The 57,671-nt window shown below is 73.3% G+C and carries 46 protein-coding genes and 1 pseudogene (1 of these 47 only partly in view); 24 read left to right on the forward strand and 23 right to left on the reverse strand.

The genetic code is table 11. From position 1 onward, the window contains the following. Positions 1-147 precede the first annotated feature (147 nt). On the reverse strand, positions 148-468 hold the full coding sequence (locus tag IE313_RS25325; RefSeq protein ID WP_189936059.1) for a DUF3040 domain-containing protein: 321 nt from the start codon (positions 466-468) through the stop codon (positions 148-150). A gap of 354 nt (positions 469-822) precedes the next feature. On the opposite strand from IE313_RS25325, the gene IE313_RS25330 reads away from it, so the two are divergent. Continuing rightward, on the forward strand, positions 823-2,253 hold the full coding sequence (locus IE313_RS25330) for a hypothetical protein (protein WP_189936061.1): 1,431 nt from the start codon (positions 823-825) through the stop codon (positions 2,251-2,253). A 115-nt stretch (positions 2,254-2,368) separates the two neighbouring features. Continuing rightward, on the forward strand, positions 2,369-4,540 hold the full coding sequence (locus tag IE313_RS25335) for a tetratricopeptide repeat protein (RefSeq protein ID WP_189936063.1): 2,172 nt from the start codon (positions 2,369-2,371) through the stop codon (positions 4,538-4,540). On the opposite strand, the gene IE313_RS25340 is transcribed toward IE313_RS25335, so the two are convergent. From IE313_RS25340 to IE313_RS25365, 6 genes are all read right to left on the reverse strand, one after another. Then, positions 4,524-6,224: a hypothetical protein gene (locus IE313_RS25340; RefSeq protein WP_229924937.1), complete on the reverse strand. Its 1,701-nt coding sequence runs from the start codon at positions 6,222-6,224 to the stop codon at positions 4,524-4,526. The genes IE313_RS25335 and IE313_RS25340 overlap by 17 nt on opposite strands. A gap of 157 nt (positions 6,225-6,381) precedes the next feature. Next, positions 6,382-6,537 (reverse strand): hypothetical protein, encoded by a 156-nt coding sequence (locus IE313_RS25345; protein ID WP_189936067.1) that lies wholly within the window; start codon positions 6,535-6,537, stop codon positions 6,382-6,384. Between the two features lie 163 nt (positions 6,538-6,700). Next, a complete protein-coding gene (locus IE313_RS25350) occupies positions 6,701-7,651 on the reverse strand; it encodes a cytochrome c oxidase assembly protein (RefSeq protein ID WP_189936069.1) in 951 nt (316 codons plus the stop codon). A gap of 164 nt (positions 7,652-7,815) precedes the next feature. Further along, positions 7,816-8,841, reverse strand: coding sequence for a 6-phosphofructokinase (locus tag IE313_RS25355; protein ID WP_189936071.1), 1,026 nt, complete (start codon positions 8,839-8,841; stop codon positions 7,816-7,818). A gap of 145 nt (positions 8,842-8,986) precedes the next feature. Continuing rightward, positions 8,987-9,715 (reverse strand): type 1 glutamine amidotransferase, encoded by a 729-nt coding sequence (locus tag IE313_RS25360; RefSeq protein ID WP_189936073.1) that lies wholly within the window; start codon positions 9,713-9,715, stop codon positions 8,987-8,989. 62 nt (positions 9,716-9,777) lie between these two features. Beyond that, positions 9,778-11,016 (reverse strand): MurT ligase domain-containing protein, encoded by a 1,239-nt coding sequence (locus IE313_RS25365; RefSeq protein ID WP_189936075.1) that lies wholly within the window; start codon positions 11,014-11,016, stop codon positions 9,778-9,780. Positions 11,017-11,191: 175 nt separating this feature from the next. Here IE313_RS25365 and def point away from each other — a divergent pair, with 175 nt between their 5' ends. Next, on the forward strand, positions 11,192-11,794 hold the full coding sequence (gene def, locus IE313_RS25370; protein WP_189936077.1) for a peptide deformylase: 603 nt from the start codon (positions 11,192-11,194) through the stop codon (positions 11,792-11,794). 156 nt (positions 11,795-11,950) lie between these two features. On the opposite strand, the gene IE313_RS25375 is transcribed toward def, so the two are convergent. Then, positions 11,951-12,595, reverse strand: coding sequence for a TetR/AcrR family transcriptional regulator (locus IE313_RS25375; RefSeq protein ID WP_189936079.1), 645 nt, complete (start codon positions 12,593-12,595; stop codon positions 11,951-11,953). A gap of 178 nt (positions 12,596-12,773) precedes the next feature. Between IE313_RS25375 and IE313_RS25380 the strand changes: the two genes are divergently transcribed. After that, a complete protein-coding gene (locus IE313_RS25380; protein ID WP_189936081.1) occupies positions 12,774-13,997 on the forward strand; it encodes an acyl-CoA dehydrogenase family protein in 1,224 nt (407 codons plus the stop codon). A 514-nt stretch (positions 13,998-14,511) separates the two neighbouring features. Here the strand turns inward: IE313_RS25380 and IE313_RS25385 are convergent. The 8 genes and pseudogenes from IE313_RS25385 to IE313_RS25420 form a co-directional block, all read right to left on the reverse strand. Continuing rightward, a pseudogene (locus IE313_RS25385) lies at positions 14,512-15,036 on the reverse strand (cupin domain-containing protein); the annotation flags it as partial. 91 nt (positions 15,037-15,127) lie between these two features. Next, complete coding sequence (locus tag IE313_RS25390; protein WP_189936085.1) at positions 15,128-16,441, reverse strand: cytochrome P450; 1,314 nt, start codon at positions 16,439-16,441, stop codon at positions 15,128-15,130. Beyond that, positions 16,438-17,520, reverse strand: a complete 1,083-nt coding sequence (locus IE313_RS25395) for a type III polyketide synthase (protein WP_189936087.1) — start codon at positions 17,518-17,520, stop codon at positions 16,438-16,440. The genes IE313_RS25390 and IE313_RS25395 overlap by 4 nt, the downstream gene beginning before the upstream one ends. Positions 17,521-17,657: 137 nt before the next feature. Beyond that, on the reverse strand, positions 17,658-18,146 hold the full coding sequence (locus tag IE313_RS25400; RefSeq protein WP_189936089.1) for a DUF3574 domain-containing protein: 489 nt from the start codon (positions 18,144-18,146) through the stop codon (positions 17,658-17,660). 346 nt (positions 18,147-18,492) lie between these two features. Further along, complete coding sequence (locus IE313_RS25405; RefSeq protein WP_189936091.1) at positions 18,493-18,729, reverse strand: DUF6213 family protein; 237 nt, start codon at positions 18,727-18,729, stop codon at positions 18,493-18,495. Between the two features lie 137 nt (positions 18,730-18,866). Then, positions 18,867-20,261, reverse strand: a complete 1,395-nt coding sequence (locus IE313_RS25410; protein ID WP_189936093.1) for an NADP-dependent succinic semialdehyde dehydrogenase — start codon at positions 20,259-20,261, stop codon at positions 18,867-18,869. Positions 20,262-20,523: 262 nt separating this feature from the next. Then, complete coding sequence (locus IE313_RS25415; protein WP_189936095.1) at positions 20,524-21,018, reverse strand: NUDIX hydrolase; 495 nt, start codon at positions 21,016-21,018, stop codon at positions 20,524-20,526. Between the two features lie 78 nt (positions 21,019-21,096). Further along, the gene (locus tag IE313_RS25420; protein ID WP_189936097.1) at positions 21,097-22,632 is read right to left on the reverse strand and encodes an ATP-dependent DNA ligase; all 1,536 of its coding nucleotides are present in this window, start codon (positions 22,630-22,632) and stop codon (positions 21,097-21,099) included. 367 nt (positions 22,633-22,999) lie between these two features. On the opposite strand from IE313_RS25420, the gene asnB reads away from it, so the two are divergent. Further along, the gene (gene asnB / locus IE313_RS25425) at positions 23,000-24,841 is read left to right on the forward strand and encodes an asparagine synthase (glutamine-hydrolyzing) (RefSeq protein ID WP_189936099.1); all 1,842 of its coding nucleotides are present in this window, start codon (positions 23,000-23,002) and stop codon (positions 24,839-24,841) included. A gap of 564 nt (positions 24,842-25,405) precedes the next feature. After that, positions 25,406-26,914, forward strand: coding sequence for an MFS transporter (locus IE313_RS25430; RefSeq protein ID WP_189936101.1), 1,509 nt, complete (start codon positions 25,406-25,408; stop codon positions 26,912-26,914). A 147-nt stretch (positions 26,915-27,061) separates the two neighbouring features. Here IE313_RS25430 and IE313_RS25435 read toward each other — a convergent pair whose 3' ends face one another. After that, positions 27,062-28,036, reverse strand: a complete 975-nt coding sequence (locus IE313_RS25435; protein WP_189936103.1) for an acetylxylan esterase — start codon at positions 28,034-28,036, stop codon at positions 27,062-27,064. Between the two features lie 361 nt (positions 28,037-28,397). Here IE313_RS25435 and IE313_RS25440 point away from each other — a divergent pair, with 361 nt between their 5' ends. From IE313_RS25440 to IE313_RS25465, 6 genes are all read left to right on the forward strand, one after another. Continuing rightward, positions 28,398-28,937: a cupin domain-containing protein gene (locus IE313_RS25440; protein WP_373317060.1), complete on the forward strand. Its 540-nt coding sequence runs from the start codon at positions 28,398-28,400 to the stop codon at positions 28,935-28,937. A gap of 344 nt (positions 28,938-29,281) precedes the next feature. Continuing rightward, positions 29,282-29,869, forward strand: coding sequence for an RNA polymerase sigma factor (locus IE313_RS35485; RefSeq protein ID WP_229924938.1), 588 nt, complete (start codon positions 29,282-29,284; stop codon positions 29,867-29,869). Continuing rightward, positions 29,860-30,597 (forward strand): Asp23/Gls24 family envelope stress response protein, encoded by a 738-nt coding sequence (locus tag IE313_RS25450; protein WP_373317061.1) that lies wholly within the window; start codon positions 29,860-29,862, stop codon positions 30,595-30,597. The genes IE313_RS35485 and IE313_RS25450 overlap by 10 nt, the downstream gene beginning before the upstream one ends. Then, on the forward strand, positions 30,594-30,944 hold the full coding sequence (locus IE313_RS25455) for an Asp23/Gls24 family envelope stress response protein (RefSeq protein WP_189936110.1): 351 nt from the start codon (positions 30,594-30,596) through the stop codon (positions 30,942-30,944). Before IE313_RS25450 ends, IE313_RS25455 begins: the two co-directional genes overlap by 4 nt. Positions 30,945-31,517: 573 nt before the next feature. Further along, on the forward strand, positions 31,518-33,950 hold the full coding sequence (locus tag IE313_RS25460; protein ID WP_189936112.1) for a PQQ-dependent sugar dehydrogenase: 2,433 nt from the start codon (positions 31,518-31,520) through the stop codon (positions 33,948-33,950). Between the two features lie 16 nt (positions 33,951-33,966). Continuing rightward, the gene (locus tag IE313_RS25465; RefSeq protein WP_373317062.1) at positions 33,967-35,781 is read left to right on the forward strand and encodes a ThuA domain-containing protein; all 1,815 of its coding nucleotides are present in this window, start codon (positions 33,967-33,969) and stop codon (positions 35,779-35,781) included. A 422-nt stretch (positions 35,782-36,203) separates the two neighbouring features. Here the strand turns inward: IE313_RS25465 and ggt are convergent, their stop codons facing one another. The 3 genes from ggt to IE313_RS25480 form a co-directional block, all read right to left on the reverse strand. Then, positions 36,204-38,183: a gamma-glutamyltransferase gene (gene ggt, locus IE313_RS25470; RefSeq protein ID WP_189936113.1), complete on the reverse strand. Its 1,980-nt coding sequence runs from the start codon at positions 38,181-38,183 to the stop codon at positions 36,204-36,206. A 412-nt stretch (positions 38,184-38,595) separates the two neighbouring features. After that, on the reverse strand, positions 38,596-39,654 hold the full coding sequence (locus tag IE313_RS25475; RefSeq protein WP_229924939.1) for an agmatine deiminase family protein: 1,059 nt from the start codon (positions 39,652-39,654) through the stop codon (positions 38,596-38,598). A 309-nt stretch (positions 39,655-39,963) separates the two neighbouring features. Beyond that, positions 39,964-41,148, reverse strand: a complete 1,185-nt coding sequence (locus IE313_RS25480) for a D-alanyl-D-alanine carboxypeptidase family protein (RefSeq protein WP_189936117.1) — start codon at positions 41,146-41,148, stop codon at positions 39,964-39,966. Positions 41,149-41,443: 295 nt separating this feature from the next. Here IE313_RS25480 and IE313_RS25485 point away from each other — a divergent pair, with 295 nt between their 5' ends. Beyond that, complete coding sequence (locus IE313_RS25485) at positions 41,444-42,280, forward strand: L,D-transpeptidase family protein (RefSeq protein WP_229924940.1); 837 nt, start codon at positions 41,444-41,446, stop codon at positions 42,278-42,280. A 189-nt stretch (positions 42,281-42,469) separates the two neighbouring features. Next, the gene (locus IE313_RS25490; RefSeq protein WP_189936186.1) at positions 42,470-43,504 is read left to right on the forward strand and encodes a PP2C family protein-serine/threonine phosphatase; all 1,035 of its coding nucleotides are present in this window, start codon (positions 42,470-42,472) and stop codon (positions 43,502-43,504) included. On the opposite strand, the gene glxA is transcribed toward IE313_RS25490, so the two are convergent. Beyond that, on the reverse strand, positions 43,497-45,428 hold the full coding sequence (gene glxA, locus IE313_RS25495) for a radical copper oxidase GlxA (protein ID WP_189936120.1): 1,932 nt from the start codon (positions 45,426-45,428) through the stop codon (positions 43,497-43,499). The two genes, IE313_RS25490 and glxA, sit on opposite strands and share 8 nt — an antisense overlap. A gap of 532 nt (positions 45,429-45,960) precedes the next feature. On the opposite strand from glxA, the gene IE313_RS25500 reads away from it, so the two are divergent. Both IE313_RS25500 and IE313_RS25505 read left to right on the forward strand, forming a co-directional pair. Then, positions 45,961-46,500 (forward strand): RNA polymerase sigma factor, encoded by a 540-nt coding sequence (locus IE313_RS25500; RefSeq protein ID WP_189936122.1) that lies wholly within the window; start codon positions 45,961-45,963, stop codon positions 46,498-46,500. Further along, positions 46,484-47,332, forward strand: coding sequence for a DUF4232 domain-containing protein (locus tag IE313_RS25505; protein ID WP_189936123.1), 849 nt, complete (start codon positions 46,484-46,486; stop codon positions 47,330-47,332). Before IE313_RS25500 ends, IE313_RS25505 begins: the two co-directional genes overlap by 17 nt. A 258-nt stretch (positions 47,333-47,590) precedes the next feature. Here IE313_RS25505 and IE313_RS25510 read toward each other — a convergent pair whose 3' ends face one another. Beyond that, positions 47,591-48,214, reverse strand: coding sequence for a TetR/AcrR family transcriptional regulator (locus IE313_RS25510; protein ID WP_189936126.1), 624 nt, complete (start codon positions 48,212-48,214; stop codon positions 47,591-47,593). 392 nt (positions 48,215-48,606) lie between these two features. Here IE313_RS25510 and IE313_RS25515 point away from each other — a divergent pair, with 392 nt between their 5' ends. The 5 genes from IE313_RS25515 to IE313_RS25535 all read left to right on the forward strand — a co-directional run bounded on the left by IE313_RS25515 (position 48,607) and on the right by IE313_RS25535 (position 52,927). Further along, on the forward strand, positions 48,607-49,665 hold the full coding sequence (locus tag IE313_RS25515) for a cytochrome P450 (RefSeq protein ID WP_189936128.1): 1,059 nt from the start codon (positions 48,607-48,609) through the stop codon (positions 49,663-49,665). A gap of 70 nt (positions 49,666-49,735) precedes the next feature. Next, positions 49,736-49,936, forward strand: coding sequence for a ferredoxin (locus IE313_RS25520; RefSeq protein ID WP_189936188.1), 201 nt, complete (start codon positions 49,736-49,738; stop codon positions 49,934-49,936). Position 49,937: 1 nt separating this feature from the next. Beyond that, positions 49,938-51,161, forward strand: a complete 1,224-nt coding sequence (locus IE313_RS25525) for an NAD(P)/FAD-dependent oxidoreductase (RefSeq protein ID WP_229924941.1) — start codon at positions 49,938-49,940, stop codon at positions 51,159-51,161. Between the two features lie 167 nt (positions 51,162-51,328). Beyond that, positions 51,329-52,333, forward strand: coding sequence for an aldo/keto reductase (locus tag IE313_RS25530; RefSeq protein ID WP_189936132.1), 1,005 nt, complete (start codon positions 51,329-51,331; stop codon positions 52,331-52,333). Positions 52,334-52,624: 291 nt separating this feature from the next. Further along, positions 52,625-52,927 (forward strand): alpha-amylase inhibitor, encoded by a 303-nt coding sequence (locus tag IE313_RS25535; RefSeq protein WP_189936134.1) that lies wholly within the window; start codon positions 52,625-52,627, stop codon positions 52,925-52,927. Between the two features lie 299 nt (positions 52,928-53,226). Here the strand turns inward: IE313_RS25535 and ku are convergent, their stop codons facing one another. Continuing rightward, positions 53,227-54,213, reverse strand: coding sequence for a non-homologous end joining protein Ku (gene ku / locus IE313_RS25540; protein WP_308439215.1), 987 nt, complete (start codon positions 54,211-54,213; stop codon positions 53,227-53,229). A 416-nt stretch (positions 54,214-54,629) separates the two neighbouring features. Here ku and IE313_RS25545 point away from each other — a divergent pair, with 416 nt between their 5' ends. The 3 genes from IE313_RS25545 to IE313_RS25555 form a co-directional block, all read left to right on the forward strand. Continuing rightward, positions 54,630-55,091, forward strand: a complete 462-nt coding sequence (locus tag IE313_RS25545) for an ATP-binding protein (protein ID WP_189936138.1) — start codon at positions 54,630-54,632, stop codon at positions 55,089-55,091. A 364-nt stretch (positions 55,092-55,455) separates the two neighbouring features. Continuing rightward, positions 55,456-57,327 (forward strand): MFS transporter, encoded by a 1,872-nt coding sequence (locus IE313_RS25550; RefSeq protein WP_373317063.1) that lies wholly within the window; start codon positions 55,456-55,458, stop codon positions 57,325-57,327. After that, positions 57,327-57,671, forward strand: the 5' portion of a protein-coding gene (locus IE313_RS25555; RefSeq protein ID WP_189936141.1) for a MarR family winged helix-turn-helix transcriptional regulator. It continues 213 nt past the right edge of the window; 345 of the gene's 558 nt are visible here — the first part of the coding sequence; it begins with the start codon at positions 57,327-57,329; its stop codon lies off the right edge, out of view. Before IE313_RS25550 ends, IE313_RS25555 begins: the two co-directional genes overlap by 1 nt.

The raw sequence follows: 57,671 nt of genomic DNA on the forward strand, positions 1-57,671 counted from the left end.
CCGCCCCGGACATCCCCGTGACCCCAGCCGTCGCCGACCACGCCGCACGGCCCGGCCACCCGGGCGGTCCCACCCCCGGGCCCCGCCGGCCGGTGCCGCGGACCCGGTCGAGCGGCTGCTCTGCACCGGGGGCTCGGGCCCGGCTGCTCAAGCCCGGTCCCGGCGCTCCGCCCGGTGGTGCATCGCACGCCGGCCGCCCAGGAGGGCGAACGTCCACGTCGCGGCGAAGGCCCAGATCACTCCGGGGTTGGATGTGCTGATGCCGACCACCAGCAGGATCAGCGAGGCCAGCGCCGCCATGGCCATGAAGAACCCGCGGGCCGCTCCCGACGCCGCCCACGCGCTGTGCACCCGGAAGCTGATGCGCACGGCACGCAACCGTCGGTTCAGACGGTGGTCACGGTCGAGGGCCGCCTCCATCTCGTCAAGGATCCGCTGCTCGCGCTCGGGGAGCCGGCCTGTCGCCATGATCTCTACCTCCCACCGCTCGTCTCGGCTTCGCCACGAGTGCCCCGGCACTCGCGGAACTAACGGCGCACCGGACCGGCGCGCGGGCCCGCCCGCACCCCGGCGTCCCCCGACCGGACACACACCGAGCGGTGCACGCCGAGCGGTGCACGCCGAGCGGTGCACGCCGAGCGGTGCACGCCGAGCGGTGCACGCCGAGCGGTGCACGCCGCGGCCGCCGGCGCACGTGTGAACCGGACCCAAGGGTTCTTCCCGTACCACCCACCCCGGTCTGACATGCTTCCCGGCAGGCCGATACGGTCCGGGTGGTCACGGGGTCCGGTCGAGCAGATCGTTGGGGCGGCACAGGTGCGAATGACGTTTGACTGGCGCCGGCGGCGCCCGGTGGTGTTGCGTTCGAGGCGTGAGCGGATCGTCCGCGGCACCCTGCTCACCGGTGTGGTGGTGCTGGCACTCCTCGCGGTCCTGTCCATGGTCGGCACCAGCGCACCGAAGGACACGGCCGGCCGCACCGCCGCCACCGGCCCGCGGCACCCGCGCCTGCTGGTGCCGGCCGGTTACGACACCAGCAGGGGCTGGGACGTGTCCGGTGTCTCCGACGAGTACGTGGTGGCCGAGAACACCGGGAGCGTCGCCGTGCTGGAGGAGGCCGGCCAGGGCCGCTTCCAGGTGCGCGCGCTCGACGTCACCAGCGGGCGCACGCGCTGGACCGGGGATCCGGTGCGGCCGCTGTCCAGGTCCTGGGCCCGGCCCCGGCTGCTCACCGTCTCAGAGGGCAGCCGGGAGTACTTCGTCACCTGGTCCTACGGCGACATCGGCCAGTCGGTCCTGGGCGGCCCCAGGACCGTCGTCTCCCTCGACATCTACGACGCGGCCTACGGCACCCGGCAGCACGTCTACGTGCCCTGGCCGGAGGCCCCCGACGTGACGGCGGGCGGCCCCGGGATCCTCATCGGGCGCGGCAGCGACCACGCCGCCGTCGTCGACCCCGCCGACGGCAAGGTGTCGACCACCGCCGCGAAGGACCTCAAGTACCCGCGCGGCTGCGGCTCGTGCCACCGCGACACCGACATCCGCGGCCTCACCTCCCACGGGCTGATCGTGCGGGGCGCCAAGGAGTTCTGGGTGCGCGGCGGCTGGTACGGCCGCAGGACCGCTCCCAAGGGCACCGACCCGGCCTCCGGCGTGCCCGCCTCCGTCAGCACCGACCGGGTGCTCGTGAAATGGCGCAGGAAGCCCGGCGGCAAGAAGGCCGGCGACTTCGAGACGTGGGCCGTGCACGATGCCGCCACCGGCAAGGTCCTCGCCTCTGCCGACTGCCACCGCCCGGCCGTCGACCCCGGTAGGTACCCGGAGATGGTGTTCTCCTTCTCGGGCCGTTACGTGGTGGCCGGGGCGCTCGTCTTCGACCTCGCCGACCACAAGGGCTACTGCTTCGACAAGGAGTCGGACGGCACCACGCAGGGCGCCGTACCGGGGGAGCCGAGCCCGGACGTCCAGCCGGACGACCCCGCCGCCGACAAGGCCCCCCGCCCGCTGACCCTGATCGCCGTCACCGACCAGGGCACGGCCTACGGCACCACCGGCATGCACACCGCGGCCGACGCCCGCTCGGGGCTCGGCAAACCGCTGCGGGTCTCCCTGAGCACCGCCGTCCCTGAACTCCTCGTCCCCACCGTGCACCTGCCCGCCGCGGACCTCGGCGGGTACGGCCTGTTCCCCTACACCGACAGCAAGGGCGTCCAGCACCTGATCGGCTATCCGCGCAGGGGAACGGCCGACTGACCGGCCGGACAGGGGAGTTGGCCGGCACGCACCGCGACGCATTCGCTACGGTTGATCACCTGACGCGAGTGAGGGCGCGGACGGCGTCCGAGGGCCTCACAGGGGGAGGTGCGCGATGGTCGATCCGGTATCGATGGCGGCGCTCACGGCCATGGTCGGCGCGGTCGGCTCCGGCATGGCCAACGAAGCGGGCAAGCGCGCCTACGAACTGCTCGGCGGCCTCGCCGCCCGGATCGCGGGCCGCGAGGTACGCGCCCCCTGCGCGCCGGCCGACTGGGACGCACTCGCCCGGCTGCTGCACGAGGGGGCCGAGCGCGACCCGCGCCACGCCCGCAGCCTCGCCGGCATGCAGGCCCTGGTGGGCAGGGCACTGGAAAGGCCCCAGGCCCTCTCCTGCGCACCGCCCTTCCCCTCCGGCGTGCGCTCCTTCACGGACCGCCAGGAGGCCCTGCGGCAACTGAGCCGCGAGGCATTCCGCCCGGCCGACGGACGTCCGCGCAGGGTGCTCGTCCACGGCCCGGAGGGCATCGGCACCAGCGCCCTGGCCGTCCAGTGGTGCCGCGCGCAGAGCGAGCAGTACCCGCACGGGCGCCTCCATGTGGACCTGCGCGGCGACGGTCCCGGTGAGGGGCGCGACGCCGCGACCGCGCTGCGGCTCCTGCTGGGCGGCCTCGGCCTGCCGCCCGAGGACATCCCGCCCGCCCTCGAAGAACGCGCCGGCCTCTTCCGGCGGCTCACCGAGGACCGGCGCCTGTGCCTCGTCCTCGACCACGCCCAGTCCGCCGCCCAGGTCGCACCGCTCCTCAGCGGCGCCGCCGGCGTCTTCACGATCGTCACCGCGCACCGCCTGCTGCCCGGCGTCGACGCCGTGCCCGTCCCGGTCGGACCGCTCACCTCCCGCGACGCGACCCGGTTGCTGACGCAGGTGGCGGGGAAGGAGGCGGTGGCGGCGGCGCGGGCCGTGCTGCCGTCGGTCCTTCGCCGGTGCGCGGGCCGGCCGTACGCCCTCCTCGCCGCGGTGCCGGACCTGGCCGCACCCCCTCCGCCCGGCGAGACGGTCGGCCACCGTGCCCGGCGGGGCGGCGCCGCGCCGGAGGCGGACCCGGTCCACGCCGTCGCCGTACGCGCGTACGAACGGCTCGGCGAGGACGACGCCCGCTGCTACCGGCTGTGGGCCCTGCGGCCCTGGCCCGCACTGACACCGGCCGCCGCAGCGGCCATCGCCGAGGTCCCGGAAACCGCCGCCGCCGACCTGCTCGACCGGCTGGCGGAGCGGCGCCTGCTGGAGCGTGCGGGCTCCGGCTACCGCTACCGGGACGGCATCCGCCGCCACGCCGAGGCGCAGGCGGCCCGCCAGGACGGCCTGGCCGCCTGCGCCCGTACGGTGCACCGCGCGGTGGCGTACTACCTGGATTTCGCCGTGCACGCGGACCTGGCCGCACTGCCCGAGCGCTGGCACCTCGGCCCCCGCTACCGGCAGGCGACCGCCGACCGCTACCCGAGCCGGGGCGCCGCGCTCGCCGCCCTCAAGGCCGAACTCGCCAACCTCGTCCAGGCGGTGCGCGCGGCCGAGGAGTTCCAGGACTGGGCCTCGGTGAGCCAGCTCACCGAGGCCCTGTGGGCGGTGCAGTTGAAGGCGGGCCGGCACGACGAACTGCTGCCGGCACTGCGGATCGCGGCCCGGGCCGCCCACGAGCGCTTCCCCGGCACGCGCATGGCCGGCCGGATGCACACCCAACTGGCCTTCGCCCTCCTGGAGTTGCGGCAGTTCGAGGAGGCGGAGGCGCAGTTGCGCCGCGCCGCGGACGCGGTGCGGGGGGCCGGCCACACCCAGGGGGTGGCCACCGCCGTCGAGTCACTCGGCCTGCTCAGGCTCGCGCAGTGGCGCTGGCAGGACGCGCTGGACTGCTTCACCGAGGCTGCCGCCGTGCTCGACGGCATCGCGCCCGGTGGTGAGGGCTTCGACGACCTGCCCCGGGCGCGCGCCCTGCTGCACCGCCACCGGGGCCGGGCGCTGCGGGGGCTGGACCGGCTGCCGGAGGCCCTGGAGGAGTCGGCCACGGCGCTGGCCCACTTCCGGGCGAGCGGCGAGCGGTACAACGCGGCCCGCACCCTGACGGACCTCGCCGAGACCCGTCTGAGGGCCGCGGACCCGGACGGCGCACTGCCTCTGATCGATGAGGCGCTGGCGGCACTGGAGAGCGAGCAGGCCGACCACCACGTCAGCCACCTGCGGGCCCTGCGCGCCCAGTGCGCCGACGACGGCGGTGTCACCCGAGCGGGGTGACGGCCACCCGGTGCGTGCCGTGCCCGGTGTGCACGGCCATCCCCTCGCCGGACAGCTCCTCCAGGGACCTGCCGTCCGCGAGCCAGGCGTGCAGGGCGGAGGCGTAGACGGCGGGGTCGGCGCCGCGCGGGCCTGCGGTGAGGCGGACCAGCCTGCCCCGGCGGGTGCGCAGCGTGCAACTGTCCGGGGAGGTGACGTATGCGGCGAGGGCGCAGTAGCGGAAGCGTTCCAGGGCCTGGGCCGACCACTCCTCGGGCGGGCCGAGGCGGGGGTCGTCGGCCGCCGCGTACTGGAGGATGACATCGGCCTGGTCGGCCAGGGAGGCGTCCAGGGTGTCCTCGTGCACGGCCGTGTGCGCCCCGCCCTCCCCGGCGGGTTCGTAGGGCCCGGTGGCAAAGCGCGTCACCGCGATGCCGCCGGTGGCCGGCAGTCCGGTGAGGACGCGCAGGGGAGCGGTGCGGACGACGGGCTGGTACGGCGGCAGCGGCAGCGGGTCGAGCAGGGCGGGGGCGCCGGGCTCGGCACGGCCCATGAGGCGGTAGAAGGTGCGGCGCAGCAGCGCCGCCGAGCGGCCGGGCGCGGAGCTGGTGAGCCGTGCGGGGCCGGGCAGCGGACGGTGGTTCGCCAGCAGCGCTTCGAGCTGCGGCCGCAGTGGAGCGTACGGGTCGAGGCGCGGTGCCTGCCGTACGAACGCCGCCACGGGGGAGTCGGCGCCGAGGACCGTGAGCGGGCCCGCGCCGAGCAGGACGGGGGTGCCGAGCGCCGCGGCGTAGTAGCTGACGGATCCGAAGTCGCCGAGCACCGCGTCCGCGGCGATGAGTGCTTGGCGCCAGCCGCTCAGCGGGTCGATCAGGGTGAGGCCGGCCCGCTGGGCGCGGTCGAGCCAGGTGCGGATCTGGCCCGGGCCGTGGCCGTGCCAGATGTTGGGGTGCAGAACGGCGGCGAGGCGGTATTCGTCGGCGGGGAGTTCGGCGGTGAGCCGGGGGAGCAGCAGGGGCAGGATGTCGTCCGGGCCGCCGTCACCGAAGAGGGACTCCGGGTTCCAGGTGGAGTTGAGCAGCAGGAGCCGCTGGCCGCGGGTGACGCCCAGTGCCCTGCGGAAGCGCTCGCGGCGGGGCCTGGCGGCCAGGATGCGGTCGTAGCAAGGGTCTCCGGCGAGTACGGCGGTCGGGGCGGCCTCGGGGCAGGAGGCACGGAGCCTGGCCAGTTGCTCGGGGTGCGAGAGCACCAGCGCGTCCGCGATCGGCCTGCCCTCCGCGAGCACCCACTCGGGCGCCAGCCCGAACACGTCCGGCTGTCCGGGTGTCCGGGCGTCCGGGCGTCCGACTGTCCGGCGGGGCAGCCTCTTGTTGTAGCCAACCCCATGCGACAGTACGAGTAGTTTGCCGGGAATATCATGCAGTGCTCCACCAAAACTGGCGGAGATCGTCAGATCCGCCCCGAGGTGCAGCGCCTGGTCCCAGGGCAGCACCGGCACGCCCACCTCCGCCAGCAGCTCCGCCACCCCGCTCTGGAAGGGCGAGGACCCGGTGCACGTGGCCAGCAACTGCACCCCGAGGTCGTCCCGGAAGAGCGGCAGGACGTCGAGGAGCCTGGTGGCCGAGGTGACGTTGTGCACGACGAGCAGGACCGTGCGGCAGCGGCCGCGGGTGGTCCAGCGCCCGGCGTCCTCACCGACCGGCACCCGTATCCACCTGGACACCGCCTCCGCCACCGCGCCCCCTGGTCACTCGTCCGCCCGTGTCGGTCCGGCAACGATAACCAAGGCTGCGGGTGCCGCTGCGGAGTGCCCCGGACGCGGCAGCAGGAGCGTGCCGGGGGCGCTCAGGTGCGTACGGCGGTCAGGTGCGCGAGGCGGCCATGCCCAGGGTGACCAGGCCGAGGACGACCCAGCCGAACCACAACCAGCCGTTGCTTCCCATGGCCGCCGTGTAGGCGGTCACCACGACCAGGCCGCCGACCGTGACGACCCCCATCGCCTTCGTGGAACCGGGCATCGCGACACCCTCCTCACACCGGACGGGCCGGGCCCCGGCCCGGACCGCGCTCCAACGCGACCTGCGGACCCATCATCCTCCTGGCGCACGGTCCGCCACCAGCAGCCCGTCGGACACCGCACGGGGCGCCCGGCCGCGGCCCGCCCGGGAACCCGGAAGGCCCTCAGTGCCCGCGTGCGTTGAGGGCGGCGAGGTAGGCGTTGTACGCCTCTAGCTCCTTGTCGCCGTCCCGGTCGGCGGCCCGGTCCGTGCGGCGCGCCTGGCGCTGCTCCGAGCGGTACCACTGGAACAGCAGGGCCAGCAGCACCAGCACGGACGGCACCTCGCTGAACGCCCACGCGATACCGCCCGCCGCGGTCTGGTCGGAGAGCGCGTCGATGCCCAGCGAGGCGGACGGATGCCGGTAGACGCCGATCATCGGCGTCGACGCCATCATCAGCGCGATCCCGAAGAAGGCGTGGAAGGGCATCCCCGCGAACAGCTCCAGCATCCGCAGCACGTAGCCGGGCCGGTGCGGCCCGGGGTCGACGCCCATGATCGGCCAGAAGAAGACCAGGCCGACCAGCAGGAAGTGCACCATCATCACGATGTGCCCGCTCGCGGAACCCATCAGGGCGTCGAAGACCGGGGTGAAGTACAGCCCGTACAGACTCGCGATGAACAGCGGGATGGTGAAGGCGGGATGCGTCACGACCCGCATGAACCGGCTGTGCAGCAGCTTCAGCAGCAGCTCGCGGGGGCCGGTGCGGCCCCGGCCGGCGACGGGCAGGGCGCGCAGCATCAGTGTGATGGGCGCGCCGAGCAGCAGCAGGATCGGCGAGAGCATGCTGATGACCATGTGCTGCACCATGTGCACACTGAACATGACCATGCCGTAGTCGTTCAGCCCGGTGCACATCACCAGCAGCACGGTCAGCACGCCGACGGTGAAGGCCGCGGTGCGCCCCACCGGCCAGCGGTCCCCGCGGCGCACCAGCCGCAGCACGCCCCACCCGTACAGGGCGAGTGCCACCAGGCAGGCCACGAGGAAGAACGGGTCAGTGGACCAGGCGAGCCCGCGCCCCAGCGTGAACGGCGGAAGATCCATCGTCATGCCGTGCCCGCTGTGATCCATCGGCCGGCTCCTGTTTCTGGGAGGCACCTCCCGGGGACCATCGGGCACCGGGGAGTTTGTGTGCAGGTGTCCGCACCAGGGTAGAACCGCCCCCGACCGGGCCGGTGACCGGGGTGCGGCGCGCGCGGCCGGGCCCGGGCCGTCCCGCCGAACGGCCTAGCCGCTCACAGCACGCACTCGGCCTCGGCGTAGCGCTGGTCGGGCACGGTCTTCAGGTCCTCCACGGCATCCGCGAGCGGCACCATCCGGATGTCGGTGCCCTGCAGCGCGGTCAGGTGCCCGAACTCACCGCGGTGCACGGCCTCCACCGCGTGCCAGCCGAACCGGGTGGCGAGCACGCGGTCGTAGGCGGTGGGTGTGCCGCCGCGCTGCACATGGCCGAGGATCACCGGCCGCGCCTCCTTGCCGAGCCGCTCCTCCAGCTCCACCGAGAGCTGCCGTGCGATGCCCGCGAAGCGCTCGTGGCCGTACACGTCCCTGCCGCCCTCGTCGAACACCATGGAGCCCGCGCGCGGCTTCGCACCCTCGGCGGCCACCACGATCGCGAACTTCTTGCCCGCTTCGAAGCGGTCCCCAATCCGTACCGTCAACTCGTCGATGTCGAAGGGCCGCTCGGGCACCACGATGGCGTGCGCGCCCGCCGCCATGCCCGAGTGCAGGGCGATCCAGCCGGTGTGGCGGCCCATGACCTCGACGATCAGCACCCGCTGGTGCGACTCCGCGGTGGTCTTCAGCCGGTCGAGGGCCTCCGTCGCGACCCCCACGGCGGTGTCGAAGCCGAAGGTGACGTCGGTGCCCGCGATGTCGTTGTCGATGGTCTTGGGCACGCCGACGATCGGCAGGCCCGCGTCGGAGAGCATCCGGGCGGCCTTGAGGGTGCCCTCACCCCCGATCGGGATGATCGCGTCGAGACCGAGGTCGGCGACGTGCCCCTTGGCGCGCTGTACGCCGCCCCGAAGGTGTGCGGGCTGCACCCGGGAGGAGCCGAGAATGGTTCCGCCGCGGGCGAGGATGCCGCCGACCGCGTCCAGGTCCAGCTTGCGGTAGTCGCACTCGAGCAGCCCCTTCCAGCCGTCCTGGAAGCCGATGACCTCGTCGCTGTGGTCCACGACGGCGCGGTGCACGATCGAGCGGATCACGGCGTTCAGGCCGGGGCAGTCGCCGCCGGAGGTGAGGACACCAATACGCATAGCCCGGAATACCTTTGCAACGTGGGCCGGTGGCCGGACCACGTCGTCCGGCTGGATCACGGCCAGCCTACCGGCGCGGGGCGGCCCCGCCGAACCAGGCGTCCGCCTGCTGGACGGGGCCGCGCTCAGGTGTTCGGGAGGGGGCTCAGGCGGGCTGTTGGGCGGCTGCGATGCGCTCCGCGCGGAGGGCCTCGTACCACCTGTCGTCGGCCGGCGGGAGGGCGTTGACGTCGAGTGCCAGCTTCAGCAGCAGGTCCGCGATCCCGGGGTTCCTCGCGAGCACCGGACCGTGCATATACGTACCGAACACCGTGTCGTTATACGCGCCCTCGGTGCCGTCGCCCGTGCCGTTGCCGCGACCGAGGTGGACCCTGGCGAAGGGCCTGGCGGTCGGACCGAGGTGGGTGATGCCCTGGTGGTTCTCGAAGCCGGTGAGCTGCGGGAGGCGAAGCTGGGGGTCGATGTCGGCCAGCACGTCTCCGACGCACCGCTCGCCGTCGCCGCGCGTGGAGACCACGTCGAGCAGGCCGAGGCCCGGCTCGCGCTCTCCGAGGTCGTTGATGAACTCGTGGCCGAGGATCTGGTAGCCGGCGCACACCGAGAAGACGATGGCGCCGTTGCCGACCGCCCGGGACAGGCCGCCGTCGCGGCGCAGCCGCTCGGCCGCGAGCCGCTGCGGACGGTCCTCGCCGCCGCCGATCAGGTAGATGTCACCGGAGGTGGGCACCGCCTGGTCGCTGCGCACGTCGATACGGCTCACCGACAGCCGCCGCTGCCGGGCCCGGCGCTCCACGACCAGCGCATTGCCCTGGTCACCGTAGGTGCTCAGCAGGTCCGGGTAGACCCACACCACACGCAAGCTGCTCTCGCTCATGCTGATAAGGCGTCCTTCTGGGGAAGTTCTCGGGGCCCGCCGGGTGGGCGCGGGCCGGCGGGTCAGTTGCCGACGCGGCGGCGCAGGTCCTGGAACGCGGTGTAGTTCGCGATGACCTCGATCCGTCCCGGCGGCGCCGCCTGCACCGCCTCGTCCAGGTTCGCGCAGACCTGGAAGCTCTGGTCGGCGACCTCCAGACGCACGGCCAGGTCGAGCTTGCGGTCGCCGATCACGAAGATCGGGTGGCCGGTGAGCCGGGTGTAGTCGACGTCCCACAGCCACGAGGTGTCGGTGCCGTCCGCGCCGCGGGCGTTCACCGACAGGATGACCGGGGTCGGCGGCCGGTCGATCAGCGAGAAGGTCTCCAGCCAGCCGGCCGGGTTCTTCGCCAGCAGCAGCCGCAGGTCCCGCCCGAGGAACTGCACGACGTCGTACCGTCCGGCGACCGCCTGGACCTGGTACATACGCTCCAGGGCGACCTGCGGCGGCACCCCGAAGGCGGCGGCGACCGCAGCGGAGGTGGCGGCGTTGGCCTTGTTGGCGCGGCCGGGCAATTGGAGGTGGATCGGCCAGGCCGAGCCCTGCGGGTCGATCACGTGGTCGCCGGCGAGCACCCAGCTCGGGGCGGGGCGGCGGAAACCGCACTCGCCGCAGAACCAGTCGTCGCCGGGGCGCTGCATCACACCGCCGCACGACGGGCAGGACCAGGCGTCGTCCTTCCACATCTGGCCCGCGGCCACCCAGACGACGTTGGGCGAGGAGGACGCGGCCCAGACGACCAGCGGGTCGTCGGCGTTCGCGATCACGATCGCCTTGGCGCCGGCCAGGCCCTCGCGCCAGTGCTCGGCGAGCATCCGGGTCTCCGCGGCCCGGTCGAGCTGGTCGCGGGAGAGGTTCAGCAGCGCGATGGCCTTGGGCTCCACATCGCGGGCCACCCCGGCCAGGTACTTCTCGTCGACCTCTATCACGCCGAACCGGGCGTCGGAGCCGCCGGCGAGGGCGGAGGTGATGCCGGCAGGCATGTTGGCGCCGAGGGCGTTCGACACGACGGGGCCCGCCGCGCGCAGTGCCTCCGCGATCAGTCGGGTGGTGGTCGTCTTGCCGTTGGTGGCGGAGACCAGGACCACGTCCAGGTGCTGGGCGAGCCGGCCCAGCAGTTCGGGGTCGAGCTTGAGCGCTACCCGGCCGCCGATCACGGAACCGCTGCCACGGCCCGCTGCACGGGATACCGCCGCGGCGGCCCTGCCCGCCGTCACGGCCAGCTTGGCCCGCGGCGTCAGCGGGTCCGAGTTGCCTGCCATTGTTGAGGATCCTCCTTGGATACGGCGCCGTGCCGGCCCCGGGCGAGTGGGTATGGCCATCGCGTGGCCCTCAGCCTATCGAGATCCGGTCACAGGCCAGAACAACGGCACCATTACGGATCGGATTGACCGGGCACGGGAGGCCGCGCGCGAGTCGGACCGTACTCTTACGGCCATGCGACACGGCTCGATCCCGGGCGCCGGAGGGCGCGTACGACCGCTGTCCCTGTTCGGGGACCCGGTGCTGCACACGCCGTGTGCGCAGGTCACCGACTTCGGCCCGGCGCTGGCCCGGCTGGTCGAGGACATGTACGCGACAATGTACGCGGCCCAGGGCGTGGGACTGGCCGCCAACCAGGTGGGACAGGGCCTGCGGGTCTTCGTGTACGACTGTCCGGACGACGAGGAGCGGCGCCATCTGGGGCACGTGGTGAACCCGCGGTTGGTGGCGGCGGACGGAGAGGTGCTGCGCGGTCCCGAGGGGTGCCTGTCGCTGCCCGGCTTCGAAGCGGGTACACCGCGGTTCGACCATGCGGTGGTGGAGGGCGTCACCGTCGTCGGCGAGCCGGTGCGGATACACGGCACCGGCTTCTTCGCGCGCTGCCTGCAGCACGAGGTGGACCACCTCGGGGGGAGCGTGTACACGGAGCGGGTCACCGGATGGCGCCGGCGGCGTGCGCTGCGCGCGGCGGAGCGCTTCTCGCAGGGGCGAGCGCCCCGGGACCCGGCCGCCTCGTCCGCCCTTCGGGCCCCTGCCGGTACCTTTCCGGTGCCCTGAGGGTCCAGAGGCGCCGCCGGGCGGCCCTGACGGCCCGGTGTGCGACCCGCGGCCCGGTCCCCGAACGCCGGACGGGGCCGTCCGGCCGCCGCTGCGCCGTCCTTCCGGCCGATCGGCGGAGTGGACCCGGCGGGTACCGGCGGGCGGCCCCGCCCGTCAGAAGCGGGGGCCGCCCGCCACGTCGCCCGCGGCGGCCAGCCGGCCCCACAGCAGGTCGGCCAGGCTGTGCACCAGGTCCGCGCGGGAGCACGGGCGCTCGGCGAGCCACCAGTCGCCCGCCGCGTGCATCATGCCGACGATGCCGTGGCCCCACACCCGCGCCAGCCGGTCGCCCGCAGGGCCGAGGTCGACGCGCTCCTCTATGACCTTCGCCAGTTCCTCACCGAGGCGGCGCAGCAGGGGGGCGGAGTGCCGGCCCACGTCGAAGCCGCCCTCGCTCTGGGACCCGGCCTCCGCGGGGTGCATCAGGAACCGGTACACCTGCGGGCGGGCCTCGATGGCCGCCAGATAGGTGTCGAGGGTGGCCTCGACCCGCTTGCGGCGCTCCGCGGGCGCGTCCAGCGCGGCGCGCAGCGCCTCCAGGAGGGCGTCGGTGTGGCGCTTGGCGAGGGCGGCGTACAGTCCCCCCTTGTCGCCGAAGTGGCGGTAGAGGATCGGTTTGGTGATGCCCGCCTCGGCGGCGATCGCGTTCATCGAGGCGCCGGGCCCGTCACGCAGCACCACCCGGTCGGCTGCCTCGAGCAGCTCGCGGCGCCGCTGCTCCGGGGAGCGCTGCGGCTCTGTCCGCTGTGTGGTGTCCATGGTTTCTCCCCGCCCGTGCTGAGTCGGTGACGCCTGCGCAAACTAACACCTGTCCGGCGGTCGACCTCGAACGCGCTGCCGGGCGGGGGAGGGGCGCCGGGAGTTGACATTGGCTACCGGCCGGTAACAGACTCCCGTTACCGCAGGTAATGCATGGCGGAGAGGCCCAGGAGGGGACATGGCGGAGTTCACCATGGAACTCAACGACGAGCAGAAGGAGGTCCAGGACTGGGTCCACGGCTTCGCCGCCCAGGTCATACGTCCCGCGGCCGCCGAGTGGGACGAACGCGAGGAGACGCCCTGGCCGGTGATCCAGGAGGCCGCCAAGGTGGGCATCTACTCCCTGGACTTCTACGCGCAGCAGTACTTCGATCCCACCGGACTCGGGCTCCCGATGGCCATGGAGGAGCTGTTCTGGGGGGACGCGGGCATCGCGCTGTCCATCGTGGGCACCGGCCTCGCGGCCGTCGGCGTGCTCGCCAACGGCACCGAGGAGCAGATCGGCACCTGGATCCCGCAGATGTACGGCGACGCCTCTGACGTGAAGGTCGCCGCGTTCTGCTCGTCGGAGCCGGACGCCGGGTCCGACGTGGCCTCGATGCGCACCCGCGCCGTGTACGACGGGGCCAAGGACGAGTGGGTGCTGAACGGCACCAAGACCTGGGCGACCAACGGGGGCATCGCCAACGTCCACGTGGTGGTCGCCGTCGTCGACCCCGAGCTGGGGTCCAAGGGGCACGCCTCCTTCATCGTCCCGCCCGGCACGCCCGGCCTGTCCCAGGGGCAGAAGTTCAAGAAGCACGGCATCCGCGCCTCGCACACCGCCGAGGTCGTCCTCGACGACGTGCGGATACCCGGATCCTGCCTGCTGGGCGGCAAGGACAGGCTGGACGAGCGCCTGGCTCGGGCCCGGGAGCGTGCCAAGGGCGGCGAGAGGCTCAAGAACGCCGCCATGGCCACCTTCGAGGCGTCCCGCCCCGCGGTCGGAGCGATGGCGGTCGGCACCGCGCGTGCCGCCTACGAGGTTGCGCTGGACTACGCGAAGACCCGTGAGCAGTTCGGCCGCCCCATCATCGACAACCAGGGCGTCGCCTTCCAGCTCGCCGACATGCGCACCCGTATCGACGCGGCGCGGCTGCTCGTGTGGCGCGCCTCGTGGATGGCGGCGAACGGCAGGCCGTTCACGTCGGCCGAGGGATCGATGTCGAAGCTGTTCGCGAGCGAGGCGGCCAAGCAGGTCACCGCCCAGGCGGTGCAGATCCTCGGCGGCAACGGCTTCACCCGGGAGTACCCGGTCGAGCGGATGCACCGCGACGCGGCGATCTACACGATCTTCGAAGGCACCAGCGAGATCCAGCGCCTGGTCATCGCGCGGACCCTGTCGGGCATGCCGATCCGCTGAGGCGGGAGCAGCAGGACACGCGCGGAGCGTCGCCGCAACGCGGCCCCCTCCCCGGAGACGGGAGGGGCCGTGGGCGCCTGCCGGAAGCCGTTGGCGTGCCTGGGGGAAACACCCGCGCCTGGCAGAAGGCCGCCTCCACGATCCGGGCGCAGGGTGGAGGCCGCACGCGAACGCGCCGCCCGTTGTCCCTGCGCGCCGAGAGTGCTCGAACACGCCGCGTGTGACCACGGAGCCCCCGCACCGGTGGGCGGTGCGGCGGCCCCCGCGCCTTCGCCCTGCAAGCGCCGACGCAGGTGCCGGGGTCCTCCGGAACCTGCCGGGGTCCTCCGGAACCTGCCGGGGTCCTCCGGAACCTGCCGGGTCCTCCGGGCCTTCCGGCGCAGCCGGCCGGGTGCGTGGGGTGCGTGGGGTGCGTGGGGTGCGTGAGGTGCGCCGGGGCGCCGGGTCACGCCGGGGCCGGCGGGCTGTTCTCCTTCGGGGTACGCCGCGACTGCCACCCTTCGAGCGGCGGGCCGTGCCGCAGTGGTGTCAACTGCTCGATGTCGTAGCGGCGCCGCAGTTCCTCGATGGCGGCGTGGTCGGGCGGGCCGCCGCCCGAGAGGATCTCCAGCAGCTCGTCGAAGTACCGCTCGTGGTCGGGCGGCGGCGAGGCCTGGAAGAACATCTTCGCGGGGCTTCCGGTCGGGTTGGCGAAGGCGTGCGGGCAGCCGGGCGGTACCAGGATGACGGTCCCCGGCGCGGCCCGCACCACCCGGTTGCCCGACGTCGACTCCCAGCGCTGCCAGCGGTCGGGGGTGCGCACCCGCGGCTCGAAGGCGAGCACGTCGAGCTCGCCCTCGAGCACGTAGAACAGCTCCTCGCTCTTGGTGTGCACATGAGCCCCCACGTCGAAGCCGGGCGGCACCATCACCTCGAAGCTCGACGCGCTGCGCGAGTGCGAGCCCGTCACCTTGAACGTCACCTGCTGGGCGGGCGTTCGCACCGTGCGGCCGTGTCCCGGCGGCACCAGCAGGCCCTCGGGCGGGGTGAGCGCGGTCATGGTTCTCCCTGGGGGCTGGTCGCCGGCCGGGGCCTCCTCGCACCCCGCGGGCGCGGCAGGAGGCCCCGTCACCGGGGTGGGCGGGCGCCGGTCACCATGTGACGGGCAGGGCTTCCGGTCCCCGGATCAGCGCACCGCGGCGCCAGGGGACCTCCTCGGGCGGCACCGCGAGCCGCAGCCCCGGCAGCCGGTCGAGCACGGTGTCCACCATCAACTGGGTCTCCATCCGGGCGAGGATCCCGCCCGGGCAGTAGTGCGGCCCGTGCCCGAAGGACACGTGCGGGTTCGGACTGCGCTCGAGGTCGATACGCTCCGGGTCGGGGAAGACGTCCGGGTCGCGGTTGGCGGCCAGGTACGAGACGTAGACCGGCTCGCCGGCACGGATCTGCGCCCCCCTGATCACCACGTCCTCCATGGCGATCCGGGACAGGCCGACCGCGGAGCGGTGCGGGATGTACCGCAGCAGCTCGTCCACGGCCCCCGGGCGCAGCTCCGGCTCGGCGCGCAGCCGCTCCGCCAGCTCCGGGCGGGTCAGCAGCAGGTAGAACATCTGCCCGCTGTTGTTGGTGACCGCCTCACCGCCGATCTGGATCAGTACCGCGAGTCCCACGGCCTCTTCCACGGTCATCTCGCCCCGGCCGACCGCGGCGCCCAGCAGGGAGGTGACGTCCTCGGCCGTGCTGTCGTGGCGCTCGCGGACCAAGTCCGTGAAGTACGCCGCCATCTCGTCCTTGGCCTGCTCGCTGAGGTGCGCGCCGTGCGAAGAGGACAGGATCAGTTGGGTCCAGGTGTGCATCCGCTCCTGGTCCTGGGCCGGGACGCCCATCAGCTCGCAGATGACGGCGATGGGGAAGGGGCTCAGCACGCGCTCCGTGAGGTCGGCCGGCGGCCCCTGCGCGATCATCGCGTCCACCAGAGCGTCGAGTGCGGCCGCCGACCGCTGCCGCACCGCCTCCACGCCCCGTGCCGTGAACGCCGGGGCCACCGCCCTGCGCAGCCGGGTGTGGTCCGGCGGATCGGCGAAGCCCACCGCGCCCGGTACCGGGATGAAGTGCGGCGCGAGCCGGGTGACCTGCTGTTCCATGACCGCCGCACGGCTGAACCTGGTGTCGTTGGTCACCATGCGCACGTCGTCGTGGCGGGTGACGAGCCAGGCCCAGCCCTCGCCGTTGGGCAGCCGGATCCGGGTCACCGGGCCCTCCCGCATCAGCTCGGCGAGCACCGGGTCGAAGTCCACTGCGGTCAGGTCGAGCGCGGGCCAGAACCTCACGGGCGGCAGATCCCGGGGATCGGCACCGGCCGCAGCCCGTGCCGTGCGGTCGCCCGGGTCGTCCGCCGGGGCGCTCGCGGGGTCCTCCGCGGGGTCGTCGAGGACCGCCGGCCCGGTCGTCGTGTCGTCGGTCATACGGTGACCTCCACCGCGGCGGGGACACGGTCGGCGGACGTCCAGCGGCCGAGTGCCATCTCGGCCGTGATGCCCGGGCCGAATCCGGCGAGCAGACCTCGGGCGCCGTGCTCGGCGCCGCCCTCCTCGAACAGCCTGCGCAGCGCGTCCAGGACGACGGCGCTGGCGATGTTCCCGTACTCCGTGAGCGTCTCCCTGCTGAAGCGGAACGCCTTGGGCGGTACCCGAAGGTACTTGGTGAGGTCGTCCAGGATTCTCGGGCCACCGGCATGGATGATGTAGAAGTCCAGGTCGGAGGCGTCCCAGCCGTGGAGTCCCGCGAGCTGTTTGAGTGCGGGAGCGAGCGGTTCCATGGTGCCTGGCACCCGTTTGTCCAGCAGGAAGTGGAACCCTGTCTCACGGACGTCGTAGGCGATCCAGTCCTCCGTCTTCGGGATCAGGTAGGAGCCGTTGCGCTCCAGTTGGACACCGGTACCGCCGCTGCCGCGCACCACGGCCGCCGCGATCCCGTCGCCGAACAGCCCGTTGGAGAGCAGCGAGCCCACGCCGAGATCGGTCGGCTGGTAGCACAGCGAGCAGAACTCGCAGGCGACGATCAGCGCGTTCTTCTCCGGGTAGGCGGTGCAGAAGTCGTGGGCGCGGTTGATCGCGGCACCACCGGCGGCGCAGCCGAGCTGGGCGATCGGTATCTGCCGGGTGTTGCTGGGGAAGTCGAGCACATTGATCAGCCAGGCGGTCAGCGACGGCATCATGAAGCCGGTGCACGACACGTAGATGATCACGTCGATGTCGGCCGGGGTGAGGTCCGCGTCGTCCAGGGCGCTCAGCACGACGCCGGGCACCCGCGCCTTGGCCTCCGCCTCGTAGAGCTTGTTGCGCTGTTCGAAGCCCGGGTGCTTCAGGGTCTCCGAAATGGGTTGCACGATGTGCCGGGTCAGTACGCCGGTGTTCCCGATGAGCCGCAGGGCCAGGGGGAGTTGGGGATGGTTGGCGTGGTGGGCCCGCGCGAGTTCGAGCGTCTCCTCCATGGTGATGACGTGTTCCGGCACGGAGACCGTTGGTTTGCACAAGGTGGCCATAAGCGTGAGCCTTCTCTCGCCCCCCGAGTGTGAAGGTGGTGTCCCCACGATCTCCTGAGCCGGCGTGGATATCGCGCCGGACTACTCCAGATTGGGAACACCGCGGGCCGCGGGCCGCAGGAACGGGCCGCGGCGCTCTAGCGGAGGTCGGCCGGCGTCGGACGGTCCCGGCCTGCCTCCGCGTCCTGTCCGTACCGCCGCTCCCAGACGCGGCGGATGTCCTCGACGAGCGCGGCGCGGGAGCGCGCGCTCGGCACGGGGTGGAGCAGGATCAGTTCGTAGTGTCTGCGGTCGATGCCGCCCGGGCGGTGCCGCCACCGCCCGTGGTCGTGCCGCACCGTCAGGTCCCGCGCGCAGCCCGAGGCCGCCCATCGGTCGGCGAAGGGCGCGAACCGCCGGTCGATGCCCGGCGGACCGCCGTGTGGGCGCCCGCTGCCGAGCAGCAGTCCGACCCCGCCGTACGTCTGCACCGGTGCGAACGGCACCGCGGCCCTGGCGGGGGAGCGCTGCGCCAGGGCGGGCGGCGGATCGTCGAGGACGGCGTAGGTGGCGGGCACCGCGACGGTCAGTACGGCGAACGCCGCACCTGCGATGGCCAGGCGCGTACGCGGGTGACGGAACCGCATCTTCGGGGATCCTCACTGCTCGTCGGCTGGGTGTCGCCCACTGTGGCAAGGAGCGAAGGCCGCGGATACCCCACGTTCGGAAGCTGACGGTCAAACCACTGGTTTGGTGTATATATTCACAAGACAGTCATCTAGGACAACCGGCTCCACCGGTCATGATGGATACGGGCTCGATCGTGACCGTTCCGTCGTGGTCGATCCCGGTCACGGGCGTGGCGGCGCCTGGGTGTGGCCTGGCGGCGCGGGTGTGGCGGTCGCGGGTACGGGCGTGGCGACGCCGGGCGTGGGCCTGGCGTCCGGCACCGCCGCGTGCCGCCGGCTCGCCCTCGGGCGCCGCTGCCGCTCCTCAGGCGCGGCTGCCGCTGCTGTGCGCGATGCACGCCACGTCGATGCGGTCGGCCAGCTTCGCCAGCTCGATGGTGAGCGTGGCCACCGTGTCCTCGTCGAGGTCGTCCCGCCCGGAGTGCACCAGGTGCAGCCAGTGGCCCCCGACGGCACGGAGCAGCTTGCTGACGTCGGCGGCCGCCACGTGCAACTGGCCGTGGTGGTCGATGATCAGGGGCGGTGTCACTTCACGACCCACTGGACCCTCCCGGGAGGACGACGACCCTGTGGATCGTAACCGCTCCGGGCGCGTGCGACGCGCAGCAGCGCGCGTGCCGGGCGGCGTGCCGGAAACCGGGTGCGCCGCGGGCGCCCGGTTCCCGGCCCGCGGCCCGCTCAGGCCCGCTGCCAGACGGTCGTGGTGTTGCAGAACTCGCGGATGCCGTGCCCCGACAGCTCACGCCCGTAGCCGGAGCGCTTGACACCGCCGAACGGGAGGGCCGGGTGGGAGGCGGTCATGCCGTTGACGTACACGCCACCGGCCTGGAGGTCGCGCACGAAGCGCGCCACGTCGCCGTCGTCACGCGTCCAGACGTTGGAGCTCAGTCCGAACGGCGTGTCGTTGGCCAGCCGTACGGCGGCGTCGAGGTCCGGCACCCGGTAGAGCGAGGCCACGGGCCCGAACGCCTCCTCGTGGTGGATGCGCATCGCGTCGGTGACGTCCGCGAGCACCGTGGGGGCGTAGTACCAGCCGCGCTCGCCGAGTCCTTCGGGCCGCTGCCCGCCGCACAGGACCGCGGCCCCCCGCCCCACGGCGTCGTCGACCAGCTCCTCCAGGTCCGCACGGCCCCGTTCGCTGGACAACGGCCCGACGTCCGTGTCCTCGTCCATCGGGTCGCCCACCCGCAGCGCCCGCATCCGGTCGGTGAACAGCCGGGTGAACTCGTCGTAGACGTCCGTGTGCACGATGAACCGCTTCGCAGCGATGCAGGACTGCCCGTTGTTCTGCACGCGCGCCGTCACCGCCGTCTGCGCGGCCTGCTCCAGGTCGGCCGACGGCATCACCACGAAGGGGTCGCTGCCGCCCAGCTCCAGCACCGTCTTCTTGACCTCGTCCCCGGCGATCGACGCCACCGAGCGGCCCGCGGGCTCGCTGCCGGTGAGCGTCGCCGCGGCCACCCGGGGGTCGCGCAGCACGTCCTCGACCGCCCCCGACCCGATGAGCAGGGTCTGGAAGCAGCCTTCGGGGAAGCTGGCCCTGCGGAACAGGTCCTCCAGGTAGAGCGCCGTCTGCGGCACGTTCGAGGCGTGCTTGAGCAGGCCCACGTTGCCCGCCATCAGGGCCGGCGCGGCGAACCTGACCACCTGCCAGAGCGGGAAGTTCCACGGCATCACGGCCAGCACCACGCCCAGCGGGCGGTACACCACCCGGACCCGGTCGGCCCCCGAGTCCGCCACGTCCGCGGCCGAGGGGTGCTCGTCCGCGAGCAGGGACTCGGCACGCCCCGCGTACCAGCGCATCGCCTTGACGCACTTCGCGACCTCCGCACGGGCCTGGGCGAGAGGCTTGCCCATTTCGGTGGTCATGACGCGCGCGACGTCCTGCTGGTCCTCCTCCAGCAGGTCGGCGGCGCGGCCGAGCAGCACCGCACGGTCGCCGAAGGTGGTGTTGCGGTAGGCGGCGAAGGCCGCGTCCGCGGTCGCGATCCGCTGTTCGACCTCCGCGGCGCTCAGGGCGTCGTAGGTCTTCAGCGTCTCGCCGCTGGCCGGGTTCACCGTCGCGATGGGCATGGATACGACCTCCTGGAGCCGGTACTTCGACCTTGACCCGGCGCACGGGAGTCCGCAAACGCGCCGCGTCCGGGGACGCCCCGCGTACCCGCCCGCACGCGACCCATGCGCGGCGGCACGGCAGGGGCCGGGGCGGCGCGCGGTGCGGGCGCGGGCGCGGCGTGCGGCGCGGGCCCGTGTGCGGCGCGGGCCCGTGTGCGGCGCGGGGACGGCCGGGCCGGCGGTGGCGCGGGCGCGGCGGGTCGCCGGCCTGGCTCGGGCCTCAGCGCGCGGCGACGTGTTCGGCCAGCCGGTCCAGGAACGCGGTCTGGGCCTTGACGATCCTCTCGCGGGCCCCCGCCAGCGGGAACCACGCGACCCGGTCGAGTTCGGGGAAGGCGGCGGTGCGGCCCGAGCCGCGCGGCCACTCCATGGTGAACGTTCCCGGGGTCACCGCCCGCGGATCGAGGTCCCCGCGCACGGCCCACGCGGTCACCACCTTCCCGCCGGACTGCCGGACCTCGCCCAGCGGCACGGGTTCGCCGTCCGGCGCGGGCAGCCCCAGCTCCTCGGCGAACTCGCGGCGGGCCGCCTCCCAGGGCTCCTCGGGCGGCTCGTACTCGCCCTTGGGCAGGGTCCACGCGCCGGCGTCGCGACGCGCCCAGAACGGGCCGCCCATATGGCCGAGCAGGACCTCCGCACGGTCCGCCGCCCCTCGGCCGGTGTCCTCGGGCGCCGGCCTGAACAGCAGGAGCCCGGCGCTGCGCTTCTCCGTCATGCCTCCAGTGTGGGGGCTCGCGGTGCCCCGGGCCCCGGCCGCGGTCGCGCGGGGCGTCCGGGCGTCGCCAGCCTGGCGTCAGGGGTGCGCGGCGAGGACCGTCTCCACCGTGTCCGCCTGCTCCGGGGTCTTGTCCTCCCGGTAGCGCACCACCCGCGCGAAGCGGAGCGTGACACCCGCCGGATACCGGGTGGACCGCTGGAGTCCGTCGTAGGCGATCTCCACCACCAGTTCCGGACGGACCGTCACCACATGGCCGTCGTCGTCCAGCGCGAGCGCCCGCAGCCGCTCGGTCTGCCAGGCGAGCATCCTGTCCGTCAGGCCCTTGAAGGTCTTGCCGAGCATGGCGAACGAGCCGTCCGCAGCCCGCGCGCCCAGGTGCAGGTTGGACAGCGTGCCGGTACGCCTGCCGTGACCCCACTCGGCGGCCAGCACGACCAGGTCCAGGGTGTGCACGGGCTTGACCTTCAGCCAGGAGGCGCCGCGCCGGCCCGCGCGGTACGCGGCGTCCATGGCCTTGACCACCACGCCTTCGTGGCCGCGCGCCAGGGTCTCGGCGAGGAACGCCTCCGCGGCACGGCGCGACGGGCCGTCGGCCGGGTCGGGCACCACGGTGCGCCGGACCCGCATCGGCTCCGGGACGAGCCGCGCCAGCTCCTCGTGGCGCCGGTCGAACGGCAGCGCCAGCAGGTCGCGGCCGTCGACGGACAGCGCGTCGAAGAAGACCGGTGACACCGGGAGCGCCGCGGCCGCCGTCGCCACGTCCAGGCGGGAGCCGACCCGCCCCGCGATGTCCTGGAAGGCGCGCGGGCGGCCGTCGTCGTCCAGCGCGAGCACCTCGCCGTCCAGGATGAAGCTCTCGGCCCCGCACTCCAGCGCCGCGGCGGTGACCTCGGGCAGGCGTTCGGTGATGTCGTCCAGGGTGCGGGTGTAGACGCGCACCGTGCCGCCCTGCCGGTGCACCTGGACGCGGATGCCGTCCAGTTTCTCCTCCACCGCGCACGGTCCGAGCCGGTCCAGCGCGTCGCCGACCGATGCCGCGCTCCTGGCCAGCATCGGCTGCACCGGGCGGCCCACGGTGAGCCGGAAGTCCTCCAGCGCCCGCGGGCCACCGGCCAGCAGTGCCTCGGCCACCGCCGGCAGGGAGCCCGCCAGCATCACCGCCCGCCGTACCTCCGCCGCCGGTGCGCCGGTGGCCTGCGCGAGGCCCTCGACGGCCAGCGCGTCCAGGGCACCCTGGCGCACCTCGCCGGTGAGCAGTCCGATCAGGAAGCGCTGCTCGTCCGCCGTGGCCGCGCCCAGCAGCGCCGCCACCAGGCGGCGGCGCTCTGCGCCGGCGCCGGCGCCGGCGACCGTACCGAGCCGGGTCAGGGCGGCGTCCACCTCGCGCACGGTCAGGGCCGGGTCCGGTGCGGGCGGCACCGGGTGCCGCAGCACGCTCCAGCCGATGCCGAGCCGGCCCTGCGGCAGCCGGCCGGCGAGGTAGGGGATGACCACCGGCACGTCCGCGGGCTCGGCGTCCCGGAACAGCTCGGCCAGCAGGGCGGTCTTGCGGGACCGTGCCGAGGTGGCGGCGACGTCCCGGGAGACCTGGGCCAGCCGGGCGAACAGCATGCAGCCATCGTGCACCCCCGCTCGCCGTGGCGCCCAGCCGTGCCGGTGTGCCCGGCGGGTTGAGGAAACTTTTGCCGATGGCTTGATAGCGGTGGGTCCGGCGGGGTGGGCGCCACCGCGGCCCTGGGGGAGCGGGGGCTCGGAAGACCCCGGTGCCCGGGGTGCGGAACCGTGGACGGCTGGAATGCAGCGGTAACGGGGCCGGGGTTGTCAAGGCCACGTTGACCTTCGTAGCCCCCGTGACCCACGCTCGTAACATAGGTGCTGGATACAACTGATTCCGCGGTCCGGCAGCCTCGGGGGCATCGCCCCTGGTCATTGAGGTGCCCGAGGTCCGGGCGTGGAATCATGATCGGGAGGAAACGGGATGTGTGGCATCACCGGCTGGGTCTCCTTCGACCGTGACTTGGCGGCTTCCGCCGAGACATTGGATGCAATGACGGAGACGATGTCCTGCCGGGGCCCCGACGACCGGGGTACGTGGATCGGCGGGCCCGCCGGGCTCGGACATCGCAGGCTTGCGATCATCGACCTGCCGGGCGGCCGCCAGCCGATGAGCGAGGAGACGCCCGAGGGCACCGTCGCCCTCGTCTACTCCGGGGAGGCGTACAACTTCACGGAGCTGCGCCGCGAGCTGACCGGCCGCGGCCACCGGTTCAAGACCGACTCGGACACCGAGGTCGTGCTGCACGGCTACCTCGAGTGGGGCGAGGCCGTGGCCGAGCGGCTCAACGGCATGTACGCCTTCGCGATCTGGGACGCCCGGCGCGACAAGCTGGTGATGATCCGCGACCGCATGGGCATCAAGCCCTTCTACTACTACGAGACGCCGGACGGCGTGCTGTTCGGCTCCGAGCCCAAGGCCATCCTGGCCAACCCGCTGGCCCGTTCCCGGGTCACCCTGGACGGCCTGCGGGAGCTGTTCACCTTCGTCAAGACGCCCGGCCACGCGGTCTGGGACGGCATGCACGAGGTGGAGCCCGGCACGGTCGTCACCGTGGACCGCACCGGCCTGCGCCGGCACGTCTACTGGCAGCTCGAGACCCGGCCGCACACGGATGACCGCGACGCCTCCATCGCGCGGGTGCGCGAGCTGCTCGACGACATCGTGCGCCGTCAGCTCGTCTCGGACGTGCCGCGCTGCACCCTGCTCTCCGGCGGCCTCGACTCGTCCGCGATGACCGCACTGGCCGCCCGGATGCTCGGCGAGCAGGGCGAGCGGGTGCGCAGCTTCGCGGTGGACTTCGTCGGCCAGGCGGAGAACTTCGTCGCCGACGAGCTGCGCCTGACGCCTGACACGCCGTTCGTGCACGACGTGGCGCGCGAGTCGGGCACCGACCACCGGGACATCGTGCTGGACTCCAACGCGCTGGCCGACCCCGAGGTGCGGGCCCGGGTGATCCGCGCCCGTGACATCCCGGCCGGCCTGGGCGACATGGACGCCTCGCTCTACCTGCTCTTCAAGGCCATCCGCGAGCACTCCACGGTGGCCCTGTCGGGTGAGTCCGCGGACGAGGTGTTCGGCGGCTACCTGCAGTTCTTCGACGAGGAGGCCCGCAAGGCGGACACCTTCCCCTGGCTGGTCCGCTTCCAGCAGCACTTCGGCGACGACGCCGGTGTGCTGCGCAAGGACCTGACCGCGTCGCTCGACCTGGGCGCGTACATCGCCGACAGCTACCAGCAGGCGATAGCCGGTGTGCAGCGGCTCGAAGGCGAGAGCGACTTCGAGTTCCGGATGCGCAAGATCTGCCACCAGCACCTGACCCGTTTCGTGCGGGTGCTGCTGGACCGCAAGGACCGCGCCAGCATGGCCGTCGGGCTGGAGGTCCGGGTGCCGTTCTGCGACCACCGCCTCGTCGAGTACGTCTACAACACCCCCTGGTCCCTGAAGTCGTTCGACGGACGGGAGAAGAGCCTGCTGCGCGAGGCCACCGCCGACCTGCTGCCGCGCTCGGTGTACGACCGGGTCAAGAGCCCCTACCCGTCCACCCAGGACCCGAAGTACGCGATCGCCCTCCAGGAGCATGCCAAGGAGCTGCTGTCCCGCCCCTCCCACCAGGTCTTCGACGTCATCGACGCCGGCCTGGTGGAGCGTGCCGCGTTCCGCGACGCCCCGCAGATCAGCCAGGCGTCCCGGCGCGGCCTGGAGCGCACGCTCGACCTCGCGCTCTGGCTGGACATGTACAAGCCGGAACTCGTCCTGAGCTGATCGCACCGCACCCGGCCGGGACCGGCGCCCGGCCGGGAACGCCCCCGGCCGGGCGCGGGCCCCGGCCGGGTGCGCGCGGCGCGGTCACGCGCCCCGGACGGCCGCGCGGGCCCGCGGACGGCGGACGGAGAGTCGGGCCATGTCCGTCTCCGAGCCGCGTCCCGCACCCGCCGGCCCGGCCGGGGCCGCGTCGTTGTCGGCGCGTCCTCGGCCGGGCCGGCGGGTGCGGGACGCGGCACTCCGCGGGGTGGGCGATCGCGCTGCTGCTCTCGTCGCTGATCGGCCTTCGGCGCCCGGGGGGTGCCGGCGCGGAGGGCCCGCAGGGAGCCGCAGGTCCCCGTGAGTGATCGCGCGCGTGGTCGGTCCGGGTGCGGCGCGAGCGCGTCCGACTCGTGGCGGCGCCCGTGTGTCGGGGATCATATTAGACAGGTTAACTTTGCAGTTAGGCTGCCTATCTTTTATGCTGAGTGTATGCAGCACACATCCGACCGCACTCCCGCACGGCTCCCGGAACCGCGCCGTGGGCGCCCGGCGGGGCCGTCGGCACGGCCGGGTGAGCCGGTGATGCGTGGCCGCACCACGGACCTGCGGACCCGGTCCGCGCAGGCTGCGGGCGCCGCGGGCCCGGCGCAGGCGCGGAGCGCGGGGCCCGGCACGCGGGACGGCGGCTTCAGCGCCCGGCTCACCGCGCCCCTGCTCCTCGGCTCCCTGCTCAACCCGCTGAACACCACCATGATCTCCACCGCTCTGGTGGCGATCGGCCATGCCTTCGGCATCGGCGCCGCCCAGACCGCCTGGCTGATCTCCGTGCTCTACCTGGCGAGCGCCGTCGCCCAGCCCGTGCTCGGCAGGCTCGCGGACGTGCTCGGGCCGCGCCGGGTGTTCCTCGCCGGTCTCGTCGTGGTCGTGGCCTCGGGCCTGGTCGGAGCCCTGGCGCCGACGTTCGGCTGGCTGGTGGTCTCCCGGCTGCTGCTCGGCATCGGCACGTCCGCGGCCTATCCCGCGGCCATGTCGGTGCTGCGCGACGAGTCCCGCAGGATAGGCCGCGCCACACCGCGTCCGGTACTCGCGCGGCTGTCCTTCGCCGCGCTCGGCAGCGCCGCGGTGGGCCCCACCCTCGGCGGTCTGCTGGTGACCGCGGTCGGCTGGCGCGGCATCTTCGCGGTGAACGTGCCGGTGGCCCTGATCGCGTTCGTCAGCGCCCTCTTCTGGATCCCCGCCGACCCACCGCGGACGGCGTCCGCCCGGACCGGGGCGGCAGCCGCCGGCGCCGCCGCGCCCGCGGGCAGCGCGGCCTCCCGGGCCGGCGGCAGGCCCGGCGCGGCCATGGACCCGCTCGGCATCGGACTGTTCTCCACCGCGCTGACCGTGCTGGTGTTCTTCCTGCTCGACCTCGCGCACCCGATGTGGTGGCTGCTCGCCCCGTTCGCCGTACTGAGCAGCGCGCTGGTCGCCTGGCAACTGCGCTGCGCGCATCCGTTCATCGACCTGCGCATGCTCGCCCGCAACACCGCCCTCGCCCGTACCTATCTGCGGCACGGCGTCGGCTACCTGCTCATCTACTGCGTGATGTACGGCTACACCCAGTGGTTGGAGGAAGGCAGGGGCTTCTCGTCGGGGCACACGGGCCTGCTGATGCTGCCGATGTCGGTGTGCGCGCTGGTCTGCTCGCTGCTCGGCGCCCGCACCAAGGGCATCAGGGCCCCGCTCACCGTCGGCAGCATCCTGCTCACCATCGGCGCGGGCATCCTGTCGCTCGTCGGCGGCGCCACCCCGCTGGTCGTCCTGCTGCTCGTCGGTGCGTGCTTCGGCATTCCGCAGGGGCTGATCGGGACCAGCAACCAGGCTGCCGTGCAGTCCCAGGCCCCCGCCCAGGACATCGGCGCGGCGGCCGGACTCCAGCGCACCGCCCAGTACATCGGTGCCATCACCGCGTCCAGCCTGATCGCACTCGCCTACGGGCAGCGGGCGAACGACGCGGGCCTGCACCTGATGGGGATGGCCGCCGGGGTGCTCGGAGTGCTCCTGATCGTCCTCACGGTCACCGACCGGGCCCTGCGGCGCCGTTCCTGATCCGCCTGCCCGCTCCGATCCGTCTGCTGCGCCCGCCGCCCCCGCCGTGTCCACTGCGCCCGGCCGGTCTGCTGCCCCCGCTGGGGCCCGCGGGCCGCGGGCGGGCGGCGCCGGGCGGATCCGCCGGTCGCCGCCCGCCCGGTGGCCTCAGCCCCTGCGGAGCAGCGGCGGCAGCCAGCGCAGTTGCGCCGCCTCGTGGAACGGACCGCCGCCCTCGTGGTCGTTGAAGTCGTACACCTCGATCGACTTCTCGGAGTGCCCGTAGGCGTTGAACGCCGCGAAGACGGTGGACGGCGGGCAGGTCTCGTCCTCCAGCGCCGTGGAGAACAGCGCCGGGACCCGGCCGCGGGAGGCGAAGTGCACCCCGTCGAAGTAGGCGAGCGTCCGCGCCACCTGCTCCGTGCGCCCCCGGTGCGCCTTGAGGTACCTGCCCACCTCGCGGTACGGGTCGCGGTTGGTGAGCCTGATGGCCCGCGGGAAGTCGCACAGGAAGGGGACGTCGGGCGCCGCGGCCACCAGGTCGGGCACCAGGCCCGCCACCGCCAGGGTGATGCCGCCGCCCTGGCTGATGCCGGTCACCGCGGTGCGCGCGGCGTCCGTCAGCGGATGGGACCTGGCGGCCTCCACGGCCCTTACGGCATCGGTGAAGACCCGCCGGTAGTAGTACTCGTGCGGGTCCTCGATGCCCCGGGTCATGTATCCGGGGTGGGCCGGCGCGCTGCCCGCCGGGTCCGGTGTGTCGCCCGGGCTGTGGCCGCTGCCCTGGCCACGGGTGTCCATGACGAAATGGGCGAAGCCCGCGGAGGCCCACAGCAGGTTGCTGTGCGCGAGGCCCCGCCCGCCGCCGTACCCCACGAACGTCACCACCAGGGGCAGCGGCTCGGCCGTCCCCGCGGGAAGCGTCAGCCAGCCCCTGACCGGATGGCCGCCGAACCCGGCGAACGTCACGTCGTGCACCTCGACCGTGCGCAGGCCCGTGTCCACCGGCTCGAAGCGGGCGTCCAGCGGGAGGGTGCGGGCCTCGGCGAGGGTCTTGGCCCAGAACGCGTCGAAGTCCTCGGGCTCGACGGACGCGCTGCGGTAGTCGCGGAGTTGGGGCAGGGACAGATCGAACAGAGCCATGCGGAACCGCCTTGAGATGGACAATCGGCCATGCGCACGGTACGACGTCGGGCCTGGGGATGGCAGTGCCCCCGGCCCCGGATCGCGGCCCCGGCCCCGCGCCGCGGCCCCCGGCCCCGGCCGCCGCTCCGGGCCCGGCAGGAGCCCCGGCTCCGGATGCGGCAGACCACCCGGCCCCGGGCCCGGCGGCAGACGTCGGGACGACGGCGGCCGCGCCCCGGCGACCGGCCCGGGCGCGCCCGCTGGGGCGGGTCCGCCCGTGGTACCCGGTGGGACCGGCCGGGCCGCCCGGGTAGCATCCGCATGCGGCCGCAGGACGCCCGCCGGCGGCGCGGCCACCCCGACCCACCGGAGGAACACCGTGTCGACCCCCTCGGTACCGGGCGTGCTCGCCCAGGCCGGCCGGCTGCTCGACGACCCGGCAGCCGAACGCGGCGGTGCCCTGTGGAGGCTGACCGCGCAGGGCAGGCAACTGGACGCCAACCTGATCCGCCTCGCCCCCGGCGAGGGCGTGCCGGAGCACGTGGAGGCCGACCTCGACGTGCTGGTGTGCGTCGTGGCCGGCGACGGCAGCCTCGGCACGGAGACCGGCGCCCAGGAACTGCGGCCCGGCTTCGTGGCCTGGCTGCCGCACGGCGCACGCAGGGCCGTCCTTGCGGGGCCCGGGGGCCTCGTCTACCTCACCGCGCACCGCCGCCGCCCGGGCCTGGCCATCGGCGGCACGAGCGAGGCGGCGCGCGCCGCGCCGGCCGCGGAGCGCAGGCGCCCGCCGTCCCCGGTGGCGGAGGGCGGCGAGCCGGCCTGCCTGCTGCACCGCGTGTGCACCGAATGCGGCCGGCTCGCCCTGGAGGGCGACGCCCGCTACTGCTCCCGGTGCGGCGAGCGGCTGCCCACCGGGTGACCGCCCCCGCCCGCACGGCACACACCGGCCGGTGCCTGCCGTGCGGGCGCCGCCCACCTGTGCCCGTCCCCTCCAGCCGGTGGCCGCCGCTCACGTGCTCCGGGCTGCCCAGGGCCGTGCGTGCCGGCCGCGTGCTGCCCGCGTGCGCCGGCCTCTTCCGGCCTCCTCCGGCCTCCGGCCGCCCATGCCCGCGGTGGCCCTCGCTCCGGTCGGTCGCAGCGCGTGGAGGGCGCCAAAGGAGTGACGGCATCCGGTGCCGCACGGGCGCGCCGCGCGCTCCGTGCCGCGCGGCCTGTCACCGTGGTCCTGCACACCATGCAGGGCGCAGGCAAAGGAGCGGCCCATTGCGGCGGGAGGCCACACAGCCGGCCGGCCGGGAGCGGCAGGACGACGCGCCCGACGACGCCCTGCTGGTGGCGCGCGCACGCGAAGGCGACCAGGACGCCTTCGAGGACCTGGTGCACCGGCACGGCCCCGCACTGCTGGGCCTGGCCACCCGCATGCTGGGCGACCGTGCGGAGGCCGAGGACGCGGTCCAGGACGCCTTCGTCAACGCCTGGCGGCGGCTCCCGGAGTTCCGCGGCCAGGCGGCGTTCCGTACCTGGATGTACCGCATCGTCACCAACCGCTGCCTGAACCAACTGCGTGCGAGGCGGCCCGCCACCGGCCTGGAGGCCGTACCGGAGCCCGCCGCGCCCGAGTACCAGGCCTCGCCCGAGCGGCTCGCCGAGTCGAACGCGGCCATGCGCGCCCTGGCCGAGGCCGTCTCGGACCTGTCTCCGGAGCAGCGCGCCTGCTGGGTGCTGCGGGAGCTGCACGACCTGTCGTACGACGAGATCGCACAGGCGGTGGGAGTGGGGCGCCAGGCGGTCCGGGGGCGGATCTTCCGGGCCAGGCGGCACCTCACGACGGCCATGGAGGCATGGCGGTGAACGGGAGACAGGTGCCGCCGGACGGCACCGGGGACGACGAGGCGCTGCCCTGCGGCACCCCCCTGCGGGCGGTCTGGGAGGCGTACGACGCGGGGACGGCCGCACAGGATCCGCACCTGGGCACCTGTCCGCACTGCACGGCCGCCCTCCACGAGCTGACGGTGCTGGACGGCTTCGTCGAACGGGCGCGGAGCGCGGACCGGTCGCCGGCCGTCGATCCCGACCCGTTCACGACCCGGGTGATGGAGCTGGTCAGGCTGGAAGTGCGCTCAGGCCCCGCGCTGCCGCTCGGCGGGGCGGAGGAGGACCTCTGGATCGTGGAGGCCGCGGTGGCGAAGGCGTTCCGTGCGGCGGTCGACGCGCTGCCGGGTGTGCGCGCGGGTAGCTGCCGGGTGCGCCCGGCCGACTCCGGGGCCGAGGCGGGGGGCGGCTCCGTGCGGGTGGACCTGGAGGTGGTGACCTCACTGGAGCGGAACCTTCAGGAGGTGGCCGAGGCGGTGCGGCACCGGGTGGTGGACAGCGCCCACCGCGCACTGGGCCTGGAGGTCGACGCCGTCGACGTGACCGTCGCCGACGTCCTGGACGACAGCGGCCAGGCCCACGGCACCACCTTCAGCTATGCCGCCGCCCCCGGCACAGGCACCGCCCCTGGCCATGGGTCGGGCGGCAGATTCGGCGGACCCGGGACCGGTGGCGGACCGGTCCCCGAGGGCGGCACGGGCCGATGACCCCGCACGACACCCGCCAGGAGATCGAGCGGACCGTGGCCGCCGCGGCCGGCCGGGTGCCCGGTGTCGCCTCCCTCAGCCCGCGGCTCCCGCGGCTGCTGCGGGACGGGACCGCACGGTTCGTGCGCGCCGCGGGACGCGGCGAACAGGTACCCGGGGTGCACGCCCGGCTCGACACCGACCGGCACACCTGGCACGTGGAGGTGAAGGTCACCACGCTCAGCGGACACCGGGCCCTCGACGTCACCCGGGCCGTGCGGGCCGCGGCCGACGGGGCGGCCCATGCCGCGCTGCACGGGGCGCGCGACGCGGTGGCCGTCACGGTCACGGTCACCGCCGTGGTCTGACCGGGACGCAGGGGGACCGCCCGCGGATCCGCGCAGGGCACGACGGCCCGCGGAATCCGTCCGAGGCCGGCCGCTGCGGGACCATCGGAGGAAAGCCGGACCGCGCAGGCGGTCATGAACACCCGGCCGGCCGCGAATTCAGGGCCCGCACCGCCGCGGGCGGGCCCGTCCGGGGGCGATCCGGTGCCAGGTGTTCCGCGAGCACCGGAAGGGCACTCCTGTATACGGGACCCCGGTTGCGACTGCGCCTCAAGACCGGCTCCGACAGGCCCACTTGGTATCCACCGCCGCCCTCGGGGCCGTGCGCGACACCACGATCGCCACGGAAATTTGACATAGCCTTGACAAATCTTGAGCCGCATTGCGAGCATGCAAAAGAATTGAGCTGCCGTGTAAAAGCTTTTGCGTTCTGTGCAATAAGTCGCTTGTCACTTCTGCGGGATGGAGGTCTCCGCAACCGCGTCCCAGGACGTCTCGGGCGTCCCACCGCTGCGGCAGCACAGTGCACACAGGAGCAAGCGCGGCCGGCGCGCGCCTTGCCTGACACCCCACGCACGTCAGGAAGGAAGGCTCATGTCACGACACCCCCGCAAAGGGTGGAGACTCATCACGGCCCTGGCCCTGATCGTCACCGGAGGGGCCGCTGTCGCCCTCCCGGCCAGCGGCGCGCCTCGGGACATCCCCGCCGACGACTACCAGCAGGTCAAGCTGGCCGCCGGCCCGGACGAACTGGGCGAGGCGATGTCGCTGGCGGTACTGCCCGACCGGTCCGTCCTGCACACCTCCAGGGACGGCACCCTGCGGCTCACCGACGCGAACGGCAACACCAAGGTCTCGGCCAGGCTGAACGTCTACACCCATGACGAGGAGGGGTTGCAGGGCGTCGCGGCGGATCCCCGCTTCGCGGACAACCACTTCGTCTACCTGTACTACTCGCCCCGGCTCAGCACCCCCGACGGTGACGCCCCGGTCAACGGCTCCACCGCGGACTTCGACCGGTTCAAGGGCCACCTGAACCTGTCGCGCTTCGTACTGAAGTCCGACGGGACGCTGGACACGGCCAGCGAGAAGGTGCTCCTGGAGGTCGGCAACGACCGCGGGCAGTGCTGCCACGTCGGTGGTGACCTCGACTTCGACAGCAAGGGCAACCTGCTGCTGACCACCGGGGACGACACCAACCCGTTCGAGTCGCAGGGCTACTCGCCGCTGGACGAACGCGCCGAACGCAACCCGCAGTTCGACGCCCAGCGCTCCGCGGGCAACACCAACGACCTGCGCGGCAAACTGCTGCGGATCCACCCGGAGGCGGACGGCCGCTACACGATCCCGGCCGGCAACCTCTTCCCCGCGGGCACCGCGAACGCCCGCCCCGAGATCTACGCCATGGGCTTCCGCAACCCGTTCCGCATGCAGGTGGACAGGGCCACGGACATCGTCTACATCGGCGACTACGGGCCCGACGCGGGCAGCACGACGGCCGACCGCGGCCCAGGGGGGCAGGTGGAGTTCGACCGCGTCACCAAGGCGGGCAACTTCGGCTGGCCCTACTGCACCGGCACCAACACCACCGACGAGACGTACAACGAGTACACGTTCCCCAGCGGGCCCTCCGGCGCCAAGTACGACTGCGCCGGCGGCCCCACCAACAACTCGCCGCGCAACACCGGCCTGACGAAGCTGCCGCCGGCCCAGGCCGCCTGGATCCGCTACGGCGGCGACGCGGGGTCCCCGCCGGAGTTCGGCGGCGGCTCCGAGTCCCCGATGGGCGGCCCCGTCTACCGCTACGACGCCTCCCTCGAGTCCAAGGTGAAGTTCCCTCAGTCGCTGAACGGCAAGTTCTTCGCCGAGGAGTACGGCCGCAAGTGGATCAAGCCGATCACCGTCAACGCCGACGGCTCCCCGGGCACGATCGAGAGCTTCCCGTGGAGCGGCACGCAGGTGATGGACTCCGCGTTCGGCCCGGACGGCGCGCTGTACGTGCTCGACTACGGCACCGGCGCCGGTGACCAGGCCCTCTACCGCATCGAGTACGTCGCGGGCAGCAACCGCAACCCGGTCGCCAGGGCGGCCGCGGACGTCACCTCCGGGAAGACCCCGCTGACCGTGCACTTCTCCTCCGCGGGCAGCTCGGACCCGGAGGGCGCGGCGCTCCACTACTCCTGGGACTTCGGTGACGGAGCGACCTCGACCGAGGCCGACCCGACCCACCAGTACACCAGCGAGGGCACCTTCTCGCCGACCCTCACCGTCACCGACCCGGAGGGCCTGACCGGCACCGCGAGCCTCGTCGTGACCGCCGGCAACACCGCACCCACCGTGAACCTCGCGAACCCGGTGGACGGCCAGTTGTTCGGTTTCGGCGACACCGTCTCCTTCTCGGTGCAGGCGAGCGACCCCGAGGACGGCTCGGTGGACTGCGGCAGGGTGAAGGTCACCTATCTGCTCGGCCATGACGACCACTCGCACCAGATCACCAGCAGGACCGGCTGCACCGGCTCGATCGCGCTGCCCACCGACGGCGAGCACGACAGCGCGGCGAACCTGTACGGCGTCTTCGACGCGGAGTACACCGACGCCGGCGGACTGACCACGCACAGCGTCAGGAAGCTCCAGCCCCGGCACCGCCAGGCCGAGCACTTCGACGACCAGTCCGGCATCGAGATCGCCGGGCACGGCACGGCGGAGGGCGGCAAGACGGCCGGCTTCACCGACGACGGCGACTGGATCTCCTTCTCGCCGTACGCGCTCGGCAACGCGAGGACGTTCACCGCGCGCATCGCGTCCGCGGGCCCCGGCGGCACCCTGGAGGTACGGGCCGGATCGGCGGCCGGCACCCTGCTCGGCACCGTCACCGTGCCCTCCACGGGCGGCTGGGAGAACTACCGGGACGTCGCCGGGAACCTGACCGGCGGCCCGGCCGGGTCGACCGGCCTGTATCTGGTCTTCAGGGGCCCCTCGGGACAGGGCAACCTCTTCGACCTCGACTCCTTCACGATCGGCTCCTGACATGAGGCGACCAGACATGGGACGAGCGGACACTCGCACGAAGGACCACGGGCGCGGCCGGGGCGGGCACGTGATGCGCAGGCTCGCGGCAGGGATCGCCACCACCACGGCGCTGGCGCTCGCCGCGCTCTTCGCGGCACCCGGAGCGGGGGCCACCGCCGACGCCGGCTACGACGTCCTGGTCTTCTCCAAGACCGCGGGCTTCCGGCACGACTCCATCCCGGCGGGCATCCAGGCCATTACCGAACTCGGTGCCGCGAACGGCTTCACGGTGACGGCGACCGAGGACGCCGGCGCCTTCACCTCCGGCAACCTCGCGAAGTACGAGGCGGTCGTCTTCCTCAGCACCACGGGCGACGTCCTCGACGACACCCAGCAGAACGCCTTCCAGGCGTACGTGGACGGGGGCGGCGGCTACCTCGGCGTGCACGCCGCCGCCGACACCGAGTACGACTGGCCGTACTACGGCACCCTGGTCGGCGCCTGGTTCCAGAGCCACCCGGCGCCGCAGCAGGCCGTCGTGGTCACCGAGGACCACGACAACCCGGCGACGGCCGGCCTGGACGACCGGTGGGCCAGGACCGACGAGTGGTACAACTTCCGCACCAACCCCCGGCCCGACGTGCACGTCCTGCAGAGCCTGGACGAGTCCAGCTACAGCGGCGGCACCATGAACGGCGACCACCCCATCACGTGGTGCCACCCGCAGGGCCAGGGCCGGGCGTTCTACACGGGCATCGGCCACACCCGCGAGTCGTTCGCGGAAAGCCCCTTCCGGTCGCTGCTGCTCGGCGGGCTGCGGTACGCGGCGGGCGCGGTCGGGGCGGACTGCGGCCCACCCACCGCCCAGCAGCCCGGCGCGCTCTCGCAGGACGTCCACCTCTTCTACTACCCCTGGTACGGCACACCGGAGGTGAACGGCGACTGGCGCCACTGGCAGCAGGGCGGGCACACGCCGCCCGAGGACATCGGCGCCGACCTCTACCCGAAGCTCGGTCCCTACGACTCGGGCGACGCCGACGGGGCCGTGGCCCAGCACATGAAGTGGGTACGGCAGTCGGGCGCCGGCGTCATCGTCTACAGTTGGTGGGGCCGGGGCAGCTACGAGGACAATCTGGCCCGGGTCGTCCTGGACGCCGCACGGGCCGAGGGCGTCAAGGTGGCCTGGCACATCGAGCCCTACCAGGGTCGCACCGGCGCATCCGTCGCCGACGACATCAGGTACATCGACGCCGCCTACGGGGACAGCCCGGCGTTCTACCGGTCCGCCGACCACGGCAACCGCCCGGCGTTCTACGTCTTCGAAAGCCTCCGGATCGGCGACTGGTCGGCCCTGGACGCGGTGACCGGCGACAACATCGTGCTCGCGCAGACCACCGACACCAGCAAGATCAGCCACTTCAACGGCCTGTACACCTACGACGGCATCGCCGGGGCCACCGCACCCGGCTGGAAGAACGCCGGTGACTACGCACGGCAGCACGGCCTGGTCTGGTCGCCGTCCGTGGCACCCGGCTACGTCGACGACCGCGCGGTGCCCGGCAACACCACCCCGACCGTGGGCCGCGGGAACGGCGCGACCTACGACCTGGAGTGGTCCAACGCCCTCGACCCCGCCATCGGCGGCTCACCCACCTGGGTGTCCGTCACCTCGTTCAACGAGTGGCACGAGGGCAGCCCCATCGAGCCGGCGGCCGGCGACCCACCCGCGGGGCACGGCTACCAGACCTACGACGGCGCCTACGGCAAGACCGGCGACGCGGCCGAGACCGCCTATCTCGACCGCACCGCCGAGTGGGTGGCGCAGTTCGAGGAGGTGCGCGAGAACTGAGCTGTACGGAACGGCTGCCGGAGCCCGCCCGGGCCCCGGCAGCCGTCCCGGGCGTGCCCGGCCGTCCCGACGGGCGCGGGTGCGGCAGGGCCCGGTTCCGCCGGCGCCGGTGCAGTGCGCCGTCGGCCGGCGGGGGCTGCGGCGGCACCCTTCGCACGGAACAGCCGCCGGGACCTTCCACTCGACCTGGTCGAGCTGCCCCTTGTGGCGCGTGAGCGATGCTCCGCACCGCATCCGGTGATCACCGGATCGCCCGACCACCTGCGGCCGTGCACGCCCTGGGCAGCCGGTTCACAGCCGCAGGCAGACCGAGGAGTGCCCGGCTCGTTGCGAGGAGCAGGGGGCGGGAGGGGTGCGGCTGTGCGATCACCTCGGGCGGGGCGGCCGGGGGCGACGGTTCGCCGGGAGGTGCCGAGGAAGCCTCACCAGCCCACCGCGGAACCGTCCTTGCGGTGGTCGGAGGCCGCGCGGTAGACGCCGTTCACCGGGCCGTCGGGTCCGGTCGGCGCGGGGTGGTCGGCCTCGTGCTCGGGGGTGAAGTGGATGGCCTGGTAGCCGCCCATGGAGGAGGTGTCGGGGTCGGTGAGGTGGTGACCGAGCGCCTTCAGGCCCTCGCCCACCAGGTCGTACAACTCGGGCTCCAGGCCGAGGGTGTTCTCGTACTGGTTGTGGGCGAAGCGTGCCGCGTCGGCGGCGGCCTGCGGGTTCATACCGAGGTCGATCATGTTGACCAGCTCGGTGGCCTGGGCCTGCGGCTGCTCGGCGCCGCCCATGTTGCCGAAGGAGAGGACGGGGCGGCCGTCCTTCATCACGAACGCCGGTATCAGGGTGTGGTACGGGCGCTTGTGCGGGGCCACGACGTTCGGCGACTTGGGGTCGAGGTTGAAGAGGGCGCCGCGGTTCTGGAGCGGGAAGCCGTAGCCCGGCACGCTCAGGCCGGAGCCGAAGGTGTCGAAGATGCTGTAGATGAACGACGTCATGTTGCCCCACCGGTCGGCGGTGGTGAGGTAGACGGTGCCGGAGACGACCGAGCCGGGGTAGCGGGGGGTGCCGGCCCTGTGCGGGTCGATCCGGGCGCACAGCTCCTTGGCGTACTCCTTGCTCAGCAGCTTCTCCAGGGGCACGGTGACGAAGCGTGGGTCGCCCTGGTAGCGGTTGAGGTCGTCGTACGCGAGCTTCTTCGCCTCCACCAGCAGGTGCCAGAACTGCGGTGATCGCGGGCCGAGTCCGGCCAGGTCGTAGCCGAGCACGGGGCCGAACTGCTCGATGATGTTGAGCATGATCAGGGTGGCGAAGCCCTGGGTGTTGGGTGGCAGCTCGTAGACGTCGTAGCCGTGGTAGTTCACGGTGATGGGATCGACCCACTCGGCCCGGAAGTCCGCGAGGTCGGCGGGGTCCATGGCGCCGCCGACCTCGCGGATCTTGCGCACGACGGCGTCGGCTATGGCGCCGGTGTACATGGCGTCCCGGCCCTCGCGTGCGATCAGGCGGTACGCGGCGGCGAGGTGGGGGTTGCGGAAAACGCCGTACAGCGCCGGGGCCCTGCCGCCGGCGAGGAAGAACTCGGCCGAGTCGGCGTCCTTCGCCAGCAGGTCGACGGCACCGCTCCACTGGTGGTGGATGCGCTCGGTGAGGCCGAAACCCTGCTCGGCCAGGTCGATGGAGGGCTTCAGCAGGGTGCCCAGGTCGCGGCTGCCGAAGCGGTCGACCAGCCGGTGCCAGCCCTCGACGGCGCCGGGTACGGTGATGGTGTGGACGCCGCTCCCCGGCAGGCCGGTCTCCTGGGTGTAGCCCAGGTCGCGGAAGTGACCGGGGGTCCATGCCGAGGGGGCCCAGCCGCTGGAGTTGAGCCCGTGGAGCCTCCGGTCGGCGGCGTGGTAGTGGATGGCGAAGGAGTCGCCGCCGATGCCCGCGCTGTTGGGCTCGACGAGGCCGAGCATGGCGGCCGTCGCCACCGCGGCGTCGGCGGAGTTGCCGCCCTCCTGGAGGATGCGCAGCCCGGCCTGGGCGGCGACGGACTGGCTGGTGGCCACCACCCCGTTCCTGGCCAGTACTTCGGCGCGGGTCTGTCCGCCCCAGCCGCCGTCCCTGCTGCCGCGTACGGCCTTGATGGCGACTCCCGGCTCGGCTGCCGAGGCGGTGGGCCGGCCGAAGGGGGTGGCGCTGGCCCTCGTCGTCACGGGCCTGCGGGCGGCGGCACTCGTCGCGGCGCCGGTCGTGGTGGCGCGGGCGGGGGAGGAGTTCGCGAACTGCGCGGTGCCCACGGCGCCGAGGGCGGCGGCTGCGACGGCTCCGTTCAGCACGGTCCTGCGGGCAGGACTCGCGGCGGGGGCGGGGGCGGGGGCGGTGGGGGTGCTGTCTCGGGGGGCGTCGTCCTGGGAGGGGGCGGGTGCGTCGCTCACGGCACGGACCTTCCTATCTTCGGACTTTCGACAGACAGGGACTTACCGGGGTGCCCGCCCCGGATGCGGCTCCGCGACGGGTGCGGAAGCAGCCACGGTCTATCACGTGGGTATTACACCTACAAGGCCGCGTTGTCCGAAATAGTTCTTCCGTGCCCCTTGACGCGTCATGTTCCGGCACGTCAGACGGGCGAGCCACGGAGGTCGCCTCGACAGCGACTTCCGGACGGTGCTGCCCCACGCCCCGGGCTCTGTCCCGGCGGTCGGCGCCGTGCCGGTACGAGGCCGGGGGCGAGGCCGGCGGCGAGGCGGAGCGCGGTCCGGCGGGACGATGAGCGGGTGCCCCGCCACCGGCGACCCGGGCGCCCGGGTCCGGGAAGCACGGGAGGGCGAGCGGGGCCGCCCGCGCGGCTCATCGGGGCGAGGGCTGCTGCTTGGTCGCGCAGTGGATCCCCCCGCCGCCCTCGGCGAGCGTGTTGATCTCCAACTGGACGACGGCGCGCCCCGGGTGGAGGTCCCTGATGAGGGCGGCCGCGCGTTGGTCCCCGGCCGGGTCGCCGAAGCGGGGGAGGAGCACAGCACCGTTGACGACGTAGTAGTTCGCGTACGAGGCGATGAAGTACCGTCCTCGTCTGCCGATGCGGGTGGGGTCCGGCTCGGGCAGCTCGACGACGCGGAGTTCGCGTCCACGCGCGTCGGTCGCCGCCTTCAGGACCTGGCGTGCCTGGTGGTAGGCCCGAGTCCACAGGTCGGGCCTGGCACTGCTCGGCGGGCGGCTGATGACGACGGTTCCGGGTTCGACGAACCGGGCCACGGCGTCGATGTGGTAGTCGGTGATGTCTCTGCCCCGCAGCCCCGCGATCCAGATGACCTTGGAGACGCCGAGGCACCTCTTCAGAGCGCCCTCGATCCGGTCACGGGATCTGCCCGGATTGCGGTTGATGTTGACCAGGGAGCTCTCGGCCACGATCAGCGTGCGCTCTCCGTCGACCTCCAGCGCGCCGCCCTCCGTGGTGACGGGAGCGTCGATACGGCGCAGGCCCCTTTGCGAGAGGAGCCGGCGTGCGACGCGGGCGTCACGCTCGTGGGGCTGCTTGCCACCCCACCCGTTGAAGTGGAAGTCGACACCCGCGACCCGGCCGGAGCCGGTGACGAACGTCGGGCCGGAATCGCGCATCCACAAGTCGTCCACCGGGACAGAAGCGATCTCCACCGCGCCGCCGCACGCCCGCCGTGCCTCCGCCGCCTCCGACGGTGCGGCGAGCAGCGTCACCGGTTCGTGCTCGGCGACGGCGCGGGCGATGCCCGCCACGTCCTCCCGGACCGCGGGCAGGGCCTCCCGCCAACCCGAGTCGGAGGACGGCCAGGCCATGAACGTCCGCTCGTGCCTCTGCCACTCCGCCGGCATGTGCCACCGCACCGCGGGCTCGGCCGACGTCCGCCGCCCGTCCTCGTGCGCACCGGACGGCACCTCGCCCGCTCCCCGAACGCCCGCCGCACCGAACGCTGTCACAGCGCAGGACCCGAGAACCGCTCGCCGCGAGAAACCCATGTCACGCCTCAGCAGAAAGAGTAGGAAGGGTGATGCTCACCGTAATCCGCGGGACTGCGTCTCGCGGGCGGCGCCACAGCCGCAGCGGTGGTGAACGTGTGCGCGAGATGTCGTGGGTGTCCTCGGACGGGAGCGGTCGGGGCACGGGAACGCGTATGCGAGGAGGGTGCCGTCCCCGGCGTCGGTACCCGTGCGCGGGCGGCGGTGGTGGTCCGAGGTTGCCCGGCGTCAGGCCGAGGAGCGGCTCCTGGGACGCAGCGCCAGATAGCCCCAGCCCGCCATCAGGAGCGCCGCGGCACCCCCCGCCGCCAGTGTGCCGGTGCTGAACAGGGGCCTGGCCCGGGCCGCTGCGGAGCCCCTGGCGGCGGCGCGCACCACGCGGCGCTCCCCGGTGCGCTGCGGCAGCGTGCCGAGCGAACCGACCGGCCGCACCTCACCGGCCGCCGAGAAGCCCCAGTTCAGCAGGGAGCGCGCCTCGCTGTACACGGCGTGCCCCTCGCCGGCCTCCGGGTGCATCACCGTCACCAGGATGGTGCGCGAACCGCGGTGCGCCGCGGCGATGAGGGTGTTCCCCGCATGTGTGGTGTAGCCGTTCTTGACGCCGATGAGGCCCGCGTAGTGGCCCACGCCGTCCGCACCCGTCAGCAGCCGGTTGGTGTTCTGGATGGCGAACGGGCCGCGCCTGCCGGGGAACCGTGCGAAGCCCGTCGAGCAGTAGCGTGCGAACTGCTCGTCCGCGAGGCCCGCCCTGCCGAACACCGCGAGGTCGAAGGCGGAGGAGACCTGGCCACGCTCGTCGTAGCCGTCGGGCGTCACCACACGGGTGTCCCGCGCACCCAGCTCCAGCGCCTTCGCCTGCATCTGCCGCACCGTCGACCGCTGCCCGCCGATCATGGACGACAGGACGTGCACGGCGTCGTTGCCGGACCGCAGGAAGACGCCGCGCCACAGGTCCGCCACCCGGTAGGTGCGCCCGGGCTCCACCCCGACGAGGCTGCTGCCCTCACCGACGCCGGCCAGTTCTCTCTCGGTGACCTTGTGCCGGGTGGCCGGGTCGAGCCGGGGCAGCGCGGTCAGCGCGAACAGCGACTTGAGGGTGCTCGCCGGGGGCAGCTTCCGGTGGGCGTCGTGGGCGGCCAGCACCTCGCCCGTGCGGGCGTCCGCGACCAGCCACGACATGGACGACACGTTCTGCGGCAGGGCCGGCGCTCCCGGCAACCGCCGCACCTGTGTGCCCGGCCGGTCGAGCAGCGACTGCGGCGGCGCGGGCCGGGGCTTCGGCGGCTCGGGCTCCATCGGGTGGGCGGCGCCGGTGTGGGCCGCGGCCGCCGGGCCGGGCAGCAGCAGCAGCGCACCGGCGGCGAGCACCGCGGCGCGGGCTGTCCGGCGGCAAGGGAGTGATCTGATGGCCATTCGGCCACGGTAGGAAACGCGGGCACGCCCCGCAGACCGGTTTGGCCCGGTTGGCCGTACGACCGGCCGGGCTGCCCGGCCGAACGGGGTACGGCCCGCGGGAGGCCCGCGACCACGGCCGCCGCCCGGTGCCCTGCGCACCCGCGGCGCCGGCCCCGCCGTCCGCTGGACCGGCCGCCCGGGCCGTGCTCCGCACGGGTGCTCCAAGGGCCGTTCGCCTGCCGTTCACCCGACCATCCGCGGGATTTGTCCGCTGCCGGGGAACCCGGCGCGGGGCCCGCTCGGTTGTGCAGGTGTGAGAGCTGACACCCGCCACGGCCGGCCCCGGCGGCCGACCCTGTTCCCGTACCGCCCCGGCCCCCGCGCCGCGCACCGCGCCGCCGTCCTGGCCCTGGTCGCCGCCGTCGCCGGCTGCGCCGCCCCGGCTGACCCGGGCGCACCACCGGGCGGTGGCGCGACGGGGGGCGCGCAGGGCCCCGCGGCACGGGCAGCGGCGCCCCAGCACCTCCCCGAGCGGCCCCGGCGGCACACCTCCCGCGCCCTGCCGCGCCGCCTGCCGGGCCTCGGCCCCCGGACCCTGGCCCGCCTGCCCGCACACACGCGGCAGGCCCTGCTGGTCACCGGTACCGGCCGGAACACCTCCTCGGCGCGGGCCGTCCTCTACACCCGCAGCGCACAGGGCTGGCGCCCCGGTGCCACCTGGCCCGCGCGGAACGCCCGCGACGGCTGGACCGACGACCACCACGCGGACGACCTGCGAACCCCCATCGGCGTGTTCACCCTCACCGACGCCGGCGGGCGCCGCCCCGCCCCGGGCACCCGTCTGCCCTACGACCGCTCGAACGCCTTCACCGCCACCGGCCGCGGTTTCAACGGCGAGTCCCTCGCCGGCTCCTTCGACTACGTCATCGCCATCGACTACAACCGCAGACCCGGCACCTCCCCCCTGGACTGGAGAAGGCCGCTCGGCGCGGCCAGGGGCGGCGGCATCTGGCTGCACGTCGACCACGACGGGCCCACCCACGGCTGCATCGCCCTGAGCGAGCAGCACATGAAGGAGCTGCTGCACCTGCTCGATCCGGCCCGCCATCCCGTCATCGTGATGGGCGACGCCGCCTCCCTGGAGCGCTGAGCGGGCGGGCGGCCGCCGCCCTGCGCCCCCGGCGGGGGCCCGCGGCACCCCCGGCCCGGGGTGCTGCGATCGGGTCACGGGCCGGAGCGCCCGCCGCTGCCCGGTGCCCGCGGTGCCTAGCCTGGCTCCGTGCTCCAGGGACAGAGGCGGCACTATCCCGCCACACTGGCGTTCCTGCCGGTCACCGTGATGGCGGTGGTCATCGTCGTGGACGTCTCCCTGGGCCCGGAAGGGGGCCTGCTGCCCCTGGTGTCCCTGGGCCCCGCCTTCGCGGGCCTGGTCGGGAGCTGGCGGCGCACGGCCGTGATCGGCGTCGTCTCGTTGGGGTTCTGCATCGGCCTCGGCATCTACGACAACCTCTTCCAGGAGCGCCGCGGCTTCACCGCCATGGCGTCCGTCGCCGGCGTCACCGTCGCCGGTGTGCTGGCGGCCGTGGCCCGCAGCCGCCGTGAGGCGGAGCTCGCCGGAGTGCGCTCGGTCTCCGAGGTCGCCCAGCGGGTGCTGATGCGGCCCGTGCCGCACCGGGTGGGGCCGCTGGACGTCGCCGTGTCGTACACCTCCGCGGTCGCGGAGGCCCGGATCGGCGGTGACCTCTACGAAGTGGCCGACACGGCGCACGGCATCCGGGTCATCATCGGCGACGTCCAGGGCAAGGGCCTGGCCGCGGTCGAGACGGCCGCGCTGGTGCTCGGTGCGTTCCGCGAGGCGGCGCACGACGAGCCGGACCTGCGGGTGCTGGGCGCCCGGGTGGAGCGCAGCGCGGCACGCGAGCTGACGGACGAGAAGTTCGTGACCGCCCTCCTCGGCGAGGTGCGCGACAACGGCGTGGTGTTCCTGAACTACGGCCACCCGGCGCCGATGGTGGTGCGCGAGGACGGCCGCGTCGACTTCCCCGAGCCGCCCGCCTACGCGACACCGCTCGGCCTGAGCGTGCCCGGCGGGGACGCGCCCGGGCCGTTCCGGGTGGACTTCGCGCCCGGCGACCAGGTGCTCCTGTACACCGACGGTGTGACCGAGGCACGGGACAGGTCGGGCGCCTTCTACCCGCTCGCGGAACACGCCGCGTTCCTGCTCGGCCCCGACGCCCAGCGCTCCCTCGACGCGCTCCGCGAGAACCTGGCCCACTACGCGGGAGGGCCGCCGCACGACGACGCGGCCATGCTCCTGCTGCGCCACCGGCCGAGCGGGGCCGCCGCGCCGCGGGGCGCCACCGCCGTCAGATGACGCGCAGCCACACCGCCTCGGAGGGTGTGCCCCTGCGGTCGGTGGCGAACACCATGTACCAGCCCGACGGCACCAGCGAGCGGTCCTCGGGGATCGCCACGGACAGCCGTCCCGCGGAGCGGTGGGCGGTGAGCGCGACGGAGCGCTGGTCGAAGTCGGTGACATGGGTGGCGGACCCGGGCCGCATCAGCCGCATCGTGGCGATGTCCGAGGCGTTCGGACTGCGGAACGCGACCCGGCCTCCGCGCCGCACCGTCGCGCTCCCGTCGACGGCCAGCCGCGGGCGGTGGCCGTGGTACAGGTACGGCGGCGAGAACACCTCGACCCGCTGCTCGAACCGGCCGAGACGGGTGTTGGCCTTGTCGGAGAAGAGCGGGTCCGAGCCGAAGACGGCCACCCGGCCGTCCGGCAGCAGCAGCGCCTCCGAGTGGTAGTCGCGGCCCACAGAGGGCGCCGCCGCGGTCGTGAACGTGTTGCGGGCCGGATCGTAGAACTGCGCCCGCAGGATGTTGCTGGCCCCCCGCCCCCGGTAGTCGCGGCTGCCGCCCGTGGTGAAGACGGTGTCGTCCGGCATGATCACACTGTTCAGGTAGCGGGTCTTCTCGGGCAGCGGGGCGCCGGTCCTGAACCTGGGCGTGCGCGAGGTGAGGTCGATGATCGCGGTGCGCGCGGTGGCCTTCGCCGACTCGCCCACCCCGCCGCCGCCGAGCACCATCACCCGTTTGTCCTGGGCGGGCGGCAGCAGCACGGAGGAGGACGTCTCCAGGATGTCCGGGTGGCTGAGGCCGTGCACGGGGGTGAAGGTGTTGTCGTCCAGGTTCCACAGCCCGGGCTGCCGGCCCAGGTCGGCCGGACCGTAGCCGGCGTTGGAACCGGTGTAGAAGACCGTGTCGCGGCTGGTCAGGAAGAACGAGGGATAGGTGGGGAAGTAGCGGGTCGGCGCCGCCGACCACGTCTTGGTCCGCGGGTCGTAGACCTCGTTCTTGCCGGGCACCACCTGGCCGATGTCGTCGAGGCCCGAGACGGCGAGCACGCGGCCGTCGGTGAGGGTGGTCAGGGTGGGGTACCAGCGGGCTTCCCTCATCGGCGCGACCCGGGTGTACTTCTCGGTGACGGGATCGAACTCGTAGGCGTCCTTGATGCCCTGGAAGTCCTTCTTGTCGAGACCGAGCTTGTTCGCGATGCCGTAGACGTTGCGGCCGTCCTTGCCCTTGAGCCCCCCGACCGAGTACTGCTCGGTGGTGTTGGTGATCCCCTTCGGGCCGTCCTGCGCGGCCTCCACGTAGACGCGCGCCTCGCTCGCGGTCACCCTGACGGTCCCGGTCCGGCCGCTGACCGCCTTCGCGGCCGGCGGGACGCGGACGGCGACCTGCGTGCGGTACTCCCTGCCGGACGGCGACCGGAAGACGGTGCCCTTCGGGAGCACCCTGGCCCTGTCCGGGTCCTCGTTCTTCACGAGCATGGCACCCCCCGCCCGCTTCACATCGCCCTTCAGCGTCTCGTAGCGCCCGGTGCCGCCCGCCACCAGGATCTTCCCGTCCGGCAACTGGGCGTGCCCGGCGCAGAACATGTCATCGGGCGTGTCGATCTTCCTGAAGGTGTTCTTCACCGGGTCCCACAGCGTGCTGCGGAAGGTGCCGCCGTGGAAGTGCTTGACGTCGTTGCCGGAGCCCGCCACCAGCAGCACCTTCCCGGTGTGCAGCAGCACCGCGTGGATCGAGTTCAACTGGTACCGCTTCGGCATCGCGGCCAGTGCCCAGTGGCCCCGTTCCGCCTTGTAGGAGGGCCGGTTGATCGCGTACACGTGGTACTGGTCGCGGGCGAAGCCGACCACCGCCGGCGCGTTGAGGCCCACGAGCACCAGCACGACACCGGTGCCCAGCCAGGTCTTGCGAGACTTGAGACGGGACGGGCGCGGGGTCATCGGCTGCCTCCGGGAGCAAACGGACGCTGACTGACGACGACTACCGCACCCGCCGGAACACTCGGCGCAGACACACGGGGCAGCCCGGCGGCAATGGCCCGAACCGGCCAACGCGGTCCCCGGTGCAGCGGCCGCCACCGCAAAAGGCCGGCCGGCCGTATCCGTGTCCCACGGCGGATACGACCGGCCGGCGGGTAGTGAACTCACCCGATGACCAGTCGGGCGGTCACTCTGTCACCCCTGCAGGCGTGCGCCTGCCCGCGCTTTCGCCGCGTACACCTGCCGTCCTGCACCGAAGTGTGCGCGGGCGCGCGGACAGTTGGGTTCAGGCCGCGTTCACGCCGTGGATGCAACGCCGCGCCCCGGTGCAGGCCCGGAACTTGACCGTCTCTTTACAACCGTGGAGACCGCGCGGCGCTCTCAAGGAGGTGACGGGCACAACAGCGCCAGGCACGACCTGACGGGGGGGCACCATGCAGGAGCCCCCCCTCCACGACGGGACCCCTTCGAGATCCGGATCGGCGGGATGCGGATGGACGCCGTGCACGAGGCAGCGCCACCACCGGCGGGCGGGCGGCGTGCGAGCCGTTCCCGGGAGGCCGCCGCGGCCGAGCTGTTCGCGACGGCCTACCCCAGGCTGGCCGGCTGGTGCCGTGGCCTCGTGCGCTCCGACGAGACGGCGCACGAGATCGCCGCCGAGGCGTTCACCCGGCTCTGGTCGCGCTGGTCGGCGGTCGACGCGCCCGTGCCGTACCTGTACTCCATCGCCTCCAACCTGATCAAACACCACTGGCGGCACACGGACCGGGAGCGCCAGGCGCTGTACCGGATGGCCAGGGACGCGGCCGAGCCCGCGCCCGCAGCGGACCGGGGGATGGTGATCAAACACCTGGTCCAGGCCCTGCCGGAGCGGCAGCGGGCGCCCGTGCTCCTGCACTACTACGCGGGGCTGACGATCGACGAGATCGCCAAGGCACTGCACCGCCGCCCGGGAACGATCAAGAGCGACCTCCACGACGCACGTCAGCGCCTGCGGGCAGAACTGCGAGGACTGCATGAAACCACGACATGACCAGGACCGCCCGGACCGGCGGGAGCCGTCGGAGCTCTCCGAGGCCTTCCACCGGCAGGTGACGCCGCTGCCGCCGCCGCCCGGCAGCTTCGACGAGATCCGGGGGCGGGCCCGGGCCCGGCGCAGGGGCCGGGTGCTGTGGGCCGGGATCGCCGCGGCCGGTTGCGTGGCCGCCGGTGCCGTGGCCCTGAACATGACGGACGACTCCGCGCCGTCGACCGTGGCGGTGAGCCCCGACGGCACCGCGGCCTCCCGGCCGGCGGCCGGCCACACGGGCCGCACGGAGGCCGGCCATCCGGAGGAGGGCAGCCCGAAGGCGGCCACCGGCGCACCGCAGGAGCCCCCGCCCGCGACCCGCGAGCAGACCGGGTCCGCCCCTCCCGGCACGCACGAGCAGGCCGCACAGGCCCCCGCCATCTGCCGGACCGCCGACCTCTCGATCACCCTCGGCGCGGGGGAGGGCGCGGCCGGGTCGCAGTACCGGCCGCTGCGGGTCACCAACGACGCGGACACGCCCTGCTCCCTGTTCGGCTTCCCCGGGGTGTCGATGGTCGACGCCCAGGGCCACCAGCTCGGCAAGCCCGCCGACCGGGACGGAGCCCAAGCGCGCGGCAGGGTGGTGATGAAGCCCGGTCAGCGCGAACAGGTCACGCTCCGCGTGATCGACGCCGGGGTGTACTCGGGCGGCACGTGCCATGTCGCCGGCGCCGCCGGGATACGGGTGTACCCGCCCGGGCAGAAGGCGTCCGTGGTGGTCCCGGTCAAGGGGCTCAGGGGCTGCACGAGCAGCGACGCGACCACCCTGACGGTCACCTCCTACGGGGTGCACTAGGTGTATTGCCCCGTGAGGTCGGGGACGCGGCCGGCGGGGTCTGGCACGCGCATCTGCGGCGCCGTCGTCGCTCCCCGACGCTCCCCGCGCTCCCGCGGGGGCCGACGCCATGCGGGAGCGGCGCGCCGGCGCCCCTGCCGAGGAGGGGCCGGGGCGGTGCAGGGCGGTCGCCCCTGGGCGGTCCCCGCCCGTGCGGGACCGGTGCGGGAACCCGCGGCTGCTGCCCGGCGGCGGCCCGCGGGCAGGAGCGGAAGGCGGCTACCCGGTCAGGGCGGTGTCGATGAGGTCGTCGGTCACCTCGTCGACGTTGTTGAGACCGGGCGTGGCGGGCACGCTGGCCCACATGCTCACGGTGCCGTGCACACCGGCCCACAGCAGGAACGCCTTGCGTGCCGCCGGTACGGGGCCGCTCGCCGCGCCGGAGCGCAGGCAGTCCTCCACGGCCTCGGTCCACACCTGCAGCACCGCCCCGACGGGATGCTCCGCGGCCACCGCCCTCGGCGATTCGGTCCATTCGGTCCCGAACATCAACCGGTAGCGACGGGGGTTGTCCAGCGCGAACCGGCAGTACTCGCGCGCCATGGCCCGTAGCGCCGCGACGGGTTCGCCGGCGGGTGCCCCGGCGAGTACCCGGCGCATCTGGTCCACGAGATCGTCGAAGGCCGACCGCACGGTGGCGTGGACCAACTCGTTCTTGTCCTTGTAGTGCAGGTAGATGCTCGGCGCGGAGATGTTCGCCTCACTCGCCACCGCACGCAGGGACAACGCCTCCTCCCGGTCCGAATCGGCGAGGACGCGTGTTGCCGCACTCAGGATGTCCTGGCGCAGCCGGGCACCCTCGCCCCATCGGTTCGGCGTACGCGGCTGAGACCCCTCCGACATCCCTCCCCCTTCGACCGGCCCACCCCCGCCGGTGGCCTTGTGTCATGGCCACCATACCGCGTGCGACCAGGGCGTTCTTGCGCCCGATGCGAACGGGCCGTCGCATGACAGTGCCCCCGTTCGGGCATGTAAGTCCTGTGCCGACTGGGGCAGTTGTCAGGAATCGCTCACGCCTGGTGAGGAATCTGATGTACCGTGAACCAGTCGCCTAACAAACGTTAGGTGACTAGCGTGGAGGTGGTTCCCCCATGACCGACACCCACTCGACGGCTCCCTCCCTTCCCTTCCACAGGGGCGATGCCCCGCTGGACCCGCCCGCCGCCTTAGCCGAATGGCGTGCCGAGGGCCCGATTCGCCGCGTCACCGTTGCCAATGGAAATACGGCGTGGCTGGTGACCCGTTACGACGAGATGCGGGAAGTGCTCGGCGACCCGCGCATGAGCTCCGACGTCACCAAGCCGGGCTTCCCCTCCCCCCGTGCGGAGGAGCCGAAGGTGAGCCTCGGCAACTTCACACAGATGGACCCGCCGCGATACGGCGTGGTGCGCAGGACGCTGACCAGGACGTTCATGGTCAAGAACATCGAGCGACTGCGCCCGCGCATGGTCGAGATGACCAACGACCTGCTCGACGCCATGGAGAAGATGCCGCGGCCGGTCGACCTCCACGCCCACTTCGCCCGCCCGCTCCCCTCGCACATCATCTGCGAGGTGCTCGGCATACCCCACGCCGACCGCGCCCTCTTCCAGGCCAACGCGGCGACCATCGGGGACATGAGCAAGACCGAGGGAGTGGCGTTCTCCGCGCGCACGGGCATCGCCGAGTACCTCGTCCAGTTCGTGGAGGAGAAGGACCGCAATCCGGGTGACGACATGCTCAGCGACCTGGTCGTCAACCGGATGCGCACGGGGGAGTTGAGCAAGGAAGAGATCGCCGGCATGGCGGCGCTGCTGGTGATCAACGGGCACGAGAGCAGCGCCAGCATGATCGGCCTGAGCGTGATCACCCTGCTCCGCCACCCCGAGCAACTGCACCGGTTCGTCACGGAACCCGAGGTCGTGCCCGGGGCGATCGAGGAACTGCTGCGCTACCTGTCGATCGTGCACGTCGGCCTGCGCAGGGTGGCCACCGCCGATGTGGAGATCGGGGGCGTCACCGTCCGCAAGGGCGAGGGCCTGATCATCCCGATCCACTCCGCCAACCGGGACCCGGACGCCTTCGACGCGCCGGACCAGTTCGACATCACCCGTGAGTCCCGGCACCACATGGCCTTCGGCCACGGCCTGCACCAGTGCATCGCCCAGTACATGGCGAGGGTCGAGTTGCAGATCGCCCTGCCCGCCCTCTTCCACCGCTTCCCCGACCTGCGCCTCGCCGCCCCCCTGGAGGAGATCTCCTTCCGGGAGGACAACGTCGTGTACTCGGTGCACGGGCTGCCGGTCACATGGTGACTGCGGTGGCCGCCTTCCAACATCATATGAAGCAGTGTGCATTACCTCTCAGCAGGCGGAAGGGAACACGGTGAAGATCGAGATCGACGAGGAGAAGTGCTGCGGCGCGGGGCAGTGCGTCATGGCGGCTCCGGAGGTGTTCGACCAGCGGGAGGAGGACGGCCTCGTGCTGGTGCTCGACGCCGCACCGCCGCAGTCCCAGTACGAGGCGGTACGGCAGGCCGCCAAGCTCTGCCCGACCGCGGTGATACGCGTGGCGGAGGATGACTGACGTGTCCGACGACCGCGTCGTCATCGTCGGAGCCTCGGTCTCCGGCCTGACCGTGGCGGAGACCGCGCGGGAGGAGGGTCACACCGGTGAGATCGTCCTGGTCGGCGATGAGACCCGCATCCCGTACGACCGTCCGCCGCTGTCGAAGCAGTTGCTGAGCGGCGAGTGGGAGGCCGAGCGGCTGACGCTGCGCGACCAGGCGGCACTCGACGGCCTGGGGCTGGACCTGCGGCTGGGCACGCGTGCCCGGTCGGCGGACGCCGAGGCCAGGACGGTCACCCTGGACGACGGCTCCGTACTGGACTACGGCACGCTCGTCATCGCCACCGGCGTGGTGCCGAACCGGCTTCCCGACGGTCACGGTCTGCGCGGTGTGCACGTCCTCCACGACATCGAGGACGCGCTGCGACTGCGGGAGGCACTGCGCTCCGCACAGCGCCTCGTCGTCGTGGGCGCCGGCTTCCTCGGTGCCGAAGTGGCCGCCGTCGCCAGGAAACTCGGCCTGACCGTGACCCTGGTCGACCCGTTGCCCCAGCCACTGGTCGGGGCACTGGGGGAGACGGTGGGTGCCATGCTCGCCGACGTCCACCGCGAACACGGAGTGGACGTCAGGTGCGGTGTCGCGGTCCGCGCTCTCGTCGGTGACGGCGGTGCGGTGTGCGGCGTCGCGCTGGACGACGGCACCCAGGTCCCGGCCGACACGGTACTGGTCGCGGTCGGTTCCAGGCCCGCGGTGCAGTGGCTGGAGGGGTCTGGCGTACCGCTCGGCCGCCGTGGGGCCGACGGCTGCGACGGCGTCCTGTGCGACGGACGGGGCATGGCCCTGCCGGGCGTCTACGCGGTCGGCGATGTCGCCGCCTGGTGGGACGCACGGGCCGGGCGCAGGCACCGGGTCGAGCACCGGCTCACCGCGGCGGAGCAGGCGCGGATCGTCGGCCGCGGGCTGGTACGGCCCACGGCCCAGGTCGAACCCCCGGTGCCGTTCTTCTGGTCGGACCAGTACGACCTCAAGCTCCAGGTCTTCGGGCTGCCGGCCCCGTCCCACGACTTCCACCTCCTCAGCGGCTCCCTCGCGGAACGGCGCTTCGTCGCCGCCTACGCGGCGGACGGTGTGGTGCAGGCCGTCGTGGGGTGCAACATGGCCCGGCAACTCCGCTCCTGGCGGCCGGCGGTGGCCTCGGCCACCCCGGTGGGGGAGGTGCTCCGTACGGCCGTGTCGGCCTGAACGCCGGTCGCGCGCCGGTCCAGCCCGTGCCCGGGGACACCACGCCCCGGGCACGGGCTGCCGTGCACTCACCCCCGGCCCGGGGGTGCCGGGCCCAGGGCACCTGCCGTACGCGCGGCGGTGTGCACGGCGCCTTCTGCGACACCGTGTGAGGGAGGAAGCTGCCGTTGAGAGCCGACGAATCGGTGCCGCTGGGGCGTACCGCCCTGCGGGCCACGCGCCTCGGCCTGGGGCTCGCCTCCCTCGGGGGACTGTTCGCCCCCGTCTGCGACGAGGACGCCGAACGCACCGTCGACCGCGCCTGGGACGTCGGGATCAGACTCTTCGACACGGCACCCGTCTACGGCTACGGGCGGTCGGAACGCCGTGCCGGGGCCGCGCTGCGCAGCCGTCCCCGCGCGCAGTACACGCTGTGCACGAAGGTCGGCCGCCGCATCGTGCCGGGAGGTGGCGACACCCAGCCCATCTGGGCCGACCCGCCGCCCGGTGTCGGGCCGCGGCGGGACTACTCGTACGCCGGTGTCATGCGCTCGGTCGAGGAGAGCCTGGAGCGCCTCGGGCTCGACCGGATCGACGTCCTCCATGTGCACGACCCGGACGAGGACTTCCCGGCGGCCGTGTCGGACGCCTACCGGGCGCTGGCCGAACTGCGGGCCAGGGGCGCGATCGGGGCGGTGTCGATCGGCGTCAACCACGCCCCGGTGGCCGCTCGCTACCTCAGGGAGGTGGACGGCCCGGGCCCCGACTGCGTCATGCTCGCGGGGCGGTACAACCTCCTCGACCAGTCCGGCCTCGACGAAGTGCTGCCGCTGTGCGCCGCACGCGGCGTCGCCGTCATGGCCGCGGGGGTCTACCAGTCCGGCCTGCTCGCCGACCCCCGCCCCGGTGCGCCGCACGGCTACGCCACGGTGCCGGACGCACTGGCCGGGCGGGTCGCCGCATGGCACGCCCTCTGCCGGACGTTCGCCGTGCCCGTGACGGCGGCCGCCGTCCAGTTCCCCTTCGGCCACCCCGCGGTGACGAGCGTCGTGGTCGGCGCCCGGACACCCAAGGAGGTGGAGGCGACCGCCCGGGTGCTCGCGACCCCCGTCCCCGGGGAGTTCTGGGCGGCCGCGCGGACGGCCGGTCTACTGCCCGCAGAGGTGCCGGCTCCCGTGGAGCGGGACATATGACCCCTCCACCCACCGCGTCACCGCCGCAGCGAAGAGCCGCCGGGCCCACCCGCACCGCCCTCCGCTCCGCCGGCCCGACCGCCGCCCCTTCCCCGGGGCCCGGCCCGTCGCGTCCCCGGGAGACCTCCTGCGGGTTGCCGTCGCAGCAGGTCGGCGATCGGGACGTCCCACGAACTGCTCAATGCGCCGCGGGCTCTGGTGGGTGACCGGAACCGGCCCGCACTCTCGGTGGTGCACAGGGCGGCGAGGCCACCCCCTCGCCGCCGTCGACGACCAACGGGGAGATCCATCATGGGAACGCGCAGGAACCTGGCCGCGCTTGCGGCCACCACAGCACTGTTCGGCGGCGCGGTGGCCATGGCTCCCGCCGCGAGCGCGGCTTCCGGCGGGACAGCGCCCGCCTGCGTCTCGCGGACGGTGTACAGCCAGCCCGACTTCCAGCAGGTGTCCCTCTACAACACCTGCGGCAAGACGATGCACGTCAACGTCGTCGTGAAGTCCGGGCCCGACATGGGTTGCAAGGCACTCACGAACAAGCACGGGCTCATCCACACGATCAACTGGGGCCGCTACCAGAAGACCGTCGTCTGCTGAGGCGAGCCGCCTGCTTCGCGGCAGCGGGTTCGACGAGGGCCTCGCCGTCCTCGGGCCCGCCGGCACCGCGGAGCGGCCCGCCCTGGTGGCGCGGGCCCGGCGGAGGGCCTGCCCGGTAGCCGCGGGCCCGGTGGAGTACATCCACCGGGCCCGCGGCGCGGCGTGCGGCGCGACCACCCCGCGGGGCCCCGAGCGGTGCGACGCGGCACGCGTCGCCCCCCCATCGGCCGCCACCGGCGGACGCGGCAACCACCGCCAGGCGCGGCAGCCGGGGTGCTGCCCGAGCGTGCCGGGGCGCACTAGGCGGAGCGCCGTGGCCTGCGGGCGGTGCTCTTCTTGGCCGTGCTCTTCTTGGCCGTGGTCTTCTTGGGCGTCGTCTTCCTGGCACCCGTCGTCGTGGTCTTCTCCGTGTCCGCCGCGGTGGTCTTCTTCCTTCGCCCCGGCATCTCGTGCACCGTGGCCTGCTCGCCCTCGCCGCGGGCGGTGCGCGCCTTCGTGACCGAGCTGCGCAGGGCGTCCATGAGGTCGACCACCTGTGCGGGCTGCTCCTCACGGGGCGCCCGCGGGGGTTCGACGCCTTCCTGCTTGGCCTCGATCAGCGCGGCCATGGCCTCGGTGTACTGGTCCGTGTAGCCGCTGATGTCGTCGCGGCCCAAGGTCTCCATCAGCTCGACGGCGGCGTCGACCTCCTCGTCGTCGACCGCGACGGGCGCGGGCGCCAGGGCAGTGGGCTCGCGCACCTCGTCGTCCCACTTCAGACTGTGCAGGGCGATCGCGTCGTCGATGACGCGAAGCATCCCGAGCCGCTCCCTGCCGTGCCACGCGTACTGGGCGATCGCCACCCGGCTCGACCGCTCCAGTGCGCGCCTGAGCAGCACGTACGGCTTCTCCGCCGCCGGCGCGCCGGCCTGCAGGTAGTAGCCGTCGGCCATCCGGATCGGGTCGATCCGCTCCGCCGGCAGGAAGGCCACGATCTCGATGGTCCGCGCCGTGGGCAGGGGGAGGTTGTCCAGTTCCTCGTCGGTGACCGGCACGACGGTGTCCCGGGCGATCTCGTACCCCCGGCCGATCTCCTCGGGCTCCAGGACCTTCCCGTCGAGCTCGCACACCTTCTGGTAGCGGATGCGACCCTGGTCGACGTCGTGGTACTGGTGCAACTGGATGTTGTGGGTCTCGGTCGCGGCGATCACCCGGATCGGAATGGTCACCAGACCGAAGGAGATACTTCCAGTCCAAATAGGACGGGGCATGGCAAACCTCCCATAACGCCCCGAGGGGGTCAGCATACCGCACAGTACGTAACGTGCGGTCGTGCCCGGCGACGGCCGGCTGCGGCGGGCCGACGGTCGCGGCGGGCTGACAGACGCGAGGGGCGGACGACTGCGAGGGGCGTACGACTGCGAGGGTGTACGACTTCGACGGCTCTCACATGGCCGGTGCGGCCCTGCCGGCATCTGCGGGAGGTTCCCGGGCCGTGTGGGGGGCGCCTTCCCCGCGCTCCGGCGCCCTTGGCGGCGGCCCGGCGCCCGGACCGCCGCCCGCCGTCAGCGGAGGGAGGCCGAGACCGCTCGTGTTGCGGGCGCGGCAGCCTCCGGTGACGCTTGGAGCAACCCACCGCGTACGCCGCCCACTCCCCGTGCCCGGGACTCGTCCGGGCGGCGGGGGCGGTGAGCCGGGCCTTGCCGCGAAGGAGTACGGATCCATGACCGCGCCGGTCAACTGCTACTACGTCCTCGAAATGCGGGCCAGCGGGCAGCGCGTCCCGCACCTGCACAGCATTCTGACCGCCCACCTGCGCTACTGGGGCCTCGGACAGCACATCGACCCGGTCTGCCGGGGAGTGCGCGAGCTCTTTCTGAACGTGGCCCAGCACGCGGGCGAGAACAAGACCTGCATCGTCGAACTCCGGTGGAACGGCCGTTTCCTGACGGCCGCGGTTTCCGACCGGGCGCGCTCCCTGCCGCGCCCGCTGGGACCGGCGCGCGGGGGCCTTGCCACCGTGGCCGCCGTGAGCGACACCTGGGGGGCCTGCCGCACCGCCGACGGGAAGATCGTCTGGTTCACCCGGCGGGCCACCAGTCCGCACGCGGCCCCGTTGCGCGGGCTGCGACCGCAACCAGCGCGGCCCACGGCGAAGCCCACCCCGCACGGCGTGTGCGCATAGCCGACGCACCCCCCCGCCGCGCCCTGCCCCCCTGCCCCGCCCTGCCCTCCTGCACGTCCTGACACCCCGCCCCGCACGGTTCCGCCCCGCCCCCTCCCCCTCTGCCCGGCCCTGTCTCCTCCGGCCCGGTCCCCTCCCGCGGCAGGCTCCGGCCCCGCTCGGACCGGCTCGGAGGGGACCCGCCCGCGCTCCCTGCCGTCGAGCAGGGCCCCGAAGCACCGCGAAAACCCGCGCGCCCGCCCCTTACCCACGCGCCCCGGCCACCTCCCCGCGAGCTGCCTGGCCACCTGCGCGGGCGCCGTACTAAGTTGGTTGATGTCAAGCAAGCAATCGCGGCGTCGTCGACGGGCGGGAGTGGGTTCGCGTGGGACCACGTGCTGAGGTGACGGAACCGGGACCGGATCCAGGCCCGGGCCCGAGCCCGGTTCCGGCGGAGGCCGGGTCCGGCTACAAGTGGGTCGCGCTGTCCAACACGACCCTCGGCGTGCTGATCGCCACGATCAACCAGTCGATCATGCTGATCGCGCTCCCCGACATCTTCCGCGGCATAGGCGTCGACCCGCTGGAGCCCGGCAACACCAGCCTGCTGCTCTGGTTGATCATGAGCTACCTCGTGGTCACCGCCGTACTCGTGGTCAGCTTCGGCAGGCTCGGCGACATCTACGGCAGGACCCGGATGTACAACCTGGGCTTCGCCGTCTTCACCGTGTTCTCCGTGCTGCTCTCGGTGACCTGGCTGAAGGGCACGGACGGCGCTCTCTGGCTGATCGCCATGCGTGTCCTGCAGGGCGTGGGCGGGGCCATGCTGATGGCCAACTCCAGTGCGATCCTGACCGACGCCTTCCCGGCCCGCCAGCGTGGCCTCGCCCTCGGCCTCAACCAGGTCGCCGGCATCGCCGGGTCCTTCGTGGGCCTGGTCATCGGCGGCCTGCTCGGGCCGGTCGACTGGCGACTGGTGTTCCTGGTGTCCGTGCCCTTCGGCGTGTTCGGCACGGTCTGGGCGTACCTGCGCCTGCGGGACACCGGTGTCCGCACCCCCGCCACGCTCGACTGGTGGGGCAACATCACCTTCGCGCTGGGCCTGATCGCGCTGCTCACCGGCATCACCTACGGGATCCAGCCCTACGCCGGGCACAGCATGGGCTGGACGAACCCGTGGGTCATCGCCACCATGGCCGCCGGCGTACTCGTCCTGGCGGTCTTCTGCGTGATCGAGACGAAGGCCGCCTCCCCCATGTTCCACCTGAGCCTGTTCCGGATACGGGCCTTCACGGCGGGCAACTGCGCGGGACTGCTCGCCTCGCTGGGTCGCGGTGGGCTGATGTTCATCCTGATCATCTGGCTGCAGGGCATCTGGCTCCCGCGGCACGGCTACGGCTTCGCCCAGACACCGCTGTGGGCGGGCATCTACATGCTGCCGCTGACGCTCGGCTTCCTGGTGGCCGGCCCGGTGTCCGGCTGGGCGTCCGACCGGTTCGGCGCCCGGACGTTCGCCACCGGCGGCATGGTGCTCGCGGCCGCCACCTTCGTGGCGCTGGAGGCCCTGCCCGTCGATTTCGCCTATGTCTGGTTCGCGCTGATCCTGCTGCTCAACGGCATCGGCATGGGCCTGTTCGCGGCACCGAACCGGGCCGCCATCATGAACAGCCTGCCGCCGGACCAGCGCGGGGTGGGCGCCGGCATCAGCACCACCTTCCAGAACTCCGCCATGGTGCTGTCCATCGGCATCTTCTTCTCGCTGATGATCACCGGCCTGGCCGGCTCGCTGCCGCATGCGCTGACCACCGGTCTGACCGCGCAGGGCGTGCCCGCAGCCGACGCCGGCAAGATCGCCGCACTGCCGCCGGTCGGAGTGCTCTTCGCCTCCCTGCTCGGCTACAACCCGATCAGGACCCTGCTGGGCCCCCACGTGCTGAACCAGCTACCCGCCGGGCACGCCTCGTACCTGACCGGCCGGGAGTTCTTCCCGCGGCTGATCTCCGGGCCCTTCGCGGACGGCCTCTCCGTCGCCTTCGCCTTCGCCTGCTGCCTGATCGCGGCCTGCGCCTCGCTGCTGCGCGGCGGGAAGTACTATCACGGCGACCGAAGGAGCCGGACGTCCGAGCCGGACGGGGACGCCGGCACGGCTCCGGGCACGGCGTCGCCCGGTGCGTCCGCCGGTACTGCCCGGCCTGATGCCGACGCGCCGAGGTCCCCGGCGCCGCGCTCCACCACCAGCCGCCCAGGGAGCCCCTGATGCCCGCCCGTACTCCGACGGGCCGCCCGAACGACCGGCCGGCGGCCGCCGCCTCGTCCGCCGGCGCCCCCTCGTCCGACCCCGCCGCCCCCTCGTCCGACCCCGCCGCCGCGGCCGAGCTGGCCGCGCGGCTGCGTGCCGCGATCCAGCACCTGATGCCCCTGCTGCGGGCCCAGAGCGTGCACAACGACCTGACCCCGAGCCGGCTGACGGCGCTCGCCGCGCTCGCTGACGCCGGTCCGCTGCGCATCAGCGAACTCGCCGCCCGTATGGGCATCGCACTGTCCACCACCTCCCGCATGATCGATCTCCTGGAGGGCCTCGGCTGGACGGAACGCCGCCCC

Source organism: Streptomyces sulfonofaciens (genome assembly GCF_014656295.1).
Lineage (GTDB): Bacteria > Actinomycetota > Actinomycetes > Streptomycetales > Streptomycetaceae > Streptomyces > Streptomyces sulfonofaciens.

Coding starts and splice junctions, on each gene's coding strand:
- IE313_RS25325 (WP_189936059.1), bottom strand. CDS start 468: ATGGCGACAGGCCGGCTCCCCGAGCGCGAGCAGCGGATCCTTGACGAG.
- IE313_RS25330 (WP_189936061.1), top strand. CDS start 823: ATGACGTTTGACTGGCGCCGGCGGCGCCCGGTGGTGTTGCGTTCGAGG.
- IE313_RS25335 (WP_189936063.1), top strand. CDS start 2,369: ATGGTCGATCCGGTATCGATGGCGGCGCTCACGGCCATGGTCGGCGCG.
- IE313_RS25345 (WP_189936067.1), bottom strand. CDS start 6,537: ATGCCCGGTTCCACGAAGGCGATGGGGGTCGTCACGGTCGGCGGCCTG.
- IE313_RS25350 (WP_189936069.1), bottom strand. CDS start 7,651: ATGGATCACAGCGGGCACGGCATGACGATGGATCTTCCGCCGTTCACG.
- IE313_RS25355 (WP_189936071.1), bottom strand. CDS start 8,841: ATGCGTATTGGTGTCCTCACCTCCGGCGGCGACTGCCCCGGCCTGAAC.
- IE313_RS25360 (WP_189936073.1), bottom strand. CDS start 9,715: ATGAGCGAGAGCAGCTTGCGTGTGGTGTGGGTCTACCCGGACCTGCTG.
- IE313_RS25365 (WP_189936075.1), bottom strand. CDS start 11,016: ATGGCAGGCAACTCGGACCCGCTGACGCCGCGGGCCAAGCTGGCCGTG.
- def (WP_189936077.1), top strand. CDS start 11,192: ATGCGACACGGCTCGATCCCGGGCGCCGGAGGGCGCGTACGACCGCTG.
- IE313_RS25375 (WP_189936079.1), bottom strand. CDS start 12,595: ATGGACACCACACAGCGGACAGAGCCGCAGCGCTCCCCGGAGCAGCGG.
- IE313_RS25380 (WP_189936081.1), top strand. CDS start 12,774: ATGGCGGAGTTCACCATGGAACTCAACGACGAGCAGAAGGAGGTCCAG.
- IE313_RS25390 (WP_189936085.1), bottom strand. CDS start 16,441: ATGACCGACGACACGACGACCGGGCCGGCGGTCCTCGACGACCCCGCG.
- IE313_RS25395 (WP_189936087.1), bottom strand. CDS start 17,520: ATGGCCACCTTGTGCAAACCAACGGTCTCCGTGCCGGAACACGTCATC.
- IE313_RS25400 (WP_189936089.1), bottom strand. CDS start 18,146: ATGCGGTTCCGTCACCCGCGTACGCGCCTGGCCATCGCAGGTGCGGCG.
- IE313_RS25410 (WP_189936093.1), bottom strand. CDS start 20,261: ATGCCCATCGCGACGGTGAACCCGGCCAGCGGCGAGACGCTGAAGACC.
- IE313_RS25415 (WP_189936095.1), bottom strand. CDS start 21,018: ATGACGGAGAAGCGCAGCGCCGGGCTCCTGCTGTTCAGGCCGGCGCCC.
- IE313_RS25420 (WP_189936097.1), bottom strand. CDS start 22,632: ATGCTGTTCGCCCGGCTGGCCCAGGTCTCCCGGGACGTCGCCGCCACC.
- asnB (WP_189936099.1), top strand. CDS start 23,000: ATGTGTGGCATCACCGGCTGGGTCTCCTTCGACCGTGACTTGGCGGCT.
- IE313_RS25430 (WP_189936101.1), top strand. CDS start 25,406: ATGCGTGGCCGCACCACGGACCTGCGGACCCGGTCCGCGCAGGCTGCG.
- IE313_RS25435 (WP_189936103.1), bottom strand. CDS start 28,036: ATGGCTCTGTTCGATCTGTCCCTGCCCCAACTCCGCGACTACCGCAGC.
- IE313_RS25450 (WP_373317061.1), top strand. CDS start 29,860: ATGGCGGTGAACGGGAGACAGGTGCCGCCGGACGGCACCGGGGACGAC.
- IE313_RS25455 (WP_189936110.1), top strand. CDS start 30,594: ATGACCCCGCACGACACCCGCCAGGAGATCGAGCGGACCGTGGCCGCC.
- IE313_RS25460 (WP_189936112.1), top strand. CDS start 31,518: ATGTCACGACACCCCCGCAAAGGGTGGAGACTCATCACGGCCCTGGCC.
- IE313_RS25465 (WP_373317062.1), top strand. CDS start 33,967: ATGGGACGAGCGGACACTCGCACGAAGGACCACGGGCGCGGCCGGGGC.
- IE313_RS25480 (WP_189936117.1), bottom strand. CDS start 41,148: ATGGCCATCAGATCACTCCCTTGCCGCCGGACAGCCCGCGCCGCGGTG.
- IE313_RS25490 (WP_189936186.1), top strand. CDS start 42,470: ATGGCGGTGGTCATCGTCGTGGACGTCTCCCTGGGCCCGGAAGGGGGC.
- glxA (WP_189936120.1), bottom strand. CDS start 45,428: ATGACCCCGCGCCCGTCCCGTCTCAAGTCTCGCAAGACCTGGCTGGGC.
- IE313_RS25500 (WP_189936122.1), top strand. CDS start 45,961: ATGGACGCCGTGCACGAGGCAGCGCCACCACCGGCGGGCGGGCGGCGT.
- IE313_RS25505 (WP_189936123.1), top strand. CDS start 46,484: ATGAAACCACGACATGACCAGGACCGCCCGGACCGGCGGGAGCCGTCG.
- IE313_RS25510 (WP_189936126.1), bottom strand. CDS start 48,214: ATGTCGGAGGGGTCTCAGCCGCGTACGCCGAACCGATGGGGCGAGGGT.
- IE313_RS25535 (WP_189936134.1), top strand. CDS start 52,625: ATGGGAACGCGCAGGAACCTGGCCGCGCTTGCGGCCACCACAGCACTG.
- ku (WP_308439215.1), bottom strand. CDS start 54,213: ATGCTGACCCCCTCGGGGCGTTATGGGAGGTTTGCCATGCCCCGTCCT.
- IE313_RS25545 (WP_189936138.1), top strand. CDS start 54,630: ATGACCGCGCCGGTCAACTGCTACTACGTCCTCGAAATGCGGGCCAGC.